This is a genomic window from Flammeovirga sp. SubArs3 (assembly GCF_947387565.1).
Lineage (GTDB): Bacteria > Bacteroidota > Bacteroidia > Cytophagales > Flammeovirgaceae > Flammeovirga > Flammeovirga agarivorans.
On sequence record NZ_CANDOA010000002.1, the window covers coordinates 57,672 to 115,342 of the forward strand.

The window sequence follows — 57,671 nt, forward strand, 5'->3', positions numbered from 1 at the left end:
TCTAGGGGTTAGGACGCCAGGTTTTCATCCTGGTAGCACGGGTTCGAATCCCGTACGGAGTACAAAGTCTAATTGAGACTCAAAATCAATACCCCGCTCCGTTCGTCTAGGGGTTAGGACGCCAGGTTTTCATCCTGGTAGCACGGGTTCGAATCCCGTACGGAGTACAAAGTCTGATTGAGACTCAAAATCAATACCCCGCTCCGTTCGTCTAGGGGTTAGGACGCCAGGTTTTCATCCTGGTAGCACGGGTTCGAATCCCGTACGGAGTACAAAGTCTGATTGAGACTCAAAATCAATACCCCGCTCCGTTCGTCTAGGGGTTAGGACGCCAGGTTTTCATCCTGGTAGCACGGGTTCGAATCCCGTACGGAGTACAAATCCTGTTTCAGAAATGAGACAGGATTTTTTTTGCTTTATACTTTTCTGAACCTCGAATTTATCTTAAACTTTTTATTTACTCTCATTAACATAGTATAACGCAACTCCATTCAACACTTAACATTAGTAAACAGAGAGTAAAGGGGAATCAATGTTATATTGATGAAAAGATTATTTTACTCAAACGGCTCTCTTATGAAACATCAACTATTACTATTCTTTTTGTTAATGTCTTGTACGCTTCAGGCTCAATTTGTAAACATTAATAATGTTCAAACTGAAGAAGATTCTGTCGCTTTAAAGAAACTATTTGTAAGTGTAGAAATCCTTGATAATATCGCTACAACTACCATGGAAATGCATTTCTATAATTATGGGAATCGAATTTTGGAAGGGGAATTAAATTTTCCATTGAAAGAAGGATCCACAGTGTCTGCTTTTGCGTTGGATATTAATAATGAGTGGAGAGATGGTGTAGTAGTTAAAAAAGATAAAGCAAAGAAAGTATTTGAAGAGGTAGTGAGGCAAAACGTTGACCCTGCCATATTAGAAAAGACAGTTGGAAATAATTTTAAGACTAGGCTTTATCCAATAAACCCCAAGGCATACAAAAAATGTAAAATCACTTTTGAAGAGGAGTTGCCACAACTAGATGGGAAATTTAACTACCAACTTCCTTTGACTTTTGAGAGTAAATTGAAAGAATTTAAAGTAGATGTAGAGATAATCAACGAAGAAATAAATGAGCAGTTGTATGCACCAGGCAGTCTAAAATTAGATTTTAAGAGATTAAATAGATCTACTATTGCAAAGCTTGAAAGTAATGATCAATTTCTGAAATCAAAGCTCTCATTACTGTTGCCCATTGATCAAGCAAAAAAAGATTATTTGGCAGTTAAAGGGAAACTGTCAAACGATTATACATTTAATTTCAATACTCAACCTATCTTATCACCCGTGGTGAAAGTGAAACCATCTTCAATGACTATTTACTGGGATGTTTCTTCTTTATTTGATGATCGTGATATTAAAAGTGAATTAGGGTTATTAAAAAAATACTTTGAATGGAATAAAAATACAGTTGTTACTGTTAAGCCATTCAACTTTCAAGTAAAAGATCAGAAGAAATTTACTATAAAAGAAGGGAACTCGGATAAGCTTATCAATTACCTTTCGTCTTTGGAGTATGATGGTGGTAGTAAGCTGGACGATACAATAATAGATACTAAGGATAAGGGCGAGAGTTGGATTTTTACTAATGGAATTTCTAACCTCTCGGAAGCACAACTATTCAAATTAAATACTACGCTATTCATGATCAGTTCTAGTCAGACTATTAATGCAAATTATATGTCTGCTGTCGCTAATCAGAATAATGGAGAGTTTATTAACCTGAATGAGCAGACAATTAAGTCGGCTATTAAGAAACTAACAACAGCAACCATTAGGTATTTAGGTGTAGAAGTATTAGAAGGCCAGGTTGAAGGGCTTTACCCAAGTACACCACAAGCTTATCAGACAGATTTGTCGATAGCAGGGAAGGTACTGTCGAAACAGGCAAAGCTGAAAGTAAATATTGGTACAGCTCAGAAAGTATTGTATTCGGAAGAAATCATCATTAAACAATCAGAAAAGTATTATCCAACATTTGAGCGATTATGGGCTCAAAAGCAAATCAATGAATTAAGCTTGATGCCAAAGAGGTATAAAGAACAAATTATTTCATTGTCTTTGAAATATGGAATCGTGACGGATTACACTTCATTTATTGTGCTAGATAATGTAGAAGACTACGTAAGGCATGAAATAGTACCGCCATCATCTCTTCGTAAGGAATATGATAAATTATTGGCCTTGTCAAAAACAAAGAAGAAAGAAGTATATAAAAGTAGATTAGATCGGGTATATGAAGAATTTCAAAGTGATATCGACTGGTGGAATTCTGTAAAAGATATGAGCAATTATGTTCCTCCTAAACCAAAAAAGCCTGTCTTAACGAATTATGGGGAATCAAGTTCAAATAGTATTTCCGATGATAGAACATACTCTGAAGAAAGAAAGTTGGTAAAAGGGGTCGTTTTAGAAAATGACAATCCTCTACCTGGAGTTTCTGTTCATCTTAAAAATACTAGTGAAGGAATTGTGACAAATATTGATGGTGAATTTGAATTATTAGTACCTACTAATGCAATTCTAACTTTCAATTATATTGGTTTTTTGTCGACAGATGTAGATGTATCTGAAAATTCTGGAGAAGAAATAATAGTGTCTCTAGTTGAAGACAATCAAGCATTAGAAGAAGTTGTCGTTGTAGGTTATGGGACTACACGTCAACAACAACAGCTTGCAGGTTCTGTAGCAGGTGTAGTTGTAGTTAGTGATGAAGAAGAAGTTATGGAATTTGAGGAGGAGAGTTTTGCAGATAGGGAGGTGGAAGATTCTTGGGGAGATGCAGAAGATACAGATGTCGTAATGAAAAAGAAAAATAAAAAGAAGAAGGTCAAATCTAAATTGGTGCCTTACGATTCTGGTGCTGAATATTTACAAAAAATTCAATCAGAGGATGTGAATAAACAGTGGTCCACATATCTCCTGTTAAAGGAAGAATACAAAATGTCTCCTTCATTTTATTATGATGTTGCTTCATACTTTTTCACTTCAGGAAAAAAACAAGAAGGAATACAGGTCATTACTAATCTAGCAGAGTTGGATTTAGAAAGTCATGAACTCTTAAGAAACTTAGGAAGGAAACTTCAATCTTTTGGCTGTTATCAAGAGTCTGAGTACATTTTTAATAAATTGATAGAGTTACGTCCATTTGAACCTCAGAATTATAGAGACCTTGCGTTTTTATATGAAGATGAAGGAAATTATCAGAAAGCTTTGGATCAGTTGTATTTTATTATTGAAAATGAATGGGACAGCGATGTTAACAACAGGTTTGGAAATATTGAGTTGATTATCCTTCATGAAATGAATAGGTTGATTACACTTCACAAAGATCAACTTGATATTACCGCTATAGATACTCGATTTATTTACTCTATGCCTTTAGATCTACGAGTAGTGATTGACTGGGATCTTTTAGATACTGATATTGACCTTTGGGTGATAGATCCATTAGGAGAAAAATGCTTTTACAGTCATAAAAACACAAAGATTGGCGGTCGAATGTCTCAAGATTTTACAAGAGGATATGGTCCTGAGGAGTTTAGGCTAAAATATGGATATAATGGCGATTTTGAGATTAAAGTACATTACTATGGAAATAGTAAACAGTCTTTATTTGGTCCAGTTAGTTTAAGAGCTTTGGTTTATTCTAATTATTCTTCAAAAGACGAAGACAAACAGGAGTTGAACTTACAATTGGAAGGCGTTGGTAAACAGGTATACGATATTGGAAATGTATCTTGTAAAGTGGCAAATTAAAGAAGAATAGAAACCATTTTTCATTTAATTTCGTTAACTTACTTATAACTAAAAATGAGGAGTGAACTAAATAGATAAACAAAACCTTTTTATTTAGTATCACTTTCTAACAATGTCAAATTAATTAAATATTATGAGTAAGAAAGATCCACACAATCCATTTGAGGATATCTTAAATGATTTTGTATTTCCACGTATGAAAGACGAAATGCAAAAGGACAAAGTGAAGTCTACCATCAAGAATGTATTTGAAGCGGTTCAAGGGGCCGTAGAACAGGCACAGGAGCAAGCTGCTTCAGTGGATGTAGAAGTAAACGAGGTCAAGGATGATCCGGAAACAAAAAACATTCGAGTAGAAATCAAACAGAAGAAAAAGAAAAAAGCAAAGAAAGCTGAAGTTGAACATGAGGTTGAAGCTTCTTCAGGTGCTGATGCTTTACAAGCTGAGGTGAAATCACTAAAAGCTCAGTTGAAAGATAAAGAAGAGATCATTTCATTATTGAAAGATCAAATCAAATTATTAAAGGGAGAATAATAGAAATTAACCCTACCTTTAAGGCACACTCAATAGTTTTTGAGTGTGCCTTTTTTATTCCAAATAATGATCATGCTAGCTTTAAATAAATTACACCACATAGCCATTATCTGTTCAGATTACGAACGTTCGAAGAAGTTTTATACAGAGGTATTAGGACTCGAAATTATACGTGAGGTATATAGAGAACAAAGAGATTCTTGGAAGTTGGATTTATCTTTTCAAGGGAATTACCTTATAGAACTTTTTAGTTTTCCAAATACACCCCAAAGACCGTCTTACCCTGAAGCAAGAGGTTTAAGACATTTATGTTTTGAAGTAGATGACCTAGAAGAAAACATCAGTATGCTTAAAGAGTATGGTGTCGAAGTTGGTGAAATAATGATTGACCCACATACAGAAAAGAGATTTGTCTTTTTTGAAGATCCAGATCACTTACCGCTTGAACTCTATGAAAAATAGTACTATCGATAGTATTGTTTTTTGCTCATCAATAATTTCAATTATTATAACTAGCAACCCAATTTGTGTAATGAACGTAGGCGGGGATTTTCAATGATTGATTCTTAAGTTCTTTTCCATTTTACATCAATTTTGAAAAAAAATCACTTTCTGTAAAATATTATCTCCTCTTATCCGACTTAAGAGGTAGATACAAAAATTTATGGCAGAGAAAAAACAAAATATCGAAAATACATTCACACAGGAACAGGGGCGTCTGACAAATTATATTAAAGGAAAAGTCGGTTCTATGGAAGATGCAGAAGACATTGCCCAAGATGTATTTTTGAGTTTTGTCGGGGGATTTGATGAGATCTCTGATTTGCTCAAATCAATCTCTTGGCTCTATTCTGTCGCAAAAAATAAGATTATTGATTTCCGTAGGAAAAAGAAGCCCCTCTCAATCGAAGATCAGAAGGTAAATGATAAAGAGGAAGGTCTAAGTTTAATGGAGCTGTTACCTTCCTTAGAAATGATGCCTGATGAACAATTAATGAAAGATATGATTTGGGAGGAAATCCAATTAAGGCTAGACGAACTACCTAAAGAGCAAAGAGAGGTTTTTGAATGGCATGAGTTGGAAGGATATAGCTTTAAACAGATCTCTGATTTTACGGGGCTAACAGTCAATACACTTATTAGTAGAAAGCGATATGCTGTTTTGTATCTAAGAGAACAATTAGAAAGTCTATTCAAGTTAATGAAAGACTAATTGTTGAAAATTATGGTACAACAGATCATTTAAAATGATCCAACGAAATAAGAATTATGGAAAAGTTTTCAAAGAAGAAGTTTATAGCAAAAAAAATAGTATTTGGTTCGGTAATTATTACGGCGATTACCTTTATTTTTATGCAATTATGGAATTGGTTAATGCCTGAGATTTTTGGGTTGACAACCATATCTTTCTTTCAATCTTTAGGGTTATTGGCGATGTCAAAAATCTTATTTGGTAGAGGAGGAAGACGTTCATTTGGGAATCGAGGTCGTAAAATGATGCATAGAGAAAAGTTTATGCAAGAGTTTAGAAATAGGGTAGATTCTTCAGAACAAAAAGAAGCAAGCGACAACGATTCACATTAATTCTAACAAAACAAACAACAAGTCAGAATGGCATTTATTAAGAAAAACTACGGATGGATTATCGTGACCATCCTGGCTTCATTACCTCTTATCGTTTTATCAAAAATGATTAATATGGATTGGGTCAATGGATTGACATTATCCTTAGTAGAAAATACGGGTAAAGGTGGTAGAAGCACATTGGATATGTTATACCATGTCACAGGTGAGTTTGCAATTCGTTGGATGACTGCTGTTCTAACTTGTACTCCATTTTTTATTCTATTTGGAGTCACTAATCTTTTTGTTCGACAGGCAATGGGTATCGCAGCAGCCGTTTGGAGTATACTTCACTTTATCATTTTTATTTGGATGGAAGGGTTTCTAGAAACTTTTACTCAAGTAAATTATGTCGCAGGTTTTATTGCAGTATTGATTTTAATTCCACTACTTTTCACATCGAATAGAAACTCAATGCGACGATTAAAAAGTAAATGGAAGAAACTTCAGAAGTATGCTTATGCAGCCATTGTTCTGAGTTTGATACATGTTGCCCTTTTAGAGAAAACATGGATAATCTATGCTGTTGTTGTTGGTGTAGGATTTATCATTAGAATCCCTGAAGTAAAGGAACGTATTATAAGATTTAGGTTGAAAAGGAAAAGATTAAGATGATACAGAGCTGAGCAGTTGAGTAATTATCTAGGAAATACCAACTACCCTAAAATGAAAAGAGACCCAATGGCAAACATTCCAAAAAACATAAATAATGAAGTTACTTGGTTTGATCGTGTCTTTTCAAAATAATCTTCATAGCTCTGTATAACATCATTATTCATTTCAATTATAAAGTGGGCATTAATTGTTGCTTTATTGTAGGATAGTTCTTTTTCGGGAACTCCTAATTTAAAGGTAATCTGCTGTGAATTATTCTCAACATAATTATTAATGGTGTGAATAGAAACGACATCATCTAGGTTAAATTCAATTTGTGGGTGATTTTTGAGCCTTATTAGTGTATTGGGCATTTTATATTTACCAATCTCTATTTGTCTAAAATTATCCAATTCTCCGGTGATTTTTACAAATTCTTTTTGTGAGAGAGGAAGGTTTGTGACTGCCATAAATACAAAGATGAAGGATGAGGCGATTATACCTAGACCTACTATCGTATAGCTTTTACAGGTCTTTTGAAATCCTTTTTCATTTTTGAAATCAATTAGTTCACGTAAGGTCATTTAGTTTATGTTGGATAAGTATAGAATGGATGAAGTAATAAAGTTAATCTAAAATAGATACACTAATCAATTCAATAAAAAAAGGGCTTACAGAATCATAACTTGTAAGCCCTTTCTCATTATTGAATACTATAAATTAGATACTCATCTCTACAATTTCTTGAACCTTTTCTAAGGTGATGTCACCTCTTTCGCCTAGACCTAACCACTTTCTCTCTTCAAAACGAGAAGTAATAGTCTTAGCAACATCTGAATGATTATCTGTATAGTCAGATATTTTAGTTTTAATACCCATAGAATGGAAAAACTCTACAGTTCTCTCAATAGTGGCTTGGGCTTTTTCTTCTTCACTACCTTCAGTGATACCCCAAACTCTTTCACCATATTGAACTAATTTATCTTTCTTATTATTGAACATCACTCTGTATAAGTTAGGACCAATGATCGCCAAGGTACGAGCGTGGTCGATTTCAAATAAAGCAGTAAGTTCATGACCAATCATGTGAGTAGCCCAGTCGGTAGGAACACCTTGTTGAATAAGACCGTTTAATGCCATCGTACAACACCACATAAAGTTACCGGCAACTGTACTATCACCAGGGTTAGCAATTACTTGTGGTCCAATTTCTACTAGAGTCTGTAATATACCTTCTGCAAATCTATCCTGTAGTGGAGCTTGTGCAGGGTAGGTTAGGTATTGCTCTAAAACATGAGTGAAAGCATCTGTGACGCCATTAACGATTTGTCTCTGTGGTAATGATGCAACAACTCTAGGGTCTAATACAGAGAATTTAGGGAAGCATAAAGGACCTCCGAAAGCTAATTTCTCTTTTGTGCCTTCTCTGGTTACCACAGATCCAGAGTTCATTTCTGAACCAGTTGCAGGAAGGGTTAACACTGTACCAAAAGGAACAGCCTCCGTTACTTTCTTACCTAGACCTTTTTTAATAATATCCCAAGGATCACTTTCTGTAAAAGGTATAGCAACACATAAGAATTTACATGCATCGATGACAGACCCTCCACCTACAGCTAAAATAAAGTCAATATTTTCGGCTAAAGCGACTTCTCTAGCTTTCATGATGGTTTCATATCTAGGGTTAGGTTCAATACCCGAGAAGTCAATGACATTATATTCTTTCAGGGCACCTTTTACTGTATCGTATACACCATTTTTCTTAATACTGCCACCGCCAAATACCATCAAGATATTTTTTGTGCCTGCAGGAATATGTTTTGCTACGTTTTCTAATTGATTTTCACCGAACACTAAACGAGTTGGGTTCCAAAGTTCAAAGTTTTTCATGGACTAGAATTGCTATTTAAAGTATGTGATTTCTAATTGATTGATGATTAAATATTTCGTTCTATTAAAGATCACTACTTATTACTAAAATGACTAATAAAATGTTTAAATTTTTGCAACCGATATTGATGGCCTTTTCAATCTAATGTATAACTTCGCAACAAATAATTGATAACAATGAAACAGACAATCTTTATTACAGGAGCGTCGTCTGGAATTGGTAAATCTATCGCTCAATCTGCTTTGTCAAAAGGCTATAATGTGATTGGAACATCTAGAAATCCAGAGACAGTAAAAAACAAGCTAGAAGGAGTACGGTATGTGGCTTTAGATGTATCGAGTATTGAAAGTATTGATGCTTGTTGGGAAGAAATCAAAGATGAGAAAATTGATGTATTAGTAAATAATGCAGGACAATCTCAAATCGGACCTGTTGAAGAAACGTCGTTAGATAAATTACGTTATTTATTTGAGGTCAATTTCTTTGGGTTAATCCATTTAACTAAAAAAGTTTTACCACAAATGAGAGAAAGAAGAAGTGGTATTATTATTAATATCGGTTCTTTAAATGGACGCTTTGCAGCACCTTATTACTCAAGTTATTGTGCTACTAAATTTGCTTTATCTGGTTTTACTCAATCATTACGTAGTGAAATGAAAGAGTTTAATGTAACAGTGGCATTAGTAGAACCCAATCATATTGCCTCTAACATTGTTCCTGATTTTAACTGTGGAGAAGATTCAGAGTATTATCCTTATGCGAATAATATCAGAGAGAGTGTAAAAGGAAGTATGTCGAAGGCAGAGTCGGCAAATGTAATTTCCGATACTGTAATGCAAGTGGTAGAGTCTAAAGCTCCATCGCCTGTTTATGTTTCCGGTGGAAATGCTGGTTTACTAGCATTTGCTAAAAGATTCCTTCCAGATAAAATGGCAGAAAAAATGATTAGAAATGCTTACGGTCTAAAGTAAAGGGCATTTCAATTAGAATACTATTAAGCCAGGTAAACTTATTCATTATAGATTACCTGGTTTTATTTTGTAATCACTTTTTTATTATAAATGAATAAATATTCATTGTTTATAAACATTTATTAATATATTTTTGTAATACTGTTACATAGTATAGCATAGTTTGACATGTTTATTGCTGTACGTTGTTTATTTATTGTTAAACCTAGTACCAGAGTTATCATCGCATAGATAGTTTTGGTAAACTGAAGGTGCTTCATCGCCTTCTTAATATCATTTTATGAATTCTACCCTTAATTCGACGCAGCTACTTTATGGAAACAGAATTGAGCTTGACAAAGAACAAAGCTTCTGGAGAAAAGTAAAGTTTGCTACAGCCTTCTTTTTATTCTTTGCATTATTGCAATTGTTTTTTTTGAAATCGATCGTCGCTATACTTTTACCTGCATTAGGTACAATAACAGCCTTTATTTTATTCTTTCTTAGGGGCAAAGTTCATTGGACAACAATCAGTAAAATATACTTTGCGACGCTTTCTACTGCACTTTTTGTGTTTACATTGGTCTCTGGAGGGACAAAATCTCATGCAGTAGCTTTATTGGCTGCTATTATGGTTTCTACCTATTGGTTCCTGGGTAAGAAAGTGAGTAGGATGTTCCTTGGTTATATCTCTTTTTTGATTTGTACGATATTTTTTATCGAATTTATCAATGAAGGTCCTCTATTAGATCCGTTATCAAGAGTTGAGCAATTAGTGTTTAATATGTTGATTGATCTGAGTATTTTATTGAGTGTAAGTAATGATGTAAGGGCTATTGATTTACAATCCTCTTTATTTCAGAAGAAACTTCAAAATAATTCAGATGAATTAGTACAGTTTGGAGAGGAACTCTCGCAGACAAACGAAGAAATAAATGCTCAAAAAGAAGAAATAGAATCTCAGAGAGATGAAATTGAACGACACCACATGAAGTTAAGTAAATCTCATGAGCATGTCACCGATTCTATCCGTTATGCAAAAACAATTCAAATGGCATTGCTGACTTCTCAAGATGAAATGGAGAAGATCTTTGCAGATGTAAGTGTTTTGTTCAAACCTAGAGATCATGTTTCTGGAGATTTTTACTTTGCCAGAAAATTTGAAAATAAAACAATCATGGTCGTGGGTGACTGTACAGGTCATGGAGTACCAGGAGCGTTATTATCTATGGTTGGACTTGAGGCACTTGATCGTTTAGAAGAACTCCCAGAATCTCCAGCTGAATTATTAGAACAATTGGATGGTTACTTCTTTGAAAAGTTGAGACAGTCGCATAGAGATGGAAATAAAGATGGTATGGACATCTCTGTTGTATTCTTAGATAATGAAAATCATCTATCTTATGCTGGAGCAAAAGGTAAAGCAATCTTACTTGATAGTAATGGAATTTTACCGTTAAAATCAACCAATAGATCAATAGGAGGTTCATTCATTCGAAGAAGAAACTTTGAAGTGACAAAGATGAAAATTCAGCCGGATACTATGATTTGTCTGTATACCGATGGTTATGTGGATCAAAATGGTGCGAATGGGAAAATAGGTACACTAAAATTCCGAGAGATTTTACAAAATTACTACCTCAAGTATACAAAAGATTGTATTGAGGGATTAGATAGCTATTTGAAAGCTGAAATGGAAGGATATGATCAAAGAGATGATATCACAGTACTTTTAGCTGTAAATAATTAGTTCTTTATAAAATAAAAAAGAGTCCTTTTCTAGTGTGAATGATTACTAGAAAAGGACTCTTTATTTTTTGAAAGTTAAACTATTGTTTAATTACTTTCAGAATAAATTTATTTTGTTCGTTATCACTTACCTTGATAATGTACATACCTGGAGTAAATGATGACATATCGATACTTTCACTTTGCTTAGCAGAAGTAAAAGAATCTACTTTTTTACCGAAAGCATCAAAAATATAAACCTGATAGATACCTTTCTGCTTGAAGTTTAATGATAAAAGATCTTGAACAGGGTTAGGGTACGACGATAGTAATTGTTGTTCAAGGTCGATGGCTGTAGGGTTTTCGTCATTATCTCCGTCTTCACCATCATTACTATTACGATAGGTTACTGTAAGTCTATCAGATCGAACGGATGTGTCATAATCGTCATTGTTTAATAGACGTAATGATTTCAGGCCTTTATCAAGGTCTTCATCATATAAATATTCAAAGCTACCAATATTGAATATATTTAATAACCACTCATTAGATAATGTATATTCATTACCATTGATCATTTGAGCATTACACCAACAATCAGGGTCGTTATCAGTGATACTCGATAGAGTGAAATCATATATTATAGCATCAGTTCCTTCGCTATCAAATTCGATTTCAATAACCATGTCTTCGTTAATATCGGCACTATCTCTTAATGCAACTACATTTTGTATTGCCGGAACTTCAGCAAGTAGTTCATCCTCAGATCTAACAAAGAAGCCTTCATCAGTATAAATAACGAAGTGATCACCAACTTTATCTACTTGTTCTACTTTAGGGAATTCTACCTCACCATCAACAAGATTTCCAAGCCCCTTATTTCTAAGTACAAAATCTAACTCGTCACCTGTTTTAGCTACCTTGACTCCAATACCATTTTGGATAACTAGGTCTTCATCCGCATATAAAACAATTGATCTAGTAGAATAAACCGAATCTTGTAGTGCTTTTAGTGAATCATCGTCGCTTAAATATTTGAAGTATCCTCCTGCATTTATACTCGCTTGTAGATAGTTTCTATCAGAATTTTTATGAATACCTTCGAAACGATAAAATGCATATAAATGGTATTGAGATTCCCACTCAACACCTTCGTTATCTGAGGTGTTAATGTAAAAGCTAGTAGAAGAAACTAATTTATCTTTTGTAGATGTAACGATAAGGTCAGATCCACCAATACCTGTTGAGGCATTTAGCCAATTAATTTCATCAAGTTCTGTTTTGATAATGCTTGAACCATTAGATACAAATAGTTTGTTATTGAAGTCCGTTGCTGAATTGATCCCACCTCTATTGCCTTCAGATTTGTAGATCTCATTCCAAGTATCTTCACCATCTTTTTGGATATAGACATTATATTCATTCCATAACACTTCATACTCACCTACAGTAAGTGAATTTGTAAGATAGTACATTGGAAAATCTTCATAATAGTTCAGTTCATTATTGTCGTACTCATAATATCCATTATCAGTAGAGATATAATATTTACCTTTCAACTCAAAAGAACCATTTATTTCTAGATCATTGAACCCAGTATTTAAAAATTCTTCATCTGATGCTTTTACAACACCCTCTTCTGTACCAAAAACCAATTGGTCTGTATAGAAGATTGTATTAATATTTTCCACCCCGATTGTTTCAGGAGTTTCCCAATTTACAGCTGTCGTACCTGAATAAATAAATTTACCTTCATCAGTGATACCGTATAACTTGTAATCTTTTTCAACAATATGCTCTACAATCGCATCACTTTCTCCTTGGGCTAAACTCCAAGCAAAACCTAATGAATGTCTTGTACCTGAGGTCGAGTTAACAATTAAATTACCGCTAGCATTGATCATTGAAACAACTTCAACACCTAATTCAATTTTCCATTTGTCCTCTTCATTTTCAGCGTCAGGGTTGTATTTATATAATCCTGAAGCGGTACCTCCGTAGATAGTGTTATCAATAAAAGAAACACCCGTAAGTGTTTCACGGTTTCCAATATTTTCTAACTGATCCCAGTTTGCTCCAAAGTCTGAAGTTGTGAAAATTAATTCATCAGTGTAAGCTACTAACGTACCATTTTCAAGTAAAAAGAAACCATTGATGTGTCCACCAAGGAATACTCTTCCCATTTGAGTCCAAGAGTCGCCATCCATTGGTTTTCTATAAATATCATTTCCAGTACCTACAAATAGATAATCTCCAGTACAAATGATACCATCAACGCCGTCATCAGAAAAATCGAAATCGTTTTTTACCCATTCACCATTTTCTTGGTGGTAAAGGCTTTTTGTTGTACCTGCCCATAAGACACCGTCACAATCGTAGGCAAGGTGGTGTACATCAGCATTATTAGGCAGTTCAATTTTACCCCATTGAGAATAGGATAGGTGCGACATGAAAAGGCACACCAAGAGAAGCTTGATTTTGTTCATTTTTAGATTTTAATAGTTTGATTATACAATAGCTTGAAATGAGTGATAAGAAGGGGTCTTATCACAAAGTCGTGTCAGTTCCTTATTTCAATGCAATAGTTTGATTTTAATCGCCTTAATAGTCTGCTCTTGTCGAAGCAAAAAATAAAAGGAATTTATTCTACATCAAAAATAAAATAAATGCCTTTTAGTGTAATATGTTTAGTCGAAGTTCTTAAGGTAAAATGTCACCTACCGCTAATAATGCTTCCTCAGTAAGAGGTTTAGTGATAAATTTAATGACATATTCGTTGTTTACAATTCTTTCGATGTCTGATTCATTATCAGAACTAGATAGAATAGCAATTTTACTTTTTTGTTTAAGCTCTTCGGGGAAATTTTCAAATTCGTATAGGAAAACAAATCCATCTACAATTGGCATATTGATATCTAGTAAAATTAAACTAGGCAATGTACCATTAGTATCAAGACGCTCTTGCAAGAATTCTAAAGCCTTTTTTCCTGAGTTTTTAATGACAATTTCGTCTGCAAATTCCGTTAGTTCAATAATTCGACTATTGATAAAGTTATCCGTATCGTTGTCATCAACGAGTAATATAGTTTCTATTTTCTTGCTCATGTCTAGATTATGAGAGTTCGTGCTTTAATTTTGAGTTAAGCTGAAGTACGTTCAAATGAAGTTACTAAATAAAAATACAAAAAATTTGATTAAATAGAAGTATAGATAATCATTAAAAATAAACCTGAGTAACTTTTTCTTCAGCTGCCGTAAAAATAGTTTCTAAAAAATTGTATTGAAAATAAAACCCCTTGATCTATAAAAATTTATTATGACCAAGAGGTTAATTTTATTTTTTCCATTCTACAATGGCATCTGCAATTTTTCTATCATTGGCTAATCGGGGTACTTTATTTTGCCCACCAAGTTTACCAATTGACTTCATATAATGCTGGAATGCTTCTCTTTGTAGTGGAGTAATGACTAGTGTTCTACAAATACTGCCTGTGATTAAATCATCATAATATGTATTTAATTCTCTAAGCTTATGATCTAATGTTAAAGAGAACTTTTCAATATTATTGGGTTCATTTTCAAAAGAAATTAACCATTCGTGATAAGGTAATCCATCCGTCGGGTTGACTTGAGGAGCAACAGAAAACTCAGTGATTTTTACTTCTGAATGTACTTCTAATGCATGTTTCATGGCTTTTTCTACTTCTTCACCAATAACATGCTCGCCAAATGCAGAGATAAAATGCTTGATTCTTCCTGAAACGATAACTCTATATGGATCTTTTGAAACAAACTTTACGGTATCTCCAATAGAATATCCCCAAAGACCGGCGTTAGAGTTAATTATCAATGCATAATTTTTTCCTATTTCAACTTCATCGATACGTAACCTTGTAGGATTATCATTGAAGTATTCATCTGTTGGAATAAACTCAAAGAAGATACCCGAGTCTAGCTGCATTAATAATCCTTCTTCAGTCTGTGTATCTTGAAAAGCAAAGAAGCCTTCTGAGGCAGGGTAAGTTTCTATAGAAGGAATAGTTTTACCTATGGAATCGAAAAGTTTCTTTCTGTAAGGTTCGAAGTTAACGCCACCATAAATAAACATATCGAAATTGGGGAAAACCTCTGATATAGACTTTCCTGTTCTCTCTATGATACGGTCAAAGTACATCTGTACCCAAGGTGGAATACCTGAAATTAATGACATATCTTGAGCAATAGTCTCATCAATGATATGTTCTAGCTTAATCTCCCAATCCTCGATGCAATTGGTGTTATAACTAGGCATCTGATTGGTTCTTAAATAACCTGGTACATGGTGATTGACAATCCCTGATAACCTTCCAGAAAGGATATCGCCAGATTTACCCAATACAGGGCTACCAGATAAGAAGATTAGTTTTCTATCTAAAAAATCGGCATTACCAGTTTCATGAATATAATTCAGCATCGCATTTCTAGCTGAATTGATATGATTTGGAATAGAATCTTTGGTTAAAGGAATATATTTTGCACCAGAAGTAGTTCCGGATGTTTTCGCAAAATACTCTGGTTTTCCCTTCCAAAGCACATCGTTTTCCCCTTCTATAATTCGATTAATGTAAGGCCGAAGATCTTCGTAATCGCAGATTGGTACTTGCTTTTTAAAGTCTTCGTAATTTTTTATATCTCCAAAGTTATGATCCTTTCCAAAAGCGGTATGATTAGCCCCTTGGATCAAACTATTAAATACATTTTCTTGAGCAAGGCTTGGGTTATTTGCCCATTCCTTTTGCTTTTTTACAACATAAGCAGCAAAAGGTTTACTTAAAAAAGATCTAAATCCCATAGGAAGTCTTGTTTAAAAAATTAATGTGGTTTAGCATTCGGTTCCACATGAATCAAAACATCAGCAATTTCATTAAAATCAGCTTTTAGTGAATCTTTAACGTCATGTGCTATGTCATGCCCTTGGCGAACAGATAATTCTCCGTCAACAATAATATGAAGATCGACATAGAATTTAAAACCCATTTTACGAATGTAGCATTTTTCTGTGTCGATAACCCCATCTACTTTTATACTTTCCTGTTTTACTTTTTCAATGAAATCATCATAAAGATTCTCATCCATAATTTCACCAAAGGCAGGCCTAAAAAGTAGATAGCTATTGAATAATATAATTCCTACAGCGAAAAGAGCAGCCCAAGAGTCGGCTGTTTCATATCCTTCACCGCCGAAAATTGAAATACTGATCCCGACAAATGCTGATAATGAAATAAGTGCATCACTTCTATGATGTCCCGCATCAGCTTCTAAAGAGGAGCTATTCAGTTTTTTACCTCTATAAAGAACATATTTATATAAACTGTACTTTATGATGATAATAGACCCTAGTACAACCAACGTAAATTTTGAAGGTGTTTCTGTATGTCCATCTAGTATTCTTGTGATACTTTGTTGCCCAATAATTAATGCAGAAGTAATTAAAAAACCAATTGTGATAAATGTTGCTATCGGTTCAAATTTACCATGACCGTAAGGGTGGTTTTTATCTGGGGCTTTTGTAGAAAAATTTAATCCTACTAAAACAACAAAGGAAGAAATGATGTCGGCACAAGATTCAATGGCATCAGCGATCATAGCTTGTGAATTACCAATGATACCTACAGTTCCTTTAGCAACGGTGAGAATAAAGTTTCCAATAATGCTCATCCAAGTTGTTCTAAAGGCTTGTTTTTTTTCTTCCTTTGAAATCATAGACTACAATTTTCTTTCTGCTTCTTGGAGTAGATCTTCTTTATTGATCGGTACTACACCTACATGTTCACAGACTAAACCACCACCAAGGTTGGCTAAACCTGCTACAGTTTCCATGGGTAAGCCTACAGCTAACGCCAAAGAAGCAATAGAAATAACAGTATCACCAGCACCAGATACATCAGCGATTTCTCGTTTGTGTGCTGGAATATGAGCATCTTCAGAATGGTTAGAAATATACACACCATGCTCAGATAGAGTTACCATTGTGTGTTCATTGTCCATTTTTGCTTTAAGTTCTTTTGTTGCTGCTTTCACTTCATCGATCACATCACCATCGAAGTCGAATTTTAAACCTTCTCGCATTTCTTTAAGGTTAGGTTTAAATAAGGTAACACCAGCGTAGTCGAGGAAATTTCTCTTCTTTGGATCTACAGTGGTCGGTATATTATTCTCTTTTGCAATTGCAATGACTTCTTTGATTAAGTGAGGGGTAATAACTCCTTTATCGTAATCCTCGAAAATAATAACATCAGCATCTGTAGCTAGTTCCTTGATTTTTTCGATGAGTCGATTACTTTCTTTATCAGAAAGAGGAGCTGCATTTTCGTTATCAATACGTAAAACATGCTGAGCACTAGCAATAACTCTATGTTTTACTGTAGTCACTTTTTCATCAGATTGTAAAATACCCTCTTTTGAAATATTCAGTGAATCACAAAGGTTTAAAAAGGTGTCAGCTTCAGCATCTTGACCAATAACTGAACAGATAATTGGAGAAGCACCTAAAAAATGAAGGTTTTTCGCTACGTTGGCAGCACCTCCCATTCTAGATTCTTTTTTCTTTACATTGACGATAGGCACAGGAGCTTCTGGAGATATTCTATCTACATTACCCCAGATGTATGAGTCAATCATCACATCACCAATCACCAATGCTTTTAGACCATTAAATTTGTCTAATGCCTCTCTAATACTCATTTATATTGTTTTTTGATGGGTCTAATAAAGAATAGGAAAGCCATTAGAATAGTACCTAATAACTTTCCTACGAATATTTCAATTACACTAATTTACTTAGTGCTTCTTTAATCTTTTTCACCGCCTCTACTAATTCTTCATCAGCAGCAGCATAAGAAATACGAATACAGTTTGGAGATCCAAAGGCAGCACCAGCTACTGTAGACACATGTGCTTCATTTAAGAAAAACATCGCCAAGTCGTTAGAATCCTTAATGACTTCTCCATTAAAAGATTTACCAAAATAAGCACTGAAATCTGGGAAGATATAAAATGCTCCTTGTGGTAAGTTGGTTTTTACTCCTTCAATTTCATCTAGTAACCCTTTAAGTAGGCCTCTTCTTCTTAGATAAGCAGATTTCATTTCTTCAATTACATTACCTCTATCTCCTTTCAGAGCGGCAATACATGCTCTTTGTGTAATTGTATTGATACCTGAAGTAACCTGTCCTTGAATTTTAGTACAAGCTTTTGCCAAATGAAGTGGAGCACCGATGTATCCAATTCTCCATCCAGTCATTGCAAAACCTTTTGAGAAACCGTTAACTACAACAGTACGGTCTTTTACATTCTCGAACTGAGCAATACTTACATGCTCGCCACCAAAGTTGATGTATTCATAAATTTCATCAGAAACGATATAAATATCATCATGTTTTGCTACTTCATCAGCAATTTCTTTCAATTCTTCTTTTGTAAATACAGTACCTGTAGGGTTACAAGGAGAAGAGAAAAGAACAGCTTTTGTATTTGGAGTAATTGCAGCTCTTAATTCTTCAGCAGTTACTTTAAAATCATTTTCAATGCTACCCGAAAGGATAACAGGTGTACCACCCGCTAAATGAATCTGATCAGTATATGATACCCAGTATGGAGAAAAAACGATCACTTCGTCTCCAGGGTTTAGGATACTAAGCATTACATTGGCTACAGAGTGTTTTGCACCCGCAGAAACTACAATGTTTTCAGCCTTGAAATCAAGACCATTTTCCTTTTGGAATTTTTCAGCAATAGCTTCTCTTAACTCAGGGTAACCTGGTACAGGTGGGTAAGAAAAATATTTTCCCTCATCGATAGCGGCTTTTGCTGCATCCTGAATATATTGAGGAGTTGGAAAGTCAGGTTCTCCTAGGTTAAGTTTTATAACGTTAATTCCCTTTGCTTGTAGTTCTCTAGCTTTAACGGCCATTACTAGTGTTGCAGACTCAGTGATGTTATCAAAACGGTTAGATAACGTCAACTTACTTTCTGTTTGCGTTCCCATCCTGTAAATTAAATTTTTGATTATTCTGACTAACAGAAGAAATTCAATGAATTCTAATGTGATATTAGAGTGCGAAAATAATGTTTATAACGGAGAGGAACACAATTTTAGATCATTAAATAAGATGATTTCACTTATTTGGTGTAAAGAATGGGTTCTGAGCAAGATTTTTCGTCTACAACAAAAACGATATGATGTCTTGGTTGGAAGAGTTTTGTATCGACAGAGTAGACCTCATCGCAATAAAAGACTTTCAATTCATAGTCTTTTCTCGGTAATGATATCGCTGTAATTTTTTTTGTATGAAGACTTACAATAAGCCCATCTTGATCATGAATTTCTAAATGCAAATTATTTATATGCTGTGCATCATGATTTATCACTTCAAAAAGCAGCTTTGTTTCTTTTATGTGATGTGTATCTGTAGAGAGAAGTGATAAAAATAAAGTAGGTAAAAGAAAAAGGAAGTACATGATAGTAGTATTTAAGGTTTAATAGAGAGGTTACTATAATGTACTAAAAATCAGTGAAATAAAAAAGGTGCTTCTTTGTAGGAAGCACCTGATTTTGAATATCTTATATACTATATATTAATCAAAGTTAGTAACATCTAATGGTGTGTCAGCAAATGTACCATCCGTTACTTCAACATTACCATCTTCACCATAAGCTTTGAAGCTAAACGTACCAGAAGCTTTATCATTTTCAATCTTAGTGAAATTGAAAGTGATGTTTCCAGCAAGATCTAAGTTGGTTACAATATCTAATGCTGTTGCTCTTTGTACTGTAACATCTTTTTGTGCAGCTAGAGCAATCACATTTGTAAAACTTTGGCTGTCATTGTATTCTACAACTAGATCGTATAAGTCTTGAGCAGAAACATTGCTTAAGTACAATGCACCTCCTAAACCTTTGATCGGATCTGTTGCAATTCCTGGTGCAGATGTAAGATTAATTTGAATACCTTCTGAAGTACTAAATAAATCTGTATGCATAAATGCTAAGATAGCTGTACCTTTTACATCAAGAGCAGTCAATTGAAAATCGAAATCAGCAAAATATAATGCAGTAGAGTTTCCTGTTACTCTATACCCCGCGTAGTTACTAAAATCTTTTTCAGTGCCATCGACTACTGCAGTGGCATCACCAAAATCTAAAAGTGCATCAGCAATACTATTAGTCACTTCATCAACAGCATCGCCACATGATGTAAACATAAAAGCAGAAATAACAGACAGGAAGAATATTCTTAGTCTCATAGTGTTAATATTAATTAGATTAAAAAAATGAAGTAACCCTATTTAATAATAGAGTTACTTTAATGACAGTTGTTAAATGATTGTAAACAAAAATAGTGCTCTTTTTTTAAGGACGGACAGCATTTATTAAAAATAATTCTGTTCCAGCTATATTGTATTGAAGAGAGAGTTGGCCATTATCGCTAATGCTTCCTGTAAGAGTAGCATTATTATCTTGGCTAAATGCTTTTGTTAGTCGGAAAGAACCATTTTCTTGGTTTCCTTCTACAGTTACATCGTAATAAGTAGTTTGAAGTAAATTGGCAGTTGATGTGCCAAAAGAAACTTTAGCTGTCGTGATAAGGAAGTCAATTTTTACTAAGCGATCATCAGTCTTTGTAATGACGATTTGATCAATATCAGCTTTAGGAGTAATATCCGCCTGTCCTTGTCCTGTTTTTGCAGAAATTGAAGTGACCTGATATGTACCTTCTACCGCAGATGCAGTATTTGCAATATCGTCAGGTTCACAAGAGAATAGGAAAAAAGAAAAGGTGAATAGTATAGTGCTAAAAGTGATGTATTTATTCATTTGATATCTATGGGTTAAGTGATGGAAAGAGAAGTTATGTGATTGAATTAAATTTACGCATTTATAATGACAATAAATTGTATTATTCAAAGAATGTATTATAGATATTAAAACCGTTAGTCTCTATTAAATGTTTTGGCGAAACCTATGTTTTTTGCACTCTGTTAAAAAAAACTAAGAAGTCTTTTCAAAAAGCATAGTTGTGTGATCAATATCATTTATATAAGTGCTCAGTAAATGTATATTTGTCGCATTGTTTATTACTATAGAAAAATCGGAAAATTCAGTTAACATGAACAAGAAAACAATCTTAATGATCTTAGATGGTTGGGGAATCGGTCCTGATCCTAAAGTTTCTGCTATCGATCAAGCAAAAACTCCATTTATCGACTCATTATATACAAAATATAAGCATAGTAAATTAGAAGCTTCAGGTTTAGCAGTTGGTCTTCCAGACGGTCAAATGGGTAACTCTGAAGTAGGGCACATGAACCTAGGTGCTGGTCGTGTTGTTTACCAAATGCTTGTTCGTATTAACCAAGCTGTAGCAGACGGTTCTATTGCCGATATCGCAGAATTAAAAGATGCGTTTAATTACGCTCAAGACAATAATAAGAAAGTTCACTTTATGGGATTGGTATCTGATGGTGGTGTTCACTCTCATGTCAATCACTTAAAAGGACTTTTATCAGCAGCAAATGCAGCAGGTCTTTCTAAAGATCAAGTATTTGTTCATGCATTTACAGATGGTCGTGACTGTGACCCTATGTCAGGTAAAGGTTTTATTGCTGATGTAGAAAAGCATATGTCTGAGACTACAGGTCAATTGGCTTCAGTAGTAGGTCGTTACTATGCAATGGATAGAGATAACCGTTGGGAAAGAGTTGCTTTAGCTTACAATGTTATGGTAAATGCTGAAGGAACTAAAGTAGACAACGTTGACGCTGCTATTCAAGCATCATATGACGAGGGCGTAACAGATGAATTTATCAAGCCAATTGTTAACACTGTTGATGGTGAGCCTGTTGCTAAAATCGAAGAAGGTGATGTAGTATTATGTTTCAACTTCCGTACTGACCGTGGTCGTGAAATTTCTCAAGCGTTATCTCAAAGAGATATTCCAGAAGGAGGAATGAAGAAGTTGGATATCAACTACATTACAATGACAATGTATGATGAGACTTTCAAAGGAGTGAAAGTTTTATTCCATAAAGATAACTTAACGCAAACTTTAGGAGAAGTTTTAGAGAGTGCAGGTAAGAAGCAAATTAGAATTGCTGAAACTGAAAAGTATCCTCATGTAACTTTCTTCTTCTCAGGTGGCCGTGAAACTGAATTTGAAGGTGAAACTCGTTTATTAGCTCCTTCTCCGAAAGTAGCTACTTACGATTTACAACCTGAAATGAGTGCTTACGATATCAGAGATAAAATTGTTCCAGAATTAGAGAAAGAAGACGTAGACTTCGTTTGCTTGAACTTCGCTAATGCTGATATGGTAGGTCATACAGGTGTATTCGAAGCTGCAGTAGCTGCTTGTGAAGCAGTAGATGCTTGTGCAAAAGCTGTTGTTGAAGCAGGTTTAGACCATGGTTATTCATCTATCGTAATTGCCGATCATGGTAACTCAGATGTGATGATGAACCCTGATGGATCTCCAAACACTGCACATACAACTAACTTAGTACCTTGTATCTTTGTTGATCCTGAGTTTGATGGTGAAATCAAAGATGGTAAGTTAGGTGATATCGCTCCAACAGTATTAAAAATTGTAGGTGTTGATCAACCAGAAGAAATGACAGGTGTTAGCTTAATCTAAGTAACTCCATCATAAATATTTTAAGAGCCACTTTCTAATTATATAAGAAAGTGGCTTTTTTATTGTTGTTATTAATACAGAATCATAATGTATTCTTTAACTTAGTATACTCATACATCATTCACTTTTACGCTACATTTTAGAACATGTCAGATTTAGGGAAAGTAATATCTATTGTTAATCAAAAAGGAGGAACAGGAAAAACGACAACAACAACAAACCTTGGCGTAGCTTTAGGAAAGTTGGGTCGTAAAGTCTTATTGATTGATATGGATGCTCAAGGAAACATGACATTTCACTTCGGATTACAGAATGAATATGTCAAATCCATGTCTCATGTTTTATTGGAAGGTGAAAAACTAAAAAATATTGCGGTAACAAAAGAAGAAGTAGATATCGCACCTGCCGATGTTTCATTAGCAGATGCAGAATTATCCATGGTTACTGCAGAAGGGAGAGAATTTATTTTAAAGCAGGCGATCAAAAAAGCAAGATCAAAGTATGATTTTATTCTTGTTGATTGTGCCCCGGCATTATCCATATTAAGCATTAATGCATTAACAGCCTCCGACCATATTTTGGTTCCTCTACAAATGGAAGTCTTAAGTATGCAAGGCTTATCACAGATATTAGAGACCGTCTTCCAAATTAAAGAGAACCTTAACGAAGACCTTACGATTTTAGGTATTCTTCCTGTGATGTTCGATACAAGACGAACAATTACAATGGAAATTCTTAATCATATTAAAGAGAACTTTGGTATCCGTGTTTTAGAAAATAATATAGGAATAGATGTAAAATTGGTAGAAGCACCTTCTTTTGGAAAATCTATCTTTGAATATGCACCTTTATCAGCAGGAGCAATGGCTTATATGCGAGTTGCTAGAGAATTTTTGTCGATTTTACCTAAGTAAATTTAATTTTATAAAGTAAAGAATATAATAAATCGAAGACTAACTATTTGTAAGGAACAATTGTTTAAAAAAAGTCGTAAATTATTGAATAAGCATTTATATATGTCTGATATATAAGTGTTTGTGATTCATTGAATTTTATTGATATTATCGATTATTGCTATAATAATCATGTCCTTTTACTCGTTGGAGGAATAAAGTTTAACTGTTGTATTACTTAAGGTAACTACCCATTATCAAGCGATTCAGGGTTTGAAAACTGTTACATCATAATACTTAATTTATACCCAAATAACTATCTATCTAAATGGCACTTGGAGATAACATTAAGAAGGATCGTCTACTTAGTAGAGATGATGCTTCAGCTGGAAATGGCCGTCCAAAAAAACTACATCAAGACTGTGATGAAATTAAAGTTGAAGTGAAACAATTAAAGCAAAAGCTAAAAGCATTAGAAAAAACTGCTTTGCTTGTTGAAACTTCATTAGACGGTAAAATTCTATCATGCAATAAGCAATTCGCAAATACTTTTGGTTACTCAACCTCAGAATTACTTAAAGAACCGTTAGCGAAACTATTATCACCGGATACACCTCAAAATTTTGCTGATAGCATTTTTTCAATTGTTGAAAAAGGTGAAGTATATACCGGAACCACAAAACATATTACCAAAGAAGGTAAAGATGTTTGGTTGGAAGTTACCATCTCTCCAATTATTGATGAACATAAACGCCTAGAAAAGTATATAATGCTTGGCATGGATGTTACTGATTTAATGGAAAGAGAGGAAAGGTTTGCAGATGTACAGTCGGAGTTGGATTCCAGAATTAATATCTTCAATACTGCAGCACTAGTTTCTGAAACAGATTTATATGGTACTATCACTTTTGCGAATGAGACATTTGCCAAACTTTCTGGGTTTACACAGGAAGAATTGATAGGAAAGCCGCATAGTGTTGTAAGACACCCAGCTAATCCAAAATCATTATTTAAAGAATTATGGGATAAAGTACAGAATGGACAAATGTTCCAAGGTACTTATCGCAACTTAGCTAAAGACGGTAGCCACTATTGGGTGCAAGCGACGATTGCACCCGTTTTAGGGGCTGACGGAAAACCAGTAAAATATATCGGGGTTCGTTTTGATGTTACCAAACAAATGGACCAAGAAAAAGAAATGGAAGCTGTTCAGGAAGTGATTTCTGAGTCCACAGGTGTATTGGTAATGGACTTGGATGAAAATATTCTTGAGGCGAATCCATTAATCACAAATATCTTAGGCTATCATTCTGAAAGTGAATTAATAGGGAAATCACATAGTGACTTAATTCCTGATGAACCTACTCATCAGGCAATGGATAGAGAAAGGAAAGCCAATCTAAACAATGGTAAGTTCTATAAAAATACCTTTAAAAGAATAGATGCTAGAGGTAATGTAAAATGGCTGGAAGGTACTTACAATGTTGTAAAAGATTATGAAGGTAATAACAATAAGATCATTGTTTACTTACAAGATGTAACTGCCAGACGTTTAGCCAATGCTGATAATAGAGGTAAAGTAGCTGCGATTGATAACAGTTATATGCGTGTTGAATTTGACCTTGATCGTCATATTCTCGACTGTAATGATTTATTTTCCGAAGGTGTAGGTTTTTCAAAAGACGAACTGATAGGATTAGATCATATCAATTTAGTGGATGAGGAATATGGTAAGTCTCAAGAATATGCTGATTTCTGGAATAAATTAAGAAATGGCGAATTCGATAAAAACGTTTATAAGCGTAAAGTAGCAGGCGGTAGAGAGGTTTGGTTACAAGCTACCTATAACCCTGTAAGGGATCAGGATGGTAATATATATAAGATCGTAAAAATCTGTGAGGATGTAACTGCTAGAAGATTAGCCAACTCAGATAATAGAGGTAAAATTGCCGCGATCGACAACAGTTACATGCGAGTAGAGTTTGACTTGAATCGTTGTATTTTGGATTGTAATGATCTATTTGCTGAAGGCGTTGGTTTCTCTAAAGATGAACTGATTGGTTTGGATCATATTAATCTAGTAGAAGAGAAATATGGTAAATCACAAGAATATGCTGATTTCTGGAACAAGTTAAGAGCAGGTAATTTTGACAAAAACGTCTATAAACGTAAAGTAGCAGGAGGTAAAGAAATATGGTTACAGGCCACTTATAATCCAATAAAAGACCAAGAAGGCAATGTTTATAAGATTGTAAAGATCTGTGAGGATGTAACTGCTAGACGATTGGCGAACTCAGATAATAGAGGTAAAATTGCCGCGATTGACAACAGTTACATGCGAGTAGAGTTTGACTTGAATCGTTGTATTTTAGATTGTAACGATCTATTTGCTGAAGGTGTTGGTTTCTCCAAAGATGAGCTGATTGGTTTGGACCATATTAATTTAGTAGAAGAGAAATATGGTAAATCACAAGAATATGCTGATTTCTGGAACAAACTGAGAAATGGTGAATTCGATAAAAACGTCTACAAACGTAAAGTAGCAGGCGGTAAAGAAATATGGTTACAGGCTTCTTACAACCCAATAAAAGATCAAGAAGGCAATGTTTATAAGATTGTAAAGATTTGTGAGGATGTAACTGCTAGACGATTAGCGAATGCTGATAACAGAGGTAAGATTGCTGCAATCGATAATAGCTATATGCGAGTAGAGTTTGACTTGAATCGCTGTATTTTGGATTGTAATGATCTATTCTCACAGGGTGTAGGTTTCTCTAAAGATGAATTGATTGGTTTGGACCATATTAATTTGGTAGAAGAGAGCTATGGCAAATCACAAGAATATGCTGATTTCTGGAATAAGTTAAGAGCAGGTAATTTCGATAAGAACGTTTATAAGCGTAAAGTAGCAGGCGGTAGAGAAGTTTGGTTACAAGCCACTTATAATCCAGTGAAAAACCATGAAGGTGAAGTTTATAAAATTGTAAAGATCTGTGAGGATGTAACCGCTAGACGATTAGCGAACGCTGATAACAGAGGTAAGATTGCTGCAATTGATAATAGTTATATGCGAGTAGAGTTTGATCTTGACCGTCATATAATAGATTGTAATGACATTTTTGCAGAAGAAGTAGGTTTCTCTAAAGAACAGCTTATTGGATTAGATCATAAAAATCTAGTAGGTGAAAGTTACGGTAACTCAAAAGAATACGAACAATTCTGGAATAACTTAAGAGCGGGTAACTTTGATAAGAACGTTTATAAACGATTTGCAAATGGAGGTAAAGAAATTTGGCTTCAAGCAACCTACAATCCGGTAAGAGATCAAGAAGGAAACATTATTAAGATCGTAAAAATTGCTGAGAATGTAACGGATCGTCGTCTTAATAACTCAGAAAATAGAGCGAAAATTAAAGCCATTAATGAGGTACAAGCAGTAGTAGAATTTGACCTTAATGGTAATATTCTAGATTGTAATGATCTGTTTGAAACAACTACTCAATATTCAAAAAATGAATTAGTTGGCAAACACCATAGAATGTTGGTAGAAGATAGCATGGCTAATTCTATCGAATACGAACGCTTTTGGGATAAACTGAATCAAGGTGTAAATGATGAAGGAGTTTACCGAAGAGTTAGAAAAGATGGTCAGATTATGTGGCTTCAAGCTACTTACAACCCAATCTTTGACTTGAACAACAATGCCTATAAGGTAATTAAATATGCTACTGATATTACCGATCAGGTAGAAACACAAAGAAGAGCAGAAGCACTGAAAAATGAGTTGGAATCTAGAGTAAACGCCTTCAACTCAGCAGCCTTAATGTCTGAAACGGATTTACATGGTACTATCACTTTTGCCAATGAAACGTTCGCTTCCTTATCAGGTTATACCGTTGATGAATTGATAGGTAAACCACACAATATTGTAAGGCACCCGTCAACCCCTAAGGAAACATTTAAGGAATTATGGGCGACAATTCAATCAGGTAAGGTATTCAAAGTGAAATACCGAAATAAGAAGAAAAATGGCGGATATTATTGGGTAGATGCTACCATTGCACCAGTGTTGGATGCTGAAGGGAAGCCGGTGAAATTTATTGGTATTCGATTCGATATTACCAATCAAATGGAACAACAAGTAGAGAAAGATGGTATTGATGCTGCGATTTCGAAATCATCTGGTGTACTTGAGTTTACAATGGATGGAGAAATATCATCAGCCAATGATACAGTATTAGAGATGCTGGGGTACAATGAAGGTGAACTATTAGGAAATCCTCATGATACTTTAGTTCCGGTTGACCAAGATGCTACGATTAGGAATAAAGAACTCTGGGCGAAGTTACAAAAAGGTCAATATACTGTAGATTCATTCAAGAGGGTAACTAAAGATGGTCGAGAAATATGGCTGGAAGGTTCCTACAACCCAATTCAAGATTATGATGGGAACTATGTGAAAGTAGTAGCCTATTTACAGGATATTACTTCAAGACGTCAACAAAATGCAGATAATAGAGGTAAAATTGCCGCCATTGATGCATCGTATATGCGTGTTGAGTTTGACTTAAAAGGACACATCTTGGATTGTAATGATATCTTCTGTGAAAATACGGAATACAGTAAAGAAGAACTTCTAGGATCGCACCATAGTATGTTGGTAGAACGAGCTTATGGAGAGTCTGCAGAGTATAAAAACTTCTGGGAAAAACTAGGTCGTGGTGAGTTTGATAGAAATGTCTATAAACGATTTACCAAGTCAGGAAAAGAAGTGTGGTTACAAGCTACCTATAACCCTGTAAAAGATCATGATGGTAATTTCTATAAAGTTGTAAAAATTGCCGAGGATGTAACCGCAAGACGATTAAGTAACGCTGAAAACCGAGGTAAAATAAATGCGATTCTTAAAGCCCAAGCATCTGTTGAGTTTGACCTGAATGGTAATATTCTGAATTGTAATGATAATTTCTTAGCTACAACAGGATATCGACTTGAAGAAATACAAGGGAAGCATCACAGTATGTTTGTTGAATCGAGTTATGCTAGCAGCTTCGAGTATAAAAACTTCTGGGAGAAGTTAAGGCAAGGAGAGTTTGATAATGGGGAGTATAAGCGAATCAATAAAGCAGGTGAAGAAATTTGGCTGCAAGCAACATATAACCCAATTGAAGATGCGGAAGGAAACATCTTTAAAGTAGTGAAATACGCTACGGATGTAACAGAGTTTAAAACGGCATATAATGCATTATCTGATTTCCTAGATGAGTTAGCCAAGGGTAATTTTGATGCCAAGATTGATTTAGGAAACATCAATATGGACTCAGATATCGGTAGAATGATTGATAATAACCGATCACTTAGAGATAATCTGAAAAACTTTATTGATGAAATTAATAAGGTAGTACATATCGCCGGAGATCAAGGCAAGCTAGATGAACGTTTGGCGATTGAAGGAGCTCAAGGAGCATGGAAAGATTTATCAGATGCATTTAATAACCTGTTGGAATCCATCTCCAATCCAATTCTTGAATTCCAGGACTTAACGAAAAACCTATCTCAAGGGGATTTATCGAAACGATTTACTGGAAATGCACAAGGGGATATCAAGCAAATGGCTGATGGTCTAAATGAAGCCTTGGATAATTTACAGACCTTACTATTAGAGATTGAGAACATGTCCAATACGGTAGCGAGTTCATCAGAACAGATGAAAGACAAGTTCGATACGATGGACAAATCAACAACTACAGTGGTCGATGCGATTCAAGGAATTTCATCAGGTATGTTGGAACAGGTAGCAAGAACGGATGAATCTTCGAAATTGGTTGAAGATATTTTATCAGCCGCAGAAGATACAGGTAATAAAGCACATGTCATTAACCGATCAGCTGAATCTGGTATGGAATCCTGTCAGAACGGTATGCAAATCGTGAAGCACTTGGTAGAAAACATGAATGCGATAGAAAACTCCGCAGGGTCTACATCAGGATCGATTGAGGTATTAGCCAAACGATCTGAAGAAATTTCTAGAGCACTGACAGTAATTACTGATATCGCATCCCAAACGAACCTACTAGCCCTAAACGCAGCAATTGAGGCCGCAAGAGCAGGTGAAGCCGGTAGAGGTTTCGCAGTAGTAGCGGAAGAGATTCGTAAGCTTGCTGAAGATTCAAGACAATCGGCTGGTGGTATTGAGAAGGTAATTCAAGATGTTCAAAAAGACGTTGGATTAGCTACTAAAGCCATTGATAAAATGGAAGAAGCGGTACAAGTCGGTAATGAAGCAACGAAAGATGCATCGGAGGTATTCAAAACTATTTTGGATTCTTCTGAAGAAACTCTGAATCTATCGAAAGACGTATTAGAGGCAACAGATACTCAGAAATCATCTATTGATTCCGTTGTTCAGAACATTGAAAAAATTGTTGTTGTTTCTGAAGATACTGCAGCTGGAACCAAAAACGTGGCAGGGGTTGCAGATGAAATGTCTGGTTCAGTAAGAGAAATGGGTGAAACATCCGACGAGCTTAATAAAGTGGCATCTCAACTGAAATCAGGTGTAAGTAAATTCAAGTTGAAATAAGAAAATAGCTATGCGGGGTGTGTAGTTGTATACACCCCGTATTATCTACATTCATAAACTATTGACGACAATTATGAATCTGGAAGAACCAAATGAGTTACCATCATCGAATGATGATAAAATGGCTTCTGCTGTTGAAATGAACCGCATAGAAACGGAGCAAGAGAAGAAAAGTAATATTATCGTTTTTAGACTTGGCGAAGAAGAATACGGTTTACATATCGATCAGATCAAAGAAGTTGTAATAACTCCTAGAATAACGAAAGTGCCTTTAACTCCATCATATGTAAAAGGAGTGGCTAATATCAGAGGTAATATTCTAGCCATCATTGACCTAGAAGATAAATTCTCTCTGAATAGAACAATTAGCGAAACTAGTGGATATACTTTAGTAGTAGAAAGCCATGAGTATAATATGGCAATTTTGGTTAAGGATGTACCGAATACCTTATCCGTTGCCGACACAGACATAGACTACTCACCATCGGTAGTAGCAGATATGCAAGGTGAACACGACTATATCAACGGTATCATTAAAATTGATGACCGTCTGATTATATTAATTGATATTTTTAAGATCATCACAAAAGAAGATTTAAAACCTGTAATAGGAGCATAATTGTTCTTTGGTGATGTAATTATTTTAACTCTCATTATCATGGGCAAAAAAGTTTTAATCGTAGATGACTCTTTATATATGCGTTCAATCATAAAAGATGCATTGGAGAGTGAAGGCTATGATATTATTGGTCAGGCGTCTAATGGAGTAGAAGCCATTGACCTCGCTTTAGATTCTGAACCAGACTTAATCACTTTGGATAATATTTTACCAGACATGTTAGGGTTGGATATACTGAAAACACTAAAAGAAGAAGAGCTGGAATCCAAAATAATAATGATTAGTGCTGTAGGTCAACAATCTGTTGTTGACGAAGGAATGAATCTTGGTTTAGATAGTTACTTAGTAAAACCATTTACGCCAGAACAACTAACAGAAGCAATCAATCAAATTATGTAACAACTGTAACTGTTACAAAACACCCAATTTTGCTGTAACGGATGAAAGAAGAAGAACTTAAACAGATATTTTTAGCAGAGGCACAGGATAGCTTTGAAGAATTGAACCGTTTGTTTACTCAGCTGGAGAAAAACCATTCCGATAGAGAAGCAATCGAAGCAATCTTTAGAATCATCCATACGATCAAAGGAAATGCTGCTGCCATGGGTTTTGAGGATGTGGCTTCTATTGGACATCTGTTGGAAGACATCTTCAGCGAAATCCGAAAAGGAAAAATTATATTAACCTCAATGGTTTTCAATGATCTTTTTAAAGCTATCGATAAGCTGGGAGAAATGATTGTTGGTATCAAAGAGGATAAAAAAGTACCCTATAAAGGACTGAGGGCAAAACTAAAAGTTATACTCAGAAACCTAAAAGGCGAAATTGAATTTGAGGCGACCCAAGGTGGAGAATCATCAGAAGAAAAAGATCAGGCTTTAGATGAAATTCTTTCTCAGAAAAAAGAAATATCGGAAGAACATAAAGAAGAAATATTAGCATCAGAACAACCTGTTCCTATTGGAGTACCACTGGCTGAAGAATTTAAAGAAGAGAGTTCAGATAAGAAATCGAAAATAACCTTCTCTGATTTTGTTCAAGTACCTGTAAGTAAACTAGATACTTTACTTAATTTAGTAGGGGAATTAGCGATAGAAAAAGACAGGATTATTGCTCAAGGCGCTAGTATTGGTGCCACAAATGAATATACTCGCCTTTATAGAATTACATCAGATTTACAATACTCTGTAATGGGGGTAAGGTTAGTTCAGGTAGGTGCATTATTCCATAAATTTCATCGTATCGTAAGAGATGTAGCAACATTAGAAGGGAAAAAAGTAAACCTTCAGTTGGAAGGAACTGAGATTGAAATAGACAGAAATGTTTTACAAATTATTTCTGATTCTATGATTCATCTGGTTCGGAATGCAGTCTCACATGGTATTGAAAGCCCTGAAGAAAGGATCAAAAAAGGCAAAAATACAGAAGGAACAATTCTTCTTAGAGCATCATCAGATAAAGAATATGTAATCATCGAGGTGATCGATGACGGTAATGGAGTTAATGTTGAGAAAGTACGAAAAAAAGTGCTTGAAAAGGGATTAGCCACACATGATGCTTTGAGTACTTTATCGGATGATGATATTGTAAAATTCATTTTTGAACCTGGGTTTTCTAGTGTAGATAATGTAACCTCTGTCAGCGGCCGAGGAGTCGGGATGGATGTGGTAAAAAAGGCGGTTGATGCTGTAGGTGGTAAGATCAATACAAAAACTGAGTTAGGAAAAGGAACAACATTCAGTTTAAGCTTACCAAGTTCTATGGCCGTAAAATCAGCTCTTCTGTTTGTTATCAATGAAACAGAATATGCTATTCCATTATCTTTTACTGAGGCTGTAATCTCTGTAAAAAAGTCAGAAATACACAAAGTCGGCAACGGCTTAGTCACTTCTCACTTAGAAGAGACAATATCTGTCATGTTTTTACGTGATATATTTGAGTGCAAAGAACCAGACGATTTAACAGCACCACACTTATTGCATAGAAGCTTCGACGAAATTGATGATCATGAGTCGAAGATTAATATAGTTGTAGTTTCGGTAGATAACAGAATGATAGGTTTTGTTGTTGATAGGTTATTACAACAGAAAGAAATTATTGAGAAACCTTTAGGAAAACCTGTAGAAAATGCTCGCTTTATCAGTGGAGCAACAATTTTAGGAAATGGAAATGTATGTTTAGTATTAGATGCAAACGACATTTCAGAGTTTCTTTTTAAACCTGTTTTTGCTACAGTTTAACTATAAAACGAAGAAAAAAGATTGTCATGATTCAATCAAAATTTTCAGTTGAAAACTCATATCTAATTAACGATATCACAAATATTGCCTTAGGAAATGTAGCAACTGCATTGTCTAAAGTATTAAAAGATGAAATACTGGTACGTAATGTCCAAGAGGTAACAGACCTCAAAAGTGATCAACTTTTAAGAAAAGATTATAAAGGAGATCTTTTTGTCTTAACAACTGATATCATCGGTGATATGAAAGCAGAGACAATGTTGATTATCCATAAAGATGATGAGCAAGGTATTATTGAAAAAATTCTACCTAGAACAGAATGGGGAAAAAATGAAATGAGAGAGGCGATGTTATTAGAACTTGATAATATTCTAATTGCAGCTTTTGTTACAAAATTGGCCAACTTATTCAACAATACAATTTATGGTCATGTCCCAGGAGTGAAAGAAATGACACAAGAGAAGTTTGATGCTTATATTCAAGAAAGAGAACAAGGAATGACAGCTTCTTATGCCTTAAGAGCAGAATTAGGAGCATTCAAATCCAGAATCAATATGGAATTGATTTGTCTGTTTGATGAAACACTGATTCCGGTGGTCAATAGTTTTGATATGGAAAAAGCATTTGTGGGGCATCAAGAAGAATCAAAAGGTGAAGATGCTAAAAAAGGGTTCTTCCAAAGTCTATTCGGGTAAGCTTAGAACATACTCAGTTGTTCTTGCCCATATTTAGTGTGACCTTCATGTTGTAATAACCACTTTTTTCTTCCTATTCCACCAGCATATCCGGTTAATGAACCATCACTACCGATGACTCTATGGCAAGGAATAGCCAATGCTATTGGATTTTGTCCATTGGCAGCACCTACAGCCCTTATAGCTTTAGGATTACCAATTCTCTCAGAAATATCTAAATAGGATACAACTCTACCATACTGTACCTTACAGAGTTCATTCCATACCTGCTTTTGGAATGGGGTACCTTGTAAATCAATGGCAAATTCAAATCCTAATTTACTATTCCCATTAAAATAATTATCCAACCATTCAATGGCGTCCATTGTATGTGGGTTAGGACGATCTTGTTGAATAGATTCATCCTCGTCAAGAAAACGGATTCTTGAAACACCTCTTGGAGTTGCTTCTACAAGCATTAATCCTAGAGGTGTTTCAATATAATCCCTGAAAGTTGTTTCGCTCATCTGAAATATAACTTTCTATTGTAAATTAAATTCGTAATGCTTTTTTTCTAACTACACCAATTAAAGACATAGTAACAGCTAAAAATGCAGCTACTCTTGCGATAAAATCACCGTATTGAGTATATATCGTTTCAACTTTATTGAGTCTTACTTTACCTGCTTCAGCACCCATAGTTCCATAGGCTATTGGATCAAGTATTTCACCTTTTTGGTTAATAAAACATGAAATACCTGTATTGGCAGATCTAGCAATATCTTTTCTTGTTTCTATGGCTCTTAATGATGAAAAAGCCAGATGTTGTGTATGTCCTGGAGTGTCATTCCACCAACCGTCATTAGTGATGACAGTTAAAAAGTCTGCACCTTTCTTTACATACTCAGTTACATATTCTCCATAAACAGATTCATAACAGATAATAGGACCTACGGCAATCGTATCATTACTAAATACAGCTCTTTCTTCTTGTCTTCCTAAACCTCCAGAACTACCTCCAAAATTGAGAATGATAGCTTTTAGAATATTTGGAAAAGGAATAGTTTCCACACCAATCACTAATTGAGATTTATGATAGAACTGTAGAGGATCATTATTTTCAAAACGTATTGCAGTATTGAAGACATCGTAATATCCAATGTTTTTAGAATATCGAGACGTTTCACTCAATGGTTCTTTACCGTAAATTTCATAGGTATCTGCACCACTTACGAGAGTAGTATTGGGATACTTACTCATCAACTGATTAATCTTTCGAATATCTCCGCTACGTTCTGGGTGTAACTCATCAATATTATTACTGATAGATGTTTCTGGCCAGAATACATATTTAGTGTTAGGTGTGATAGCTTCTTTAGTAAGTTGCATCATTCTATCCACTTGCTTTGCAGGAGGAATGTAAGTAGTTGTATTTTGTTCTCCAGTACGAGCGTTGTATTGGAATTTTTCTGAGTAACAATCAATATTTGGTTGTACTACCACTACTTCTATTTCTTCACCAACTTCTTCATAGGTATAGAAAATATATAGAGAAATACATATAGGAATAGTTAAGTAGAAGAATATTGATACAATCTTTCTTCCACTAACCATAAAACTAAAGAAATAAGCATTCAGCAATAAAATCCAAAGAGAACCACCAAACGCTCCTGTATATTCATACCATTGGGCAAGTTTTGGATAGAAGCTCAATACATTACCTAAGTTTAACCAAGGCCATGAGAACTCCCAAAACATGTGTATATATTCAAAAGTAAGGTACCAACAAACAAAGTCTATATGCAGGTATTTACCTTTTGATACTCGTTTTGTATGATAAAATGCTAAGAATGGAAGTGCCATTAAAGCTGCATTTGCTCCCCAAGCGCCAAAAGTAGCCCAATAAGATGCATACCAAAGCCACCAATAACCTACAAAGTTGAAAACGAAAAAGGCTAAGAAAGCAAAGCTATAGATTTTCCATCCCTTGAATTTTTTATCACTAATTGATATTACTCTTTCTATCTCAAGAAGAGGAACAAATCCTATAAATACCAACGGAAGGGCTCCATGCCAAGCTAATCCCAGAAATAAACCACTCAAAATGGATAGTAACCAAGGGTACCATTTTTTTTCAGAGTTGTTAGTTATGAAGTCGAACAGTAGTTTTCTCATGCTTCGTCTTTGTATTTATATTTATTTCCTTTCGGTTTCTTTTCAACTTTCTTTCCTTCAACGACTACAACAATTTCTCCTTTTGGAGGAACTTCAGTGTAGTATTCGGCCAATTCTTTTAGAGAACCTCTTTTTGTTTCCTCATGAAGTTTAGAAAGCTCTCTTGAAACAGAAGCTTTACGTTCTTCACCCCATGCCGAAGACAATTGCTCTAAAAATTTTACAAGACGATGTGGCGACTCATAAAATACCATTGTTCTTTGCTCTTCTGCTAATTCAGTGATTTTAGTTTGACGACCTTTTTTATGAGGTAAAAAACCTTCAAAAGTAAAACGGTCAGCAGGAAGTCCAGAGTTAACCAATGCAGGAACAAAAGCTGTTGGTCCAGGCAATGTTTCTACTTTAATATCTGCTTCCCCACATGCTCTTACTAGCATATATCCAGGGTCTGAAATAACTGGAGTTCCAGCGTCAGAAACTAAAGCGATTTTTTCACCTTTTTGTAATCTTTGGAGGAGTCCCTCAACAGTTTTATGTTCATTGAAAGCATGATGACTTTGAAGGTTACTCTTGATATCAAAATGCTTCAATAACTTTCCTGTATTACGGGTATCTTCTGCTAAAATTGTATCTACTTCGTTAAGAATGCGAAGTGCTCTTGCAGTGATATCTTCCAAATTCCCAATTGGTGTTGGGACTATATATAATGATGTTTCTTCCATATTTCGTATTTATGAAACAAAGATAAGGATATGCCTTTTTGATTATACAGATGATACTCTAAAAAAATAATTAACTCATGAATTAATTATCGATATAAGGGTTTATTATATCTTAATGGATGCAATCTCAAATAAAAGACTAACTTAGATAAAAGATTAAAAACCTCGGATCATGAAAAAGTGCCTCTCCAAGACTATTTTACTTCTACTCTTTCTTACTTCAACCTATACATTAAAAGCACAGCATAAATTTGTTTTTGGGATTTGTGCTGGTTTGAATACTGCAATTAATGGAAAACTAACGGTTCATTCAAATGTAGGGTTACAAGGAGGTTTTGAGATTGGAGATCATCTGAATGATAACACATTATTGACATTATCCTTAAAAGGCTCCTCTCTTAATACTAGAGATGATGATTATAACTATTGGTCTTTTACTTCTATAATGGGAAAATACCGATATATCTTAACTAAAGAAAAGAAAGTACACCCTTATTTATTTATTGGAGCTGGAGCTGTAAATATAAATCGACCGCGACATCATGATAATGAAGCCATAGATAATATTTGGAATTTAGGTATTCAGGCAGGGCCAGGTATAGATATAGGGATTTTTACCACATATATTCAATATCAATATTCAGGTAAAGCTGAAATGTGGGGGACAATGATTCCCTTACATACACTATCCTTTGTTTTTGGAGTTTATTTATAAAGAAAAAGGCTGCATACTCGAAAGAATACGCAGCCTTTTTCCTTATGTAAAAACTAAATTACTTAGTGATCTTCACTTTATTAAGGATAGCTTCAATTATTTCTTTTGTAGAAATATTATCTGCCTCTGCCTCGTAGTTAAGAGTAATACGATGGTTTAATACATCGTAAGCAATTTCTTTAATATCCTCTGGTAAAACATAATCTCTACCATCAAAGAATGCAATAGCTTTTGCAGCTCTGTGTAAATTGATAGAAGCACGAGGTGAAACACCAAATTGGATATATTGAGCTTCTTCATTTAAACCGTAATCCTTAGGGAAACGAGTAGCGAAGATTAAATCAATAATATATTGTTCTAGAGACTCACTAACTTTTACTTCGTTAATGGCATCTCTAATCGCAAAAATGTCATCTTTCGATAAGATTGAACGTACAGAATCATCAAATGATTGATTTGACATTCTACGCATTACTTCCAACTCATCCTCTTTTCTTGGATATTGGATGTATACCTTCAACATGAAACGGTCAACTTGTGCTTCAGGAAGAGGGTACGTTCCTTCTTGTTCAACAGGGTTTTGAGTAGCAAGTACTAAGAACGGTCTATCTAATTTGTAAGTAGTATCCCCAATAGTTACTTGTTTCTCTTGCATAGCCTCAAGTAATGCTGCTTGAACTTTTGCTGGAGAACGGTTCACCTCATCGGCAAGTACCAAATTAGAGAAAACGGGTCCTTTCTTTACTTCGAATTTTCCTTGTTGTTGGTTATAGATCATTGTACCAATCACATCAGAAGGAAGTAAGTCTGGCGTAAACTGAATACGTTGGAAATCCAAATGCAAAACATTTGAAAGTGTATTTACAGTTAATGTTTTTGCCAAACCAGGAACACCTTCTAATAGAACGTGACCGTTTGTAAATAGTCCAATTAATAATCTATTGACCATGTAGTCTTGTCCAACTACTACTTTTCCTACTTCTGAAATTACTTCATGTATTTTCTCATGAAGTGCCTTATGATCTGCCATATTTTTTTACAAAAACGTTTTAGGTTTTCTACTGACACAGTTTTATGTACAGTTATGCAATTTACACCTTGAAAACAATAATTGTTGATATTCATTTAAGGGTAAAGAAATTTTAACTTTTAGTAACAGAAGAAAAGCTTTTTGACTATCTGTAATAGTGTCACCATTAAAGTAAAAGACATAAAAAAATGCCAAGAAGATTGATCTTGACATTTTTCTTAATGCAGAACCCTGAATTTTGTTTGATAGTTTAAGACAGAATTCCATGATTCATCTCATATCAAAGTTCCGTTTTATTCTGTTAGTTGCTTTCAATTAAGTAGTACTTCAAACTTAGTTATTGCTTGTTCCAATTCAATTCAAATTCATTTCATAACATACTCTATTCAACTTTATGTTGCGTAAGATCGTTGGTAGTTTGCTCAATCGTGTTGTCTGGTTCATTTTGGTTCTCAATTGTCATATTATTCGATAAACCTAATAATATGACGACAATAAGAAGTACAAAGAAAGCATATAGTTTGTGAGATTTCATGACGTTATTATATAAGATTAATTGATTTTCTATACCACAAATATGCGTAATTAATACACTTCAGAAATTGACGGTTGTTTCTTGGTAAATATGATTTTTGTCATCTTTTTGTAAAAGGTTTAATTTAAAATTTAAATCATATGAATAACTACTTCTTTAGAATTTCATGTGATAAATAAGAACACTGAATTATCATTTTTTATAGGAAAAAATAGCTCAGTTCCTTGCAAAACTTCAAGCATATTTTTTTATTGATCAATTCGACAAGATGAGCTATTCATCGATTTATTAATATCGACTAATACGCCGTGGCAGAAATACAAACAGCAGAAGAATTAATACGCGAACTTTATAGGCATCGAAAGGTAATTCAGCACCTTTTTAAAAGGAAAGCAGCTTCCTTTGATGAACTAACTGAGATAGCGGATGGAAAGGAAAAAGAAATCCTACAGGCAAAAGCCCGAGGAATGATTTCTTTGCAAGAGGGAGAACCTGCTCGGCTAGATGAGCGTCTTCTGAACTTTGTAGAAGACTTCTTAGAAATTAATGAAGATATTAGAAACTTTGAGGTGGATGAATCCATTAGAATCTTAAAGAAAAATATCTATCTATATGAAATGGATGAAGATGCCAGAGAAAGAGAGAGATACCTTCACCGTATTAAAAGGTCTCTTTTGAGTATTGGTAGAGTAATCCGTAAAAATGCAGCAACGTTAAGTAACTTGGTCAAACAAGAGTACAAAACAGCTTCTTCCATTGAACTCAAAAGAATAAAAATTGAGGACCATAATGAACAAGCAGAGAAGCTACTTCAATTAATAACGAATGCTGAGGAACTATTAGAAAACTCATTTTTTAGAGTAGTACCCGATGAAAGTCTAAGGTTAATTGTCAATGACTTAAAAGGTACTCATCTGACGATGGCAAGGCATAACTTAATTGCTTTGCGACAGGAAATTGTCAGATTTATAAATCAAATTGCTGAGTTAGACCGACAGCATAAAAAGATCATACAGTTAAAAAAACTGCGTGATTTATATGAGTTAGAAGTAAGAACGAATATCGAAGAAGTTTTTGCTCATGAAAATGCCTTATTTTTTGATACTCAATTACGTTTCCAAACGATGTTGGACCTAGAATATCTTAGAGGAGACGATGGTTTGGATCTCATAGAGAGAGTGGCTTTAAGACGTCAGCATAAAATTAGAATGCAGTTGCAGGCAGAGTTGGATATCGATGGTGATTTATTAGACCCTCAGCAACAAAAAATGCTTCATGTAGATTTTTCGAAATTAAAGAGGGCCTTTTTCTTACAAAAAGAAGACCTACTCACTTTCGTAAAATCCTATGATTTTGGACAAGAAATGAATGATGAACAGCTAGTGAAAATTTATTGCCAAGTGGCCTTGATTTTTGAAGATGAAATGGATTTTGGTTTAGCAGAAAACCCTTTTGATGAAGCGAAACAAGTAATTTCTGAAGGAAAACAATTTGCCTTTATTCGTCCAAAAAACTTTAAGAAATAACTTTCAAAATGAATATAGATCATAATAGCACAAGACGTGTTTTTGAATTGTTGAGCCGAGGACAATTCCTTAGTGCAAATGCAATCAAACCGGAATTGAGAAAACTGTACGACGAAGTGGATGAGTATTTCACTGCTTTTGAAAGTGTATATACTCCTTTAGGTTTTCACCTAAAAAAAGGAAACAATTATTATTACTTCTCAAGAGAAGGAGGCAAGCAAACTATTGAAGAGAAAATAGAACGATTCTATCGATATATAGACAGATTAGCATTTTTTGCCACATTTGCTCCAGGTTTTGGAGAAGGCATGCGTTTCTATATTAAAGATATTGTTCATAAATGTAATGTTGAAACAGATTTAAATGATCAGTTACAGCGTATAGCATCTGATAAAAATATCACAACCCATGATAAAGTAAGAGACCTTGTTGAAGAAATGAGAAGACAGGGATATATGGATTGTGAAGATGATGAGAATGAAGGATTCATAGTTCTTTCATCATATAACTACCTTAAAGATATAGTTGATTTAATAGACATTGATCCAACAAGCGAATGAATACAACAGTAACACCAAAAAGATTTTTAAATAAACTGATCCTTATAAAAAGTGCAGGCTTTGATTATGCCGAAGTGGATCTTGGTGGAAATGTGCACTTCGTAGGATCAAATGGTTTTGGAAAAACTACGGTATTAAGAGCAGTACTCTTTTTCTATCATGCTACCTCAGAAAAGAGAGAGTTGGGTATTAAAGAGCAGCAAATGTCTTTTTCTGAATATTATTTTCAGGATCTTAATGCTAGACTTATTTATGAGATTGTAACTCCAAGAGGCAAACACTCTCTAATGGTGTATAAAGCAGGAGGAAGATTGCGTTTTCGTTTTGTTGATGGAGGTTATAATAAAGACTTCTTCATAAAAGACCGAAAAGCTTGTAGTCACGATGAAGTAACGGAAACGTTATCAAAATTAGGAGTGCCGTTCTCAGAGGAGATTAGAAGGTTTGCTGATCTTAGGAAAGTAATTTATGGTGTTAGTAAATACAATACACAGTTTAGCTTATTAAAGCCATCTGCCGGTGTAAAGAGTCATCATACCGATGGAATTCCTAAGGCGATCACCAATATTTTTAGATCATCAGGTCTAAAATCAGATTATATCAAAAGAGCTATTGCTGAAGCGGCATCTGCAGATTTTGAAATGCAACCTATTTCTTTGGAAACCATCTCAAATTTTATTCATGAATTTGATGATCAGCTAACAGATTTTGAAGATTTTGAGAAACATAGAAATGGGGCTGAAGAAATAGTATCTCTGGAGGCAGAAATTACTCAACAATTAACTTATCAACAGCGTTTAGCAAGACAAATAGGTGGTGGAGTAGCTTTAGCAGAGAAACACTTAAATGATAGTGAGAAGCTTCTGGCAAAGATGCAGGAAGAAGAAAACGAAATGAAGGCCAAATATGAAAAGGCTGAAAACATCTATCAAACAAAAACAGCAGAGGTAAATCAAGAACTTGGAGAAACTAAGGCGACCTTAAAAGAGATTGAGCGACGAGAGAAAGAGTACGAGTCGATTTCTTTAGGGAACCATCAGTATACAATACAACAAATTCTAGAACTAAGCACAGAAGGACCTAGAATCAATGACCAACTCACTTATCAGCAAGAAGTGAAACAAATGTTGGTAGCGAAAACTGTTGAAGTTGAAGGACTAATTGAAGAACAGAAGAAAACGCTTTTAAGTAAATTCTCTGTCAGAAAAAATGAATTTAATGAAGAGAAGCAGATCTTAAGAGAACAACTTCACACACAGAAAGAGCGACTAATTGGTGAGAAACAATCTGTATTAGAAGAATTAAGAAATAGATTTTTTGCTCAGGAGGAAGAGCTTAGAAAAGAGCTTGATGAAGCAAAAGAAAAACGAACTAGAGCAGAAGTAGCTTTAGAAATCGAAAAAGAAAAAGATTTTTCAGAGGCACTTTTAGCAGAAAGTAATACATATAGAGTAAAACTTTCTCAAGAAATTTCAGAGTTAAAGCATAGCGTTGTAGAGATCGAAAATGCTATCAAAAATAACAAAGAAAGAAAACGACTTGAGGAGCAGCTCATTAGAAACGAAGCAAAGAATCAGCAATCAGAATTAGAAAGACAACTTAAGTTGATTACTGATGAAGTAGAAGAGTGGAAAATAAGAAAAGAGAATTACGAAGGGACTTTTAGAGCCTTTTTGGATCAGAATAAATCAGATTGGGCAGAGTCTATTGGTAAAGTTTGTGATGAGAACTTATTATCTCGTAAAGATTTAAATCCATCTATAAAAGAAGGTAATAGTTTTTATGGTGTTGAATTAGATACCTCTTCTTTAGTATCACAAGTTACCGCTACAGATGGTATTGCTTCAACATTACAAGAAAAACAGAACGCCTTAGTTCAAGCAGAAAACAACTTATCTGAGCTGGATGATATCATCGATAAAAAAGTGGCAGCTTTAATTGATGCATCAAGTAAAAAAGTCATCAAGCAAGAACAGAAGTTAGAAGAGTTAAATGCTAAGGTAGAACAATTACAAACGGACTTAAAGACAGCTCGTGAACAAGAAGCTTCTATCATTGAAAAGTCAAATGTTATTAAAGAAGCGGCTTTAGTTGAACTTAGAAGAAAGCTAAGAGTTGCTACAGAGTCTTGTGATGAAATTCAAGGACGTTTATCTGACCTAAAAGATGATAAATGGTCACAGGAAAGAGAAACAGGAGAGATATTTACGAATAAAATTAATGCAGTTGTTGGAGAAATTGATATTAAAATTGCCACATTAGAGAAGGAATGGGCAGCATATCAGAATGATCATAACAAGCGTATTCGTCAATTAGAAGAAGAAAGAAAAGGTTTATTAGAAGAAAAAGGAATTGATACAGGTAAACTTGATGAGGTTGAAGCTGAAATTCAAACACTGATTAGTAAACTAAAGTCTGTTGAACAAGCACAGATGATAAAAAGGGATTACGAAAAAGATAAAACGTATTACCTTGATAAAGCTGAAGAGACTAGAAATAAATTAAAACATCAGGAGAAAGAAATCGACAAGCTTAAAACGGCTTACGACAAAGCGATTGAAGAGTATGAGGAGCAATTAAATTTCCTTGATGATAAGCGAGATAACTACCGAAGAACGAAGGATCAGTCTAACCATCTTTTAAAGCAGTTTAAAGCGGCTAAAGAAGAAGATGAGCAGGCGTATGAAAAGTTACAGAAATTCTTAGATGAAGGTGCGTCAAAAGTAAATGAGGCAGAAGTAAATGATGAGGATTTGTCGTTCTTATTAACTGAGTTAAGAAAATCATTAAAAGAACGTAACCGTTTAACTGCATCATTTAAGTCGAAAGGTCAGATTTTTACGGGGATTTTCAGAAAAGATAATCACCTTAAAATACCTACTTTATATGCTCAGTCTTCTTTGCAGGAGTTTATTTACCTGGCAAAAAATATTCTGCCTAGTCTATTAGATGGCGAACGTTTGAGTCATATGAAAGACCAGTTGGAAAAACAACATAGAGAGATTATTTCTTCTGTTGCCCGACAAGTAAAAGATCTTTCAGATACCTCAGATTTAATTAAGAAGATTGTTAGAGACATTAATAATGGTTTCGCTCGAAGTAATTTTGTTGGTGTTGTAAAGTCTATTGAGCTAGAGTATAATGAAAACAATACACCACTTCTAACAACACTGAAAAAGATCTATCGTTTGAATGAAGATGTATCATTTTCTGATCAAGGGGACTTATTCAAGGTGAATGTAAATAGTAGTGCTAAGGATTCAAGGCAGTCCGTACAATTATTAAAAGATTTAAGAAGAGTCATCCGGGATCAAAATCAAAAGCAAATTACTCTAGAAGATACTTTTATGTTGCGTTTTAGAGTAATTGAGAATAATAATGATACTGGTTGGGTAGAGAAACTATCTAATGTAGGTTCAGAGGGTACTGACGTTTTAGTAAAATCAATGATTTACATAACACTACTTACAGTATTCCAAGAAAATGCATATAGAGATCAAAATGATTATTTTGTACACTGTGTTATAGATGAGGTGGGTAAGCTTTCTGATCGATATTTAAGAGATCTTATTCATTATACCAGTTCTAAAAATATTCGATTGATTTTTGGTTCACCGAATGAAAATGATCCATCTATTTATGATCATGTTTTAAAATTAGAAAGAAGTAGCAAAACCAACAAAGCCAGTGTGGTGAAGTTGGTGAGTGAGATGTAATAAAGTAAACCTCCTATTTGTAAAAACAATAGGAGATTTTTTTATTTTTCCCAATCACTTTCCTCTAATTCAAAGAGTTCATTCACAGGAATATCAAATATTTTGGAAAGTTTTAAAGCAAGAACTGTAGAGGGAGTATATTTCCCTTTTTCCATTGCATTTATTGTTTGCCTGCTCACTTTCGCTTCTTTGGCTAAGTCAGCTTGAGTGATATTTTTTCTGGCTCTTTCTACTTTTATCAAATTACGCATTCTCTAAACTTTTCTTAGCTCTATATAATGACCAATGGAATTTTATGATATAGATAAACAAGGATGTAAACATATTCAATATGAGCACATTCAGGAACGCAAAATCATAAAACAGAAATATACATGGTATTAAAATGATGTAGTTAACTAATATAGAAAATGTGAGAGCATCTGATTTTAGTTGAAGGATAAATTCATCTTCGTCCTTTTCTCTTGAAAGTAATAGAAATAACCCCCCAATGATGATTATAAAGGCAGCAAACTCGTCTTGTAAATTTTGGTGTTCATTTACGAGAACAAATAAACGATCATTTTCCCCATTAATAAATGGGACATTAACTAAGGCAAAATACTTTTCAACATCAAATACTCCGAAAGTATAATCAAAGAATAAATAGAGAATACCAAAGAATGAACCCATGATAAGTAAGATCCAACCAGGAGTCTTAAACTTATTCGATAAATAAGATGATTTCATGATAATTAGTTTTTATGTGTCAATAATAGTTGTCTAAATGTAAAATAAACTTTACACAAAGTCAAATATATATGATATAAAATAAAAACCCCATGCCTTCGAAAAGCCATGGGGTTTTATTGTAATCTCACCTACAATATCTTTTTGACAAAAAAAAGACTCACAGAAATGCGAGTCTTCTTGTTGTGGTGTTGGGCGGATTCGAACCGCCGACACACGGATTTTCAGTCCGATGCTCTACCAACTGAGCTACAACACCGGGAAACAGTTTAGAGTCTTGTTTATCCTTAGACTTGTGGTGTTGGGCGGATTCGAACCGCCGACACACGGATTTTCAGTCCGATGCTCTACCAACTGAGCTACAACACCGGGAAACAGTTTAGAGTCTTGTTTATCCTTAGACTTGTGGTGTTGGGCGGATTCGAACCGCCGACACACGGATTTTCAGTCCGATGCTCTACCAACTGAGCTACAACACCGGGAAACAGTTTAGAGTCTTGTTTATCCTTAGACTTGTGGTGTTGGGCGGATTCGAACCGCCGACACACGGATTTTCAGTCCGATGCTCTACCAACTGAGCTACAACACCGGGAAACAAATTTAGAGTCCTGTTTAACCTTAGACTTTGTGGTGTTGGGCGGATTCGAACCGCCGACACACGGATTTTCAGTCCGATGCTCTACCAACTGAGCTACAACACCCACTAGCTTCAAACACCGTTGTTGTTTAAAGCGATGCAAAAGTGCGTAAAAAAGTTCGTTATGCCAAACTTTCTATCAAATAAAATTCGAAAATTATCTCAAATAAACATTAACAAGAAATACCTTTTAGTACTCTGAAATAGGAGTTACTCTAGCTAAAGAATTGATTCTAAATTGCTTTCCGGTTATTTTTTCTGTACACAAATAGTGTTTTCTTAATTTCTTATTTCTGATAAAAATCCCATTATTTTCAAGTGAAAACGTATCACCATCAAGTAAATCTTCTAAGAAAACAGTACCATCATCTATTTGATCCATGTCATACTTCGATAATGCTTTGCGTAAAACAGGGTCATTAGTACTAGAAGCAAGCGGTTTTTTCTGGTGTAATGTGATGGCTTCAATTAAATCTTCAGGAAATGTATTTGCTTTGAGTAAAACCCCAAGTAGTTTTCCAAATTGAGCTTTCCATTCTTTCCCATGTGGAGCTACTCTATTCTGAAACTGATTCCAAACGACGAGGTGTGCAACTTCATGGGCAAAAGTAATCGCAAACTGATAAGGATTTAGCGAGGCGTTTATGCTGATACGGTGGCCATGTCCTCTTTGTGGAGGTCTGTAGTCACCATTAATAGACTTTCTGTCTTTTTTTATTTTTACATAAATATGATAATGTAATACCCAGTCAGCAAAAATCATTGCAGCTTGTCTAGGAGTATATTTAGATAGGCTATCTGCTAATTCAGCATGTGACATAGTTTTTTCAGCCATCTCATTATTATTTTTTGCTGATCTATATTTCTTTAGTAATCTTACAATATTAATTACTTTTTAAAAGATAAAAAAAGACAATGGAAGGGGATATCACAATTCAAGATACTAGACTCAGAGCGTTTAAAAGATTATTGGATATCATGGATGATTTAAGAGAGAAATGTCCATGGGATAAAAAACAAACCTTAGAATCATTACGCCATCTAACCATTGAGGAAGTCTATGAATTATCAGATGCAATTCTTGATAATGATAAGGCAGAAATTAAAAAGGAATTGGGTGATGTTATGCTTCATCTTGTGTTTTATTCGAAGATAGGTTCTGAAACTAATGATTTTGATATCACAGATGTGATTAATAGTATTTGTGAAAAGCTGATCGTAAGACACCCTCATATCTACGGAGACACTGAAGTAGAAGATGCTGATGATGTAGCTAGAAATTGGGAACTGATAAAACTCAAAGAAAAAGAAAATAAAAAGAAAACAGTGTTAGGAGGCGTTCCTAAATCACTTCCAGCTATTGTAAAAGCCCTACGTATTCAAGAAAAATCTGCAGGAGTCGGGTTTGAATGGGAAAATAAAGAAGATGTTTGGAAAAAGGTGACAGAAGAAATTGATGAACTTCATCACGAAGTGGAAGTACATGATCAAGGGACTGATAATCTAGAAAAGATAGAAGACGAATTTGGAGATGTGATGTTTTCTATGATCAATTACGCGAGATTCCTAAATATCAATCCATCAGATGCTTTAGAGAAGACAAATAAGAAGTTTATTACTCGATTTAACTATATAGAAGAAAAAATGAATCAACAAGGAATCAGTTTTGAAGAGGCTACTCTGGAGCAAATGGATAAACTTTGGGAAGAAAGCAAAAAAAAATAAAAAAAAGCATTCATTTTTTGTCTTAAAATTGATTCCGGTTGTCATATAACCAAACGGATGTCATTTGATACATTTCATGTATCAAATAATAACAGAGGTTAGATTCAATCAATTGTTCGTAAAAAATTCAAGTTATGGTAACTATCAGTTTTAAGAAGAAAAATAACGCATCTCATGCTGTAAAGAAAAACTACGCTGATCAATTCGAAGTTGCTTTAAAAAACTTAGAACTTTTCACTGTAGAAGAAAGAGAAAGAAACAAGCTAGAATTGAGTAAAAAATTTCAAGGATATATTTAGTCTATAAGTATATATATTGAAGGCTGATTTGCATAATGTTTATATGTAAATCAGCCTTTTTTTATGCCTATTCTTCAGAAGAATCTATGATATCAATATCAGAAATTAACACTTTCTTAGAAATACTCTTACCAGTAGGAGTTGCAGCTAAGCCTCCTAATGCAGTTTCTTTATATCGATCTTCCATACTTTGGCCTACTTCTCCCATGGCATCAACGCATTCGTCTACAGGAATAACACCGCTAACATTAGCGATTGCAATCTGAGCGGATGAATTGGCAATAGCAGCAGCACTCGCATTTCTTACAACACATGGCACTTCTACCAAGCCAGCAACTGGGTCGCAAACTAAACCTAGCATACATTGCGTAGTGATGGCAACAGCATTAAATATCATATCAATATCACCACCTAAACAATAGGTAATAGCACCCGAAGCCATAGCGGCAGCAGTACCTGTTTCTGCTTGACATCCTCCAACAGCTCCTGCAATTCCAGATTTTTTCTCCATTATCAATGCAATACCTGCTGATATTAATAAGGCTTCATGAATCTTTTCATCATCAATTTGATGTATTTCCTGAAGAGTAACCAAGACACCTGGTAGAATACCAGATGCACCAGCAGTTGGGGCAGCAACCACTCTACCCATACAAGAATTTACCTCTTTGGCGGCAAGAGCTCTTGCTACTAAAAGTTTAAATTCTTCCGATAGAACATTAATAGGAGATTTATATACCTTTTTACCTCCATTTTCAATCATTCCTGATCGTGAAGTCATATCTTCTGAAAGTCCTGTTTTTACAGCATCTTTCATTACAGCAAATGCTTGTGATAAAGCAGTTTTGATCTCTTCGCTTGTACGTTCCTTTTCTCGGATCTCATATTCCAAAACAGGTTTGTAAAGAGGTACATTTTTCTTTTCGCAGTAGTCTTTCCACTCCGAAAAAGTTTCAAAAAGTACGGTCATGTTATGATAGTGTCTATATGGTTAGTATTTTTATCGAAATTTACACAAAAGAAACACTTAGAGTTGATTTTTTCTATATTTATGGGTAATCAAATGCTAACAGACTTCGGGAATATACTGTTATTCGTAATTGTGGCAGTAATTTTCTCATTAGGAGGCTTATTTACAGCTTTCTTATTACGACCTAGTCGACCAAATCATGAAAAGTTGACTACATATGAAAGTGGTGAAGACCCTTTAGGTTCTGCATGGGGAAGCTTTAATATCCGATTTTATATTGTAGCTTTGGTATTCTTACTATTTGAGGTTGAGATACTGTTCCTATTTCCATGGGCAACTGTTTTTGGCGATGCTGGAAAAATTGCAGAAACAGGAGGAAAATGGGGATGGTTTGCTTTAGTAGAGATTTTTTTATTTGTAGGAATATTGATTTTAGGTTTAGCTTATGTATGGCGTAAAGGCTATTTAGATTGGGTGAAACCTTCTTCAGTCAAACCAATTCAGGAAAAGAAAGACTTTGATAAATCACCTTACGAAGCTTTTAATAAAAAATACCAATAATCTAATTTTGAAAAAAGAATACATATATACCGTAATTATAGCAGCTATTTTTTCGTTCTGTTACTCTTGTACTCCAGAAGATGAGGTAATATCAACGGATCCAGGCTTTAACTTGGAGTTTTCTGTGGATACAGTATATTTTGATACTCTTTTTACTTCAAAAGAAGATGAAAATATTGATATGACGAGTATCACAAAGCGTTTTATGGTCTACAATAGAACCAATAACGCCGTGAATATCTCAGAAATATCTTTAAGTGATCCTAATAGTATTTATGGGTTATTGATCAACGGTTTTGCTACTGAAAAAGTAGAAAATACTTTTTTAAGAGGTGGGGATAGTATGCTTATCCTTGCTGAAGCAAATATACCCTATCAAGATCAATCAGAAATATTAGAATACAACGCTGAAGTTAATTTCTTTACCAATGGTAACAGACAGAATGTTACGCTAAATGCATTTTCAGAAGACCCTTTTTATATATCTGGAGGCCCAATTGTGTTTGGAGATGTTGTATGGACAAAAGGAAGACCCTATGTTATCATAGATTCACTGTATATTGAACAAACATCATCTTTAACAGCAGAAGCAGGTACTAGAATTATTTTTGATAACGATGCTAAGTTATTAGTAAGTGGTTCATTGCAATTGCTAGGAACTACTGAAGACTCTGTTAGACTAGAAAGTATTCGTTTAGATAATCAGTATGAAAATGCACCTGGACAATGGGGGGGTATTATCTATGATTCTTTAAGTCATGATAATAAGATCTTTGGAACATTTTTGAGAAATGCCACGTTTGGATTATACATATATCATCCAGATAATGATACTGACGTAGATCTTCATATCGAAAATTCGACAATACAGAATATATCTCAAGTAGGTGTGTCTGTGATTAATGCAGATGTAAAAGTCGTTAACACTATTATAAGTCATACCATTAGCTATGCCTATGCACATGCATCTGGAGGTAATTGTGAGTTTCTTTACAATACTGTAGTAAATTCTAATACTGGTTTTTTCAGAGAAAGACCATCAGTAGCATTTGAAAGTGAAAAGGAAGATATTCAACTTACATTTATAAATAATATCATTTGGGGATCATTGTCTAATGAATTTTTGATCTCTGAGGGTGTAGTAGAAAAAAGTATTACAAATAATATTTTAAAAACAGAAAACCAAGATATCTCAACAGAAGATAATTTATTAAATCAAGATCCTTACTTCAGGTATCCTTATTCATATAACTTTCAACTGGCCGACGACAGTCCAGCAAGAGGGTTTGGGGTAGCTATTGAAGGAATAACAACGGATCAAATCGGAAATAATAGAACAACTCCTCCAGATGTCGGAGCATTGCAATGGCAAGAGGAAGTTGAAGAAATGCTTTAAATACAATAACTTTTGAAAAATTATTTAACCTTTTTATTAACTCTTAGTTTTTGTAGTGTATTCGCTCAAAAAAATAGCCAATTAGAATTTATTTCTATTCAACAATTAAATGATTACAAAGCTAGGTTTGACCTTAGTGGTATTAATATATACTACGATGAGGTTTTGATAGTAGCAGATAAGAGCGATAATAAATTTGTATATGTTTATACAGACCATGGAAATACATTTACCATTGATAATTCTAAATATAAAATCGACTTCAACGGAAAAGTAGATTTTGAAGGAATCGCTGTCTATGGTGATGATGCCTATATTATCAATGAAAGTAATAATGAAGTTTACCGTTACAACTTAAAAACACAAGACTTTAATCAATTACCAATTAATTGGGAAGCCTTAAGTGTGAAAAAGGAGAAATGGTTGAATAATGCAGGTTTAGAAGGTGTAGCTATTGACCCTGATAAAGGCCTCTTATATTTAGCAAAAGAACGTCAACCAAGTTTTGTGATAGTAGTTGATTTGCAAAACAATTTGATCGTTAAAGAAATGCACCTTAAAAAAATGTGTAGTAATGATATAGCAGACCTATTTTTCTATAAAGGTAATTTATATGCCTTGGAAAGAAATGAAAGGTGTATAGCTAAAATTGATCCCCAAACTTCAAAAGTATTAAAGCATTACAGTTTTGATAAATCTGTAAGTAAAAAGGGAGAGAAACTCTATGAACCTTCAAAATATGGGATGTCGGAAGCCTTGATGATTAAAGATGATACAGTTTGGGTAGGTTATGATAACAATGACTTAAAAGTATCGAAGTTTGCCAAAGAAAGGTATAATCTATCCGGAAGTCAACCTGTTATTTTGAAGTTTAAATTAAACGATTAGGTAAAGAGTAGATATTCAATTAAGGGTATCTACTTTTTTATTTTCAATAATTTTTCGCGACAATTGATTTCATTCTCTAATTATATTATTCGAATGAAACTTAATAGCTATAACCTAATTAAAAATTATCAAGTTATATTTGTAGGCGAAGCATTAAACAAAATGACTAAGATTGTAGAAAGTGTAAAAGATATTTAATTTTGATCTTTTTTTTGCTAACTGCTTGTTTTACAAAAAAAAGAGTTATACTTTTGCAGTCCAAACCTCGGGAAACTACGTTTATTATGACATAAGCGAAAGTCCTAAAAGATTTTATCTAAAAAGACATAATTCTGTTTATTTAAAAGAATTTAGCTGATTCAAGCTTAAGTTCTCCGAGATGTTTGTGCTTAGACATAAGATATCGCAGGAAGTTCCTGCGTGGTAAATAACAGAATAACAATGTTACAGCCAAAGAGAGTCAAGTTCAGAAAGAGACAAAAAGAGAGAAGTAGAAGCCATGGCATCGCTCAACGCGGTCATAGCATCTCTTTTGGTAGCTTCGGTCTGAAGGCACTTGAAGGTGGTTGGATCACAGCTCGTCAAATCGAAGCATCACGTATTGCGATGACTCGTGCGATGAAACGTGAAGGTCAGGTATGGATTCGTATCTTCCCTGACAAGCCAGTTACTTCAAAGCCAGCCGAAGTACGTATGGGTAAGGGTAAAGGTGCCCCTGCTTATTGGGTTGCTCCAGTGAAAGCCGGGACAATCTTGTTCGAATCTGATGGAGTATCAATCGAGAGAGCACAGGAGTCAATGAGATTGGCTGCACAAAAGCTCCCAATCAAAGTGAAGTTTGTAGTTCGACCAGACTACGTAGGATAAGCTTAGAAGATGAAAACACTAGATTTAAAAAAGCAGGTGAAAGCAATGTCTTCTGAGGAGCTTGCAGAGAATATCAAAACTTCTCAAAAGCAACTTGAAGATTTAGCTTATGCTCATGCAGTATCACCATTGGAGAATCCTATGCAACTAGGAACACTTAGAAAGCAAGTAGCGCGTCTTAAGACTGAGTTACATGCAAGAGTGACAGTTGAATTGGAGGAGAAGGTTAAAGCTAATAACGTAACTCGTGAGTCAATCACTGAGTTCTTACAAAAAAATGCGTTTTTAGCACCTGTAAACAAGAAGATGGTTTTAAGAGCTATCGAGAAAGTTAACAACTAAGATACCTGACAAAGGAGATCATGGAAAGAAACTTCAGAAAGCAGCGTACAGGAGTAGTTGTAAGCGATAAAATGGATAAGTCTATCACAGTGCAAGTTGAAACTCGTCAAAAGCACCCGATGTACGGTAAGTTCATCAAGAAGACTAAGAAGTTTATGGCTCACGATGAAAGCAACACTGCAGGTATCGGAGATACCGTTAGAATTATGGAGACGCGCCCAATGAGTGCGCGTAAACGTTGGAGATTGGTGGAGGTAGTAGAAAAAGCGAAGTAATTCCTTATTCTAACCATCAAAAAAATTAAAATTTTACAATCACCAAGTAAAGAATCCTTAAGAGGATAGGAGAATGATACAACAGGAATCAAGACTGTCAGTAGCAGATAACTCAGGAGCAAAAGAAGTGCTTTGTATTCGCGTATTAGGCGGTACTAAAAAGCGTTATGCTTCTGTAGGCGATAAAATTGTCGTTTCTGTGAAATCAGCTATCCCTTCTTCAAACGTTAAGAAAGGGACTGTATCTAGAGCGGTTGTTGTAAGAACAAAAAAAGAAGTTCGTAGAAAGGACGGTTCTTACATTCGTTTCGAAGACAATGCGGCAGTTTTATTAAACGCGCAAGACGAGCCAAGAGGTACTCGTATCTTCGGACCAGTCGCAAGAGAGCTTCGTGAGAAGCAATTTATGAAAATCGTTTCGTTAGCACCTGAGGTACTCTAAGAGTTATGAATAGAAAATTCCATATCAAAAAAGGCGACAAGGTAACAATCATCTCTGGTAACCACAAGGGCCAAGAGGGAGTTGTCCTAAAAGTTGACCGTGAGAAGGAGCGTGCCATCGTTGAAGGTGTGAATATGGTAACCAAACACATCAAACCTACTGCTGAAAAGCCAGAAGGTGGTGTAAACAAAATGGAAGCACCAATTCACGTTTCTAACATTAAGTTGATCGACCCTGAAACGGGTAATGCTACTCGCGTAGGTCGTAAGCTTGACGAAAACGGTAAGTTGAAAAGATATTCTAAGAACACTGGAAAATTTATCGACTAATGGCTACAGCGACAAGATTAAAGGACAAATACCAAGATGAAATCGTTTCTGCATTAAAGGAACGTTTCAACTACAAGTCTGTAATGCAAGTTCCAAGATTGGAAAAAATCGTTATCAACAGAGGTGTTGGTGAGGCAGTTGCAGACAAAAAACTTGTAGACATCGCAGTAGAAGAATTATCTACTATTGCTGGTCAGAAAGCAGTTCCGACAATGTCTAAGAAATCAATCTCAAACTTCAAATTACGTGAGGATATGCCAATTGGCGCTCGTGTAACATTAAGAGGTGACAGAATGTATCAATTCTTAGAGCGTTTAATCGCAATTGCTATTCCTCGTGAGCGTGACTTCCAAGGCATCAAAGATAAATTGGATGGTCGTGGTAACTATACTTTAGGTGTAAAAGAGCAGATCATTTTCCCTGAGATCAAAATTGATCAAGTAAAGAAAGTGACAGGTATGGACATTACGTTCACTACTTCTGCTAATACTGACGAGGAAGCTTACGAGCTTCTGAAGTTATTCGGAATGCCTTTTAAGAAAAAATAGTAAACACGAGAAACTATGGCTAGAGAAGCGATAAAAGCAAGAGAGCGTAAGCGCGAAAGACTTGTTGCGAAATTTGCAGCAAAGCGCAAGGCGTTAAAAGAAGCAGGTGACTGGGAAGGTCTTGATGCTCTTCCTAAGAACTCTTCACCGGTTCGTTTACATAACCGTTGTAAGTTAACTGGACGTCCAAAAGGTTACATGCGTAAGTTTGGTATTTCACGTGTTACTTTCCGTGAAATGGCATCTGCAGGTAAGATCCCTGGCGTTACAAAATCGAGCTGGTAATTTTAATTTAGGAACCTACGGCACAGAGTGCTGTAAAAATATTTGCAAGCAATGGCAATGACAGATCCTATAGCAGACTACCTTACAAGACTTAGAAACGCGATTAGCGCTAATAAGCGTATCGTAGAAGTTCCTGCTTCAAACATCAAGAAGCAAATGACTAAGGTACTGCATGAGAAAGGCTTCGTTCAAGGCTACAAGTTCGAGGATGGTGTTAATACTCAAGGTGTAATCAAAATCGCTTTGAAATACCACCCAGTAACTAAGCAACCTGCGGTTGTCGACTTAGAGCGTGTATCACGTCCAGGTCTTCGTAAGTATGCTAATGCTAAGAACATGCCGCGTGTATTAAATGGTTTAGGTATCGCAATCCTTTCAACTTCGAAAGGTGTGATGACTGACAAAGAAGCACGTGAATTGAATGTCGGTGGCGAAGTACTTTGCTACGTATACTAATAAGAATTAGTAAAAATACTTTTAACATAATGGCTGACCGCTTCCGGTACGAGTTACTGTGAGTGCCTTAAGCCTTAATTAAAGAAACCATGTCAAGAATTGGTAAAAAACCAGTTGCTATCCCTTCAGGAGTTGACGTAAAAGTTAACGACAACGTTTTAGTTGTAAAAGGACCTAAAGGTGAATTGCAACAGGAAGTCAACAAAGACATCAGTATCGAAGTTGAAGGTTCAGAAGTTCGTTTCGTACGTCCTTCAGATCATAAAGACCACCGCTCATTGCACGGTCTTTATAGAGCCTTAACTCAAAACATGGTGGTTGGTGTATCTGAAGGATACAAAAAATCACTAGAGTTGATTGGTGTTGGTTTTAAAGCATCGGTACAAGGTCAATTATTAGACCTTGATCTTGGTTATTCACACAGAATTCTTTTCCAAGTTCCAGCGGAAATCAAGGTGAGTGCTGAAACTGCAAAAGGTAAAGCTCCTATTGTTCACGTTGAAGGCGTAGACAAACAGTTAGTTGGACAAGTTGCAGCTAAAATTCGCTCATTCAGAAAGCCAGAACCATACAAAGGTAAAGGTGTGAAGTATGTTGGTGAAGAGATTAGAAGAAAAGCAGGTAAAGCTGCTGGTAAAAAATAACAAGTATGGCCACTAAGAAAGATCTGAGAAGACTGAGAATCAAAAGGGGTATTCGTAAGAAAATTTCAGGTACAGCTGAACGCCCTAGACTCTCTGTATATAAAAGTAATACTGCAATCTATGCGCAGTTGATCGACGACCAATCTGGCCGTACTCTTGTTGCCACTAACTCACGTGAGATCAATGCTGAAAGCAAAGCATCTAACGTTGCATTGGCATCAGAAGTAGGAAAGAAGGTTGCTGAGAAAGCTACTGCTGCTGGTATTTCAACGGTTATTTTTGACCGTAACGGTTACCTTTACCACGGTAAAGTGAAAGCGTTAGCAGAAGGTGCTAGAGAAGGTGGTTTGAAATTCTAAAGAGTTGTCAGAGATGAAACAAAACGTAACAAAAGTAAAATCGGCTGATCTAGAGCTAACAGAAAAAGTTGTTGCTATTAAGCGTGTTGCTAAAGTAGTAAAAGGCGGTAGACGCTTCAGCTTTTCTGCTATCGTAGTTGTAGGTAACGGTGATGGTGTTGCAGGTTATGGTTTGGGTAAAGCCAACGAGGTAACTGACGCAATCACTAAAGGCATCGACGACGCTAAGAAAAACTTAATGAAGGTGCCAGTACTTAAAGGTACTGTTCCTCACCCTCAAAAAGGTAAATTCGGCGGCGGACGCGTGCTTATTAAACCTGCTTCTGCTGGTACTGGTGTTATCGCAGGTGGTGCGATGCGTGCAGTATTAGAATCAGCAGGTGTTCATGACGTATTAGCTAAATCGCAAGGTTCTTCTAACCCACACAACGTGGTTAAAGCAACTTTCGATGCACTACTAAAAATGCGTGACCCACGTATGGTAGCTGAGCAACGCGGAGTGAAATTAAGCAAAGTTTTTAACGGCTAATCAAATTATCTAAACTGTTATGGCAAAGATCCGTATTACTCAGGTTAGATCGTTGATCGGTCGTCCTGAAAGACAAAAGCGCACAATTAAGGCGCTTGGCTTAGGTAAAATCAACAAAACTGTGGAAAAAGAAGCAAATCCACAGATCCTTGGCATGGTTAAGGCAGTTGATCACCTAATCAGCGTTGAAGAGTTGTAAATTCTTTGTACTTTTGCATTAGGCATTAGTACTTTAAAAGGTATTAATTAGGAAACAGTCATGAAACTGCATACACTAAGTCCTGCGAAAGGTGGTAAAGTTCGCCAAAATAAGCGCGTAGGTCGTGGACAAGGCTCAGGCCGAGGTGGTACGTCAACACGTGGTCACAAAGGTGCTAAGTCACGTTCTGGTTACAGCCAGAAGTTTGGCTTCGAAGGAGGTCAAATGCCATTACAACGCCGCGTGCCTAAATTCGGCTTCAAATCTCCTTTTAGAGTTGAGTATACTCCAATTAACTTGGAGAAGATCCAAAAGATCGCTGACGAGAAAGGGATTACTACTTTCGCATTAGAGACATTCGTGGAGTTAGGCGTTATTTCTAAGAACGGTAAAGTTAAAG

57 protein-coding genes and 9 tRNA genes (2 of these 66 cut by a window edge) are annotated in these 57,671 nt (G+C 35.0%); 41 read left to right on the plus strand and 25 right to left on the minus strand.

The features are described from left to right. The 10 genes from QL232_RS04730 to QL232_RS04775 form a co-directional block, all read left to right on the plus strand. Window positions 1-62: transfer RNA gene (locus QL232_RS04730), tRNA-Glu, on the plus strand (it extends 10 nt beyond the left edge of the window). A 33-nt stretch (window positions 63-95) separates the two neighbouring features. Continuing rightward, window positions 96-167: transfer RNA gene (locus tag QL232_RS04735), tRNA-Glu, on the plus strand. 33 nt (window positions 168-200) lie between these two features. Beyond that, window positions 201-272 (plus strand) — tRNA-Glu (locus tag QL232_RS04740). Between the two features lie 33 nt (window positions 273-305). Beyond that, window positions 306-377: transfer RNA gene (locus QL232_RS04745), tRNA-Glu, on the plus strand. A gap of 199 nt (window positions 378-576) precedes the next feature. Beyond that, entirely contained in the window at window positions 577-3,810 is a 3,234-nt protein-coding gene (locus QL232_RS04750) for a VIT domain-containing protein (protein WP_281613297.1), read from the plus strand. Window positions 3,811-3,943: 133 nt separating this feature from the next. Then, entirely contained in the window at window positions 3,944-4,345 is a 402-nt protein-coding gene (locus QL232_RS04755) for a hypothetical protein (protein ID WP_281613298.1), read from the plus strand. Window positions 4,346-4,417: 72 nt separating this feature from the next. Continuing rightward, the gene (locus tag QL232_RS04760; RefSeq protein ID WP_281613299.1) at window positions 4,418-4,807 is read left to right on the plus strand and encodes a VOC family protein; all 390 of its coding nucleotides are present in this window, start codon (window positions 4,418-4,420) and stop codon (window positions 4,805-4,807) included. A 202-nt stretch (window positions 4,808-5,009) separates the two neighbouring features. Then, entirely contained in the window at window positions 5,010-5,558 is a 549-nt protein-coding gene (locus QL232_RS04765) for an RNA polymerase sigma factor (protein WP_281613300.1), read from the plus strand. A 56-nt stretch (window positions 5,559-5,614) separates the two neighbouring features. After that, window positions 5,615-5,929 carry a hypothetical protein gene (locus QL232_RS04770; RefSeq protein ID WP_168880314.1) on the plus strand — a complete coding sequence of 105 codons (315 nt, stop codon included), beginning with the start codon at window positions 5,615-5,617 and terminating at the stop codon, window positions 5,927-5,929. A gap of 27 nt (window positions 5,930-5,956) precedes the next feature. Then, complete coding sequence (locus QL232_RS04775) at window positions 5,957-6,583, plus strand: ferric reductase-like transmembrane domain-containing protein (protein ID WP_281613301.1); 627 nt, start codon at window positions 5,957-5,959, stop codon at window positions 6,581-6,583. A gap of 41 nt (window positions 6,584-6,624) precedes the next feature. On the opposite strand, the gene QL232_RS04780 is transcribed toward QL232_RS04775, so the two are convergent. After that, window positions 6,625-7,032 carry a hypothetical protein gene (locus QL232_RS04780; RefSeq protein WP_281613302.1) on the minus strand — a complete coding sequence of 136 codons (408 nt, stop codon included), beginning with the start codon at window positions 7,030-7,032 and terminating at the stop codon, window positions 6,625-6,627. Between the two features lie 250 nt (window positions 7,033-7,282). Then, window positions 7,283-8,452: an iron-containing alcohol dehydrogenase gene (locus QL232_RS04785; protein ID WP_281613303.1), complete on the minus strand. Its 1,170-nt coding sequence runs from the start codon at window positions 8,450-8,452 to the stop codon at window positions 7,283-7,285. Window positions 8,453-8,629: 177 nt separating this feature from the next. Between QL232_RS04785 and QL232_RS04790 the strand changes: the two genes are divergently transcribed. Together QL232_RS04790 and QL232_RS04795 are read left to right on the plus strand one after the other, a co-directional pair. Continuing rightward, the gene (locus QL232_RS04790; protein ID WP_168880318.1) at window positions 8,630-9,424 is read left to right on the plus strand and encodes an SDR family oxidoreductase; all 795 of its coding nucleotides are present in this window, start codon (window positions 8,630-8,632) and stop codon (window positions 9,422-9,424) included. Window positions 9,425-9,704: 280 nt separating this feature from the next. Then, on the plus strand, window positions 9,705-11,153 hold the full coding sequence (locus QL232_RS04795) for a SpoIIE family protein phosphatase (protein WP_281613304.1): 1,449 nt from the start codon (window positions 9,705-9,707) through the stop codon (window positions 11,151-11,153). Window positions 11,154-11,232: 79 nt separating this feature from the next. Here the strand turns inward: QL232_RS04795 and QL232_RS04800 are convergent, their stop codons facing one another. The 9 genes from QL232_RS04800 to QL232_RS04840 all read right to left on the minus strand — a co-directional run bounded on the left by QL232_RS04800 (window position 11,233) and on the right by QL232_RS04840 (window position 20,987). Continuing rightward, window positions 11,233-13,617 (minus strand): T9SS type A sorting domain-containing protein, encoded by a 2,385-nt coding sequence (locus tag QL232_RS04800; RefSeq protein ID WP_281613305.1) that lies wholly within the window; start codon window positions 13,615-13,617, stop codon window positions 11,233-11,235. A gap of 214 nt (window positions 13,618-13,831) precedes the next feature. Further along, a complete protein-coding gene (locus QL232_RS04805; RefSeq protein ID WP_168880321.1) occupies window positions 13,832-14,236 on the minus strand; it encodes a response regulator in 405 nt (134 codons plus the stop codon). A 229-nt stretch (window positions 14,237-14,465) separates the two neighbouring features. Further along, complete coding sequence (locus tag QL232_RS04810; protein ID WP_281613306.1) at window positions 14,466-15,962, minus strand: GH3 auxin-responsive promoter family protein; 1,497 nt, start codon at window positions 15,960-15,962, stop codon at window positions 14,466-14,468. Between the two features lie 20 nt (window positions 15,963-15,982). Continuing rightward, window positions 15,983-16,873 carry a cation diffusion facilitator family transporter gene (locus tag QL232_RS04815; RefSeq protein WP_281613307.1) on the minus strand — a complete coding sequence of 297 codons (891 nt, stop codon included), beginning with the start codon at window positions 16,871-16,873 and terminating at the stop codon, window positions 15,983-15,985. A gap of 3 nt (window positions 16,874-16,876) precedes the next feature. Further along, window positions 16,877-17,854, minus strand: a complete 978-nt coding sequence (locus tag QL232_RS04820) for a bifunctional ADP-heptose synthase (RefSeq protein ID WP_168880324.1) — start codon at window positions 17,852-17,854, stop codon at window positions 16,877-16,879. Window positions 17,855-17,936: 82 nt separating this feature from the next. Continuing rightward, window positions 17,937-19,157: a pyridoxal phosphate-dependent aminotransferase gene (locus QL232_RS04825; RefSeq protein ID WP_281613308.1), complete on the minus strand. Its 1,221-nt coding sequence runs from the start codon at window positions 19,155-19,157 to the stop codon at window positions 17,937-17,939. Window positions 19,158-19,291: 134 nt separating this feature from the next. Continuing rightward, window positions 19,292-19,630 (minus strand): hypothetical protein, encoded by a 339-nt coding sequence (locus QL232_RS04830; RefSeq protein WP_281613309.1) that lies wholly within the window; start codon window positions 19,628-19,630, stop codon window positions 19,292-19,294. Window positions 19,631-19,747: 117 nt separating this feature from the next. Next, the gene (locus QL232_RS04835; RefSeq protein WP_168880327.1) at window positions 19,748-20,416 is read right to left on the minus strand and encodes a hypothetical protein; all 669 of its coding nucleotides are present in this window, start codon (window positions 20,414-20,416) and stop codon (window positions 19,748-19,750) included. A gap of 106 nt (window positions 20,417-20,522) precedes the next feature. Then, window positions 20,523-20,987, minus strand: a complete 465-nt coding sequence (locus QL232_RS04840) for a hypothetical protein (RefSeq protein ID WP_281613310.1) — start codon at window positions 20,985-20,987, stop codon at window positions 20,523-20,525. A gap of 292 nt (window positions 20,988-21,279) precedes the next feature. Between QL232_RS04840 and gpmI the strand changes: the two genes are divergently transcribed. The 7 genes from gpmI (at window position 21,280) to QL232_RS04875 (ending at window position 33,833) form a co-directional block, all read left to right on the plus strand. After that, on the plus strand, window positions 21,280-22,803 hold the full coding sequence (gene gpmI / locus QL232_RS04845; protein ID WP_281613311.1) for a 2,3-bisphosphoglycerate-independent phosphoglycerate mutase: 1,524 nt from the start codon (window positions 21,280-21,282) through the stop codon (window positions 22,801-22,803). Window positions 22,804-22,949: 146 nt separating this feature from the next. Continuing rightward, entirely contained in the window at window positions 22,950-23,717 is a 768-nt protein-coding gene (locus QL232_RS04850; protein ID WP_168880330.1) for a ParA family protein, read from the plus strand. 307 nt (window positions 23,718-24,024) lie between these two features. Further along, window positions 24,025-30,279: a PAS domain S-box protein gene (locus tag QL232_RS04855; protein WP_281613312.1), complete on the plus strand. Its 6,255-nt coding sequence runs from the start codon at window positions 24,025-24,027 to the stop codon at window positions 30,277-30,279. 73 nt (window positions 30,280-30,352) lie between these two features. Next, complete coding sequence (locus QL232_RS04860; protein WP_168880332.1) at window positions 30,353-30,898, plus strand: chemotaxis protein CheW; 546 nt, start codon at window positions 30,353-30,355, stop codon at window positions 30,896-30,898. 39 nt (window positions 30,899-30,937) lie between these two features. Next, window positions 30,938-31,297 carry a response regulator gene (locus QL232_RS04865; protein WP_168880333.1) on the plus strand — a complete coding sequence of 120 codons (360 nt, stop codon included), beginning with the start codon at window positions 30,938-30,940 and terminating at the stop codon, window positions 31,295-31,297. A gap of 41 nt (window positions 31,298-31,338) precedes the next feature. Beyond that, entirely contained in the window at window positions 31,339-33,138 is a 1,800-nt protein-coding gene (locus QL232_RS04870; protein ID WP_281613313.1) for a chemotaxis protein CheA, read from the plus strand. A 26-nt stretch (window positions 33,139-33,164) separates the two neighbouring features. Beyond that, window positions 33,165-33,833: a hypothetical protein gene (locus QL232_RS04875; RefSeq protein WP_281613314.1), complete on the plus strand. Its 669-nt coding sequence runs from the start codon at window positions 33,165-33,167 to the stop codon at window positions 33,831-33,833. A gap of 2 nt (window positions 33,834-33,835) precedes the next feature. Here QL232_RS04875 and QL232_RS04880 read toward each other — a convergent pair whose 3' ends face one another. The 3 genes from QL232_RS04880 to rsmI are packed head-to-tail and all read right to left on the minus strand — an operon-like array spanning window position 33,836 to window position 36,709. After that, window positions 33,836-34,339: a methylated-DNA--[protein]-cysteine S-methyltransferase gene (locus QL232_RS04880; RefSeq protein WP_281613315.1), complete on the minus strand. Its 504-nt coding sequence runs from the start codon at window positions 34,337-34,339 to the stop codon at window positions 33,836-33,838. A gap of 25 nt (window positions 34,340-34,364) precedes the next feature. Next, on the minus strand, window positions 34,365-35,987 hold the full coding sequence (gene lnt / locus QL232_RS04885; protein WP_281613316.1) for an apolipoprotein N-acyltransferase: 1,623 nt from the start codon (window positions 35,985-35,987) through the stop codon (window positions 34,365-34,367). Further along, window positions 35,984-36,709, minus strand: a complete 726-nt coding sequence (rsmI, locus tag QL232_RS04890) for a 16S rRNA (cytidine(1402)-2'-O)-methyltransferase (protein ID WP_281613317.1) — start codon at window positions 36,707-36,709, stop codon at window positions 35,984-35,986. The genes lnt and rsmI overlap by 4 nt, the downstream gene beginning before the upstream one ends. A 172-nt stretch (window positions 36,710-36,881) precedes the next feature. Between rsmI and QL232_RS04895 the strand changes: the two genes are divergently transcribed. Beyond that, window positions 36,882-37,424, plus strand: a complete 543-nt coding sequence (locus QL232_RS04895) for an outer membrane beta-barrel protein (protein WP_281613318.1) — start codon at window positions 36,882-36,884, stop codon at window positions 37,422-37,424. 58 nt (window positions 37,425-37,482) lie between these two features. Here QL232_RS04895 and QL232_RS04900 read toward each other — a convergent pair whose 3' ends face one another. Further along, a complete protein-coding gene (locus tag QL232_RS04900; protein WP_168880340.1) occupies window positions 37,483-38,454 on the minus strand; it encodes a MoxR family ATPase in 972 nt (323 codons plus the stop codon). Between the two features lie 382 nt (window positions 38,455-38,836). Then, window positions 38,837-38,989 (minus strand): hypothetical protein, encoded by a 153-nt coding sequence (locus QL232_RS04905; RefSeq protein WP_281613319.1) that lies wholly within the window; start codon window positions 38,987-38,989, stop codon window positions 38,837-38,839. Window positions 38,990-39,297: 308 nt separating this feature from the next. Between QL232_RS04905 and QL232_RS04910 the strand changes: the two genes are divergently transcribed. From QL232_RS04910 to QL232_RS04920, 3 genes are read left to right on the plus strand one after another with little or no spacing between them, the layout of a single operon-like run. Continuing rightward, window positions 39,298-40,515: a hypothetical protein gene (locus tag QL232_RS04910; protein ID WP_168880342.1), complete on the plus strand. Its 1,218-nt coding sequence runs from the start codon at window positions 39,298-39,300 to the stop codon at window positions 40,513-40,515. 8 nt (window positions 40,516-40,523) lie between these two features. Then, window positions 40,524-41,075, plus strand: a complete 552-nt coding sequence (locus tag QL232_RS04915) for a hypothetical protein (protein ID WP_168880343.1) — start codon at window positions 40,524-40,526, stop codon at window positions 41,073-41,075. Further along, window positions 41,072-44,791 (plus strand): ATP-binding protein, encoded by a 3,720-nt coding sequence (locus QL232_RS04920; protein WP_281613320.1) that lies wholly within the window; start codon window positions 41,072-41,074, stop codon window positions 44,789-44,791. Before QL232_RS04915 ends, QL232_RS04920 begins: the two co-directional genes overlap by 4 nt. A 41-nt stretch (window positions 44,792-44,832) precedes the next feature. Here QL232_RS04920 and QL232_RS04925 read toward each other — a convergent pair whose 3' ends face one another. From QL232_RS04925 to QL232_RS04960, 8 genes are all read right to left on the minus strand, one after another. After that, window positions 44,833-45,042, minus strand: coding sequence for a helix-turn-helix transcriptional regulator (locus QL232_RS04925; protein WP_281613321.1), 210 nt, complete (start codon window positions 45,040-45,042; stop codon window positions 44,833-44,835). Then, a complete protein-coding gene (locus QL232_RS04930) occupies window positions 45,035-45,520 on the minus strand; it encodes a hypothetical protein (RefSeq protein ID WP_281613322.1) in 486 nt (161 codons plus the stop codon). The genes QL232_RS04925 and QL232_RS04930 overlap by 8 nt, the downstream gene beginning before the upstream one ends. Before the next feature lie 186 nt (window positions 45,521-45,706). Beyond that, window positions 45,707-45,779 (minus strand) — tRNA-Phe (locus tag QL232_RS04935). Window positions 45,780-45,816: 37 nt separating this feature from the next. Then, a tRNA-Phe gene (locus QL232_RS04940) sits at window positions 45,817-45,889 on the minus strand. A 37-nt stretch (window positions 45,890-45,926) separates the two neighbouring features. Next, window positions 45,927-45,999 (minus strand) — tRNA-Phe (locus QL232_RS04945). A 37-nt stretch (window positions 46,000-46,036) separates the two neighbouring features. Further along, window positions 46,037-46,109 (minus strand) — tRNA-Phe (locus QL232_RS04950). Window positions 46,110-46,148: 39 nt separating this feature from the next. Further along, window positions 46,149-46,221: transfer RNA gene (locus tag QL232_RS04955), tRNA-Phe, on the minus strand. Window positions 46,222-46,347: 126 nt separating this feature from the next. Further along, on the minus strand, window positions 46,348-46,992 hold the full coding sequence (locus QL232_RS04960) for a SprT-like domain-containing protein (protein WP_281613323.1): 645 nt from the start codon (window positions 46,990-46,992) through the stop codon (window positions 46,348-46,350). An 80-nt stretch (window positions 46,993-47,072) separates the two neighbouring features. Between QL232_RS04960 and mazG the strand changes: the two genes are divergently transcribed. Next, the gene (gene mazG / locus QL232_RS04965; RefSeq protein ID WP_211093163.1) at window positions 47,073-47,882 is read left to right on the plus strand and encodes a nucleoside triphosphate pyrophosphohydrolase; all 810 of its coding nucleotides are present in this window, start codon (window positions 47,073-47,075) and stop codon (window positions 47,880-47,882) included. Between the two features lie 134 nt (window positions 47,883-48,016). Then, on the plus strand, window positions 48,017-48,181 hold the full coding sequence (locus tag QL232_RS04970) for a hypothetical protein (protein ID WP_168880348.1): 165 nt from the start codon (window positions 48,017-48,019) through the stop codon (window positions 48,179-48,181). 67 nt (window positions 48,182-48,248) lie between these two features. Here the strand turns inward: QL232_RS04970 and sdaAA are convergent, their stop codons facing one another. Continuing rightward, complete coding sequence (gene sdaAA, locus QL232_RS04975) at window positions 48,249-49,151, minus strand: L-serine ammonia-lyase, iron-sulfur-dependent, subunit alpha (protein WP_281613324.1); 903 nt, start codon at window positions 49,149-49,151, stop codon at window positions 48,249-48,251. A gap of 93 nt (window positions 49,152-49,244) precedes the next feature. Here sdaAA and QL232_RS04980 point away from each other — a divergent pair, with 93 nt between their 5' ends. The 16 genes from QL232_RS04980 to rplO all read left to right on the plus strand — a co-directional run. After that, window positions 49,245-49,712: an NADH-quinone oxidoreductase subunit A gene (locus QL232_RS04980; RefSeq protein ID WP_168881215.1), complete on the plus strand. Its 468-nt coding sequence runs from the start codon at window positions 49,245-49,247 to the stop codon at window positions 49,710-49,712. A 7-nt stretch (window positions 49,713-49,719) separates the two neighbouring features. Then, window positions 49,720-51,108 (plus strand): hypothetical protein, encoded by a 1,389-nt coding sequence (locus QL232_RS04985; protein WP_281613325.1) that lies wholly within the window; start codon window positions 49,720-49,722, stop codon window positions 51,106-51,108. Between the two features lie 12 nt (window positions 51,109-51,120). Then, on the plus strand, window positions 51,121-51,996 hold the full coding sequence (locus QL232_RS04990; RefSeq protein ID WP_281613326.1) for an SdiA-regulated domain-containing protein: 876 nt from the start codon (window positions 51,121-51,123) through the stop codon (window positions 51,994-51,996). Window positions 51,997-52,437: 441 nt separating this feature from the next. Continuing rightward, window positions 52,438-52,863 carry a 50S ribosomal protein L16 gene (gene rplP, locus QL232_RS04995; RefSeq protein WP_066212076.1) on the plus strand — a complete coding sequence of 142 codons (426 nt, stop codon included), beginning with the start codon at window positions 52,438-52,440 and terminating at the stop codon, window positions 52,861-52,863. 9 nt (window positions 52,864-52,872) lie between these two features. Continuing rightward, window positions 52,873-53,205 (plus strand): 50S ribosomal protein L29, encoded by a 333-nt coding sequence (gene rpmC, locus QL232_RS05000; RefSeq protein ID WP_168880352.1) that lies wholly within the window; start codon window positions 52,873-52,875, stop codon window positions 53,203-53,205. Window positions 53,206-53,225: 20 nt separating this feature from the next. Then, on the plus strand, window positions 53,226-53,480 hold the full coding sequence (gene rpsQ / locus QL232_RS05005) for a 30S ribosomal protein S17 (RefSeq protein WP_168880353.1): 255 nt from the start codon (window positions 53,226-53,228) through the stop codon (window positions 53,478-53,480). A gap of 73 nt (window positions 53,481-53,553) precedes the next feature. Next, window positions 53,554-53,922, plus strand: a complete 369-nt coding sequence (gene rplN / locus QL232_RS05010) for a 50S ribosomal protein L14 (RefSeq protein ID WP_066212081.1) — start codon at window positions 53,554-53,556, stop codon at window positions 53,920-53,922. Between the two features lie 5 nt (window positions 53,923-53,927). After that, a complete protein-coding gene (gene rplX / locus QL232_RS05015) occupies window positions 53,928-54,251 on the plus strand; it encodes a 50S ribosomal protein L24 (protein ID WP_168880354.1) in 324 nt (107 codons plus the stop codon). Continuing rightward, window positions 54,251-54,799, plus strand: coding sequence for a 50S ribosomal protein L5 (gene rplE / locus QL232_RS05020; RefSeq protein ID WP_168880355.1), 549 nt, complete (start codon window positions 54,251-54,253; stop codon window positions 54,797-54,799). The genes rplX and rplE overlap by 1 nt, the downstream gene beginning before the upstream one ends. Window positions 54,800-54,814: 15 nt before the next feature. Then, entirely contained in the window at window positions 54,815-55,084 is a 270-nt protein-coding gene (rpsN, locus tag QL232_RS05025; protein ID WP_168880356.1) for a 30S ribosomal protein S14, read from the plus strand. Between the two features lie 57 nt (window positions 55,085-55,141). Beyond that, complete coding sequence (gene rpsH / locus QL232_RS05030) at window positions 55,142-55,540, plus strand: 30S ribosomal protein S8 (RefSeq protein ID WP_281613327.1); 399 nt, start codon at window positions 55,142-55,144, stop codon at window positions 55,538-55,540. Window positions 55,541-55,629: 89 nt separating this feature from the next. Further along, window positions 55,630-56,184, plus strand: coding sequence for a 50S ribosomal protein L6 (gene rplF / locus QL232_RS05035; protein ID WP_168880358.1), 555 nt, complete (start codon window positions 55,630-55,632; stop codon window positions 56,182-56,184). A 5-nt stretch (window positions 56,185-56,189) separates the two neighbouring features. After that, window positions 56,190-56,543, plus strand: a complete 354-nt coding sequence (gene rplR / locus QL232_RS05040; RefSeq protein ID WP_168880359.1) for a 50S ribosomal protein L18 — start codon at window positions 56,190-56,192, stop codon at window positions 56,541-56,543. A gap of 4 nt (window positions 56,544-56,547) precedes the next feature. Further along, entirely contained in the window at window positions 56,548-57,072 is a 525-nt protein-coding gene (gene rpsE, locus QL232_RS05045) for a 30S ribosomal protein S5 (RefSeq protein WP_052444226.1), read from the plus strand. 19 nt (window positions 57,073-57,091) lie between these two features. Continuing rightward, window positions 57,092-57,271: a 50S ribosomal protein L30 gene (rpmD, locus tag QL232_RS05050; RefSeq protein ID WP_168880360.1), complete on the plus strand. Its 180-nt coding sequence runs from the start codon at window positions 57,092-57,094 to the stop codon at window positions 57,269-57,271. A gap of 60 nt (window positions 57,272-57,331) precedes the next feature. Beyond that, window positions 57,332-57,671: the 5' portion of a 50S ribosomal protein L15 gene (rplO, locus tag QL232_RS05055; protein WP_168880361.1), read on the plus strand. 110 nt of this gene lie beyond the right edge of the window; 340 of the gene's 450 nt are visible here — the first part of the coding sequence; the start codon lies at window positions 57,332-57,334; its stop codon lies off the right edge, out of view.

What these genes read in the sequence shown, in the direction of transcription:
- rsmI (WP_281613317.1), bottom strand. Translation starts at nt 36,709, where the DNA reads ATGGAAGAAACATCATTATATATAGTCCCAACACCAATTGGGAATTTG.
- QL232_RS04795 (WP_281613304.1), top strand. Translation starts at nt 9,705, where the DNA reads ATGAATTCTACCCTTAATTCGACGCAGCTACTTTATGGAAACAGAATT.
- QL232_RS04835 (WP_168880327.1), bottom strand. Translation starts at nt 20,416, where the DNA reads ATGAGACTAAGAATATTCTTCCTGTCTGTTATTTCTGCTTTTATGTTT.
- QL232_RS04920 (WP_281613320.1), top strand. Translation starts at nt 41,072, where the DNA reads ATGAATACAACAGTAACACCAAAAAGATTTTTAAATAAACTGATCCTT.
- QL232_RS04960 (WP_281613323.1), bottom strand. Translation starts at nt 46,992, where the DNA reads ATGGCTGAAAAAACTATGTCACATGCTGAATTAGCAGATAGCCTATCT.
- rplR (WP_168880359.1), top strand. Translation starts at nt 56,190, where the DNA reads ATGGCCACTAAGAAAGATCTGAGAAGACTGAGAATCAAAAGGGGTATT.
- QL232_RS04750 (WP_281613297.1), top strand. Translation starts at nt 577, where the DNA reads ATGAAACATCAACTATTACTATTCTTTTTGTTAATGTCTTGTACGCTT.
- QL232_RS04810 (WP_281613306.1), bottom strand. Translation starts at nt 15,962, where the DNA reads ATGGGATTTAGATCTTTTTTAAGTAAACCTTTTGCTGCTTATGTTGTA.
- lnt (WP_281613316.1), bottom strand. Translation starts at nt 35,987, where the DNA reads ATGAGAAAACTACTGTTCGACTTCATAACTAACAACTCTGAAAAAAAA.
- rpmD (WP_168880360.1), top strand. Translation starts at nt 57,092, where the DNA reads ATGGCAAAGATCCGTATTACTCAGGTTAGATCGTTGATCGGTCGTCCT.
- QL232_RS04850 (WP_168880330.1), top strand. Translation starts at nt 22,950, where the DNA reads ATGTCAGATTTAGGGAAAGTAATATCTATTGTTAATCAAAAAGGAGGA.
- rplF (WP_168880358.1), top strand. Translation starts at nt 55,630, where the DNA reads ATGTCAAGAATTGGTAAAAAACCAGTTGCTATCCCTTCAGGAGTTGAC.
- QL232_RS04790 (WP_168880318.1), top strand. Translation starts at nt 8,630, where the DNA reads ATGAAACAGACAATCTTTATTACAGGAGCGTCGTCTGGAATTGGTAAA.
- QL232_RS04805 (WP_168880321.1), bottom strand. Translation starts at nt 14,236, where the DNA reads ATGAGCAAGAAAATAGAAACTATATTACTCGTTGATGACAACGATACG.
- QL232_RS04765 (WP_281613300.1), top strand. Translation starts at nt 5,010, where the DNA reads ATGGCAGAGAAAAAACAAAATATCGAAAATACATTCACACAGGAACAG.
- QL232_RS04755 (WP_281613298.1), top strand. Translation starts at nt 3,944, where the DNA reads ATGAGTAAGAAAGATCCACACAATCCATTTGAGGATATCTTAAATGAT.
- QL232_RS04895 (WP_281613318.1), top strand. Translation starts at nt 36,882, where the DNA reads ATGAAAAAGTGCCTCTCCAAGACTATTTTACTTCTACTCTTTCTTACT.
- mazG (WP_211093163.1), top strand. Translation starts at nt 47,073, where the DNA reads ATGGAAGGGGATATCACAATTCAAGATACTAGACTCAGAGCGTTTAAA.
- QL232_RS04840 (WP_281613310.1), bottom strand. Translation starts at nt 20,987, where the DNA reads ATGAATAAATACATCACTTTTAGCACTATACTATTCACCTTTTCTTTT.
- QL232_RS04825 (WP_281613308.1), bottom strand. Translation starts at nt 19,157, where the DNA reads ATGGGAACGCAAACAGAAAGTAAGTTGACGTTATCTAACCGTTTTGAT.
- rplX (WP_168880354.1), top strand. Translation starts at nt 53,928, where the DNA reads ATGAATAGAAAATTCCATATCAAAAAAGGCGACAAGGTAACAATCATC.
- QL232_RS04900 (WP_168880340.1), bottom strand. Translation starts at nt 38,454, where the DNA reads ATGGCAGATCATAAGGCACTTCATGAGAAAATACATGAAGTAATTTCA.
- rpsQ (WP_168880353.1), top strand. Translation starts at nt 53,226, where the DNA reads ATGGAAAGAAACTTCAGAAAGCAGCGTACAGGAGTAGTTGTAAGCGAT.
- QL232_RS04860 (WP_168880332.1), top strand. Translation starts at nt 30,353, where the DNA reads ATGAATCTGGAAGAACCAAATGAGTTACCATCATCGAATGATGATAAA.
- QL232_RS04905 (WP_281613319.1), bottom strand. Translation starts at nt 38,989, where the DNA reads ATGAAATCTCACAAACTATATGCTTTCTTTGTACTTCTTATTGTCGTC.
- QL232_RS04770 (WP_168880314.1), top strand. Translation starts at nt 5,615, where the DNA reads ATGGAAAAGTTTTCAAAGAAGAAGTTTATAGCAAAAAAAATAGTATTT.
- rpsH (WP_281613327.1), top strand. Translation starts at nt 55,142, where the DNA reads ATGACAGATCCTATAGCAGACTACCTTACAAGACTTAGAAACGCGATT.
- QL232_RS04880 (WP_281613315.1), bottom strand. Translation starts at nt 34,339, where the DNA reads ATGAGCGAAACAACTTTCAGGGATTATATTGAAACACCTCTAGGATTA.
- gpmI (WP_281613311.1), top strand. Translation starts at nt 21,280, where the DNA reads ATGAACAAGAAAACAATCTTAATGATCTTAGATGGTTGGGGAATCGGT.
- QL232_RS04760 (WP_281613299.1), top strand. Translation starts at nt 4,418, where the DNA reads ATGCTAGCTTTAAATAAATTACACCACATAGCCATTATCTGTTCAGAT.
- QL232_RS04970 (WP_168880348.1), top strand. Translation starts at nt 48,017, where the DNA reads ATGGTAACTATCAGTTTTAAGAAGAAAAATAACGCATCTCATGCTGTA.
- rpmC (WP_168880352.1), top strand. Translation starts at nt 52,873, where the DNA reads ATGAAAACACTAGATTTAAAAAAGCAGGTGAAAGCAATGTCTTCTGAG.
- QL232_RS04815 (WP_281613307.1), bottom strand. Translation starts at nt 16,873, where the DNA reads ATGATTTCAAAGGAAGAAAAAAAACAAGCCTTTAGAACAACTTGGATG.
- QL232_RS04780 (WP_281613302.1), bottom strand. Translation starts at nt 7,032, where the DNA reads ATGGCAGTCACAAACCTTCCTCTCTCACAAAAAGAATTTGTAAAAATC.
- QL232_RS04875 (WP_281613314.1), top strand. Translation starts at nt 33,165, where the DNA reads ATGATTCAATCAAAATTTTCAGTTGAAAACTCATATCTAATTAACGAT.
- QL232_RS04800 (WP_281613305.1), bottom strand. Translation starts at nt 13,617, where the DNA reads ATGAACAAAATCAAGCTTCTCTTGGTGTGCCTTTTCATGTCGCACCTA.
- QL232_RS04855 (WP_281613312.1), top strand. Translation starts at nt 24,025, where the DNA reads ATGGCACTTGGAGATAACATTAAGAAGGATCGTCTACTTAGTAGAGAT.
- QL232_RS04775 (WP_281613301.1), top strand. Translation starts at nt 5,957, where the DNA reads ATGGCATTTATTAAGAAAAACTACGGATGGATTATCGTGACCATCCTG.
- QL232_RS04785 (WP_281613303.1), bottom strand. Translation starts at nt 8,452, where the DNA reads ATGAAAAACTTTGAACTTTGGAACCCAACTCGTTTAGTGTTCGGTGAA.
- rplP (WP_066212076.1), top strand. Translation starts at nt 52,438, where the DNA reads ATGTTACAGCCAAAGAGAGTCAAGTTCAGAAAGAGACAAAAAGAGAGA.
- QL232_RS04830 (WP_281613309.1), bottom strand. Translation starts at nt 19,630, where the DNA reads ATGTACTTCCTTTTTCTTTTACCTACTTTATTTTTATCACTTCTCTCT.
- QL232_RS04870 (WP_281613313.1), top strand. Translation starts at nt 31,339, where the DNA reads ATGAAAGAAGAAGAACTTAAACAGATATTTTTAGCAGAGGCACAGGAT.
- QL232_RS04820 (WP_168880324.1), bottom strand. Translation starts at nt 17,854, where the DNA reads ATGAGTATTAGAGAGGCATTAGACAAATTTAATGGTCTAAAAGCATTG.
- QL232_RS04980 (WP_168881215.1), top strand. Translation starts at nt 49,245, where the DNA reads ATGCTAACAGACTTCGGGAATATACTGTTATTCGTAATTGTGGCAGTA.
- rpsN (WP_168880356.1), top strand. Translation starts at nt 54,815, where the DNA reads ATGGCTAGAGAAGCGATAAAAGCAAGAGAGCGTAAGCGCGAAAGACTT.
- sdaAA (WP_281613324.1), bottom strand. Translation starts at nt 49,151, where the DNA reads ATGACCGTACTTTTTGAAACTTTTTCGGAGTGGAAAGACTACTGCGAA.
- QL232_RS04925 (WP_281613321.1), bottom strand. Translation starts at nt 45,042, where the DNA reads ATGCGTAATTTGATAAAAGTAGAAAGAGCCAGAAAAAATATCACTCAA.
- rplE (WP_168880355.1), top strand. Translation starts at nt 54,251, where the DNA reads ATGGCTACAGCGACAAGATTAAAGGACAAATACCAAGATGAAATCGTT.
- QL232_RS04865 (WP_168880333.1), top strand. Translation starts at nt 30,938, where the DNA reads ATGGGCAAAAAAGTTTTAATCGTAGATGACTCTTTATATATGCGTTCA.
- QL232_RS04915 (WP_168880343.1), top strand. Translation starts at nt 40,524, where the DNA reads ATGAATATAGATCATAATAGCACAAGACGTGTTTTTGAATTGTTGAGC.
- QL232_RS04930 (WP_281613322.1), bottom strand. Translation starts at nt 45,520, where the DNA reads ATGAAATCATCTTATTTATCGAATAAGTTTAAGACTCCTGGTTGGATC.
- rplN (WP_066212081.1), top strand. Translation starts at nt 53,554, where the DNA reads ATGATACAACAGGAATCAAGACTGTCAGTAGCAGATAACTCAGGAGCA.